The 57,509-nt window shown below is 51.0% G+C and carries 57 protein-coding genes (2 of these 57 cut by a window edge); 18 read left to right on the top strand and 39 right to left on the bottom strand.

The window, feature by feature from the left end; translation table 11 throughout:
* Positions 1 to 26, bottom strand: the beginning of a protein-coding gene (locus FH603_RS28530; protein ID WP_186736674.1) for a putative Ig domain-containing protein. 3,802 nt of this gene lie to the left of the window's left edge; 26 of the gene's 3,828 nt are visible here — the first part of the coding sequence; it begins with the start codon at positions 24 to 26; its stop codon lies beyond the left edge, outside the window.
* 244 nt (positions 27 to 270) lie between these two features.
* Positions 271 to 918 carry a uracil phosphoribosyltransferase gene (upp, locus tag FH603_RS06600; RefSeq protein ID WP_186736673.1) on the bottom strand — a complete coding sequence of 216 codons (648 nt, stop codon included), beginning with the start codon at positions 916 to 918 and terminating at the stop codon, positions 271 to 273.
* Positions 919 to 1,054: 136 nt separating this feature from the next.
* Between upp and FH603_RS06595 the strand changes: the two genes are divergently transcribed.
* Positions 1,055 to 2,842 (top strand): hypothetical protein, encoded by a 1,788-nt coding sequence (locus FH603_RS06595; RefSeq protein ID WP_186736672.1) that lies wholly within the window; start codon positions 1,055 to 1,057, stop codon positions 2,840 to 2,842.
* A gap of 92 nt (positions 2,843 to 2,934) precedes the next feature.
* The gene (lpcA, locus tag FH603_RS06590; protein WP_186736671.1) at positions 2,935 to 3,510 is read left to right on the top strand and encodes a D-sedoheptulose 7-phosphate isomerase; all 576 of its coding nucleotides are present in this window, start codon (positions 2,935 to 2,937) and stop codon (positions 3,508 to 3,510) included.
* An 88-nt stretch (positions 3,511 to 3,598) separates the two neighbouring features.
* On the opposite strand, the gene FH603_RS06585 is transcribed toward lpcA, so the two are convergent.
* The 5 genes from FH603_RS06585 to FH603_RS06565 form a co-directional block, all read right to left on the bottom strand.
* Positions 3,599 to 4,450 (bottom strand): TPM domain-containing protein, encoded by an 852-nt coding sequence (locus FH603_RS06585; protein WP_394366364.1) that lies wholly within the window; start codon positions 4,448 to 4,450, stop codon positions 3,599 to 3,601.
* A 7-nt stretch (positions 4,451 to 4,457) separates the two neighbouring features.
* On the bottom strand, positions 4,458 to 4,889 hold the full coding sequence (locus FH603_RS06580; protein ID WP_186736670.1) for a TPM domain-containing protein: 432 nt from the start codon (positions 4,887 to 4,889) through the stop codon (positions 4,458 to 4,460).
* Positions 4,890 to 4,960: 71 nt separating this feature from the next.
* Positions 4,961 to 5,542 (bottom strand): LemA family protein, encoded by a 582-nt coding sequence (locus FH603_RS06575; protein WP_186736669.1) that lies wholly within the window; start codon positions 5,540 to 5,542, stop codon positions 4,961 to 4,963.
* A 76-nt stretch (positions 5,543 to 5,618) separates the two neighbouring features.
* On the bottom strand, positions 5,619 to 7,067 hold the full coding sequence (locus FH603_RS06570) for a DASH family cryptochrome (protein WP_186736668.1): 1,449 nt from the start codon (positions 7,065 to 7,067) through the stop codon (positions 5,619 to 5,621).
* 107 nt (positions 7,068 to 7,174) lie between these two features.
* A complete protein-coding gene (locus tag FH603_RS06565; protein ID WP_186736667.1) occupies positions 7,175 to 7,960 on the bottom strand; it encodes a DUF547 domain-containing protein in 786 nt (261 codons plus the stop codon).
* A gap of 85 nt (positions 7,961 to 8,045) precedes the next feature.
* Here FH603_RS06565 and FH603_RS06560 point away from each other — a divergent pair, with 85 nt between their 5' ends.
* Positions 8,046 to 8,834, top strand: a complete 789-nt coding sequence (locus tag FH603_RS06560) for an SDR family oxidoreductase (RefSeq protein ID WP_186736666.1) — start codon at positions 8,046 to 8,048, stop codon at positions 8,832 to 8,834.
* 208 nt (positions 8,835 to 9,042) lie between these two features.
* On the opposite strand, the gene FH603_RS06555 is transcribed toward FH603_RS06560, so the two are convergent.
* From FH603_RS06555 to galE, 7 genes are all read right to left on the bottom strand, one after another.
* Entirely contained in the window at positions 9,043 to 9,702 is a 660-nt protein-coding gene (locus tag FH603_RS06555) for a response regulator transcription factor (protein ID WP_186736665.1), read from the bottom strand.
* Between the two features lie 145 nt (positions 9,703 to 9,847).
* Entirely contained in the window at positions 9,848 to 10,672 is an 825-nt protein-coding gene (locus tag FH603_RS06550; protein WP_186736664.1) for a sensor histidine kinase, read from the bottom strand.
* Positions 10,673 to 10,860: 188 nt separating this feature from the next.
* Positions 10,861 to 11,535 carry a hypothetical protein gene (locus tag FH603_RS06545; RefSeq protein ID WP_186736663.1) on the bottom strand — a complete coding sequence of 225 codons (675 nt, stop codon included), beginning with the start codon at positions 11,533 to 11,535 and terminating at the stop codon, positions 10,861 to 10,863.
* Positions 11,536 to 11,551: 16 nt separating this feature from the next.
* Positions 11,552 to 11,950, bottom strand: coding sequence for a hypothetical protein (locus FH603_RS06540; protein ID WP_186736662.1), 399 nt, complete (start codon positions 11,948 to 11,950; stop codon positions 11,552 to 11,554).
* A 456-nt stretch (positions 11,951 to 12,406) separates the two neighbouring features.
* Positions 12,407 to 13,267 (bottom strand): glucose-1-phosphate thymidylyltransferase RfbA, encoded by an 861-nt coding sequence (gene rfbA / locus FH603_RS06535; protein ID WP_186736661.1) that lies wholly within the window; start codon positions 13,265 to 13,267, stop codon positions 12,407 to 12,409.
* 81 nt (positions 13,268 to 13,348) lie between these two features.
* The gene (rfbB, locus tag FH603_RS06530; protein WP_186736660.1) at positions 13,349 to 14,404 is read right to left on the bottom strand and encodes a dTDP-glucose 4,6-dehydratase; all 1,056 of its coding nucleotides are present in this window, start codon (positions 14,402 to 14,404) and stop codon (positions 13,349 to 13,351) included.
* 68 nt (positions 14,405 to 14,472) lie between these two features.
* Entirely contained in the window at positions 14,473 to 15,507 is a 1,035-nt protein-coding gene (galE, locus tag FH603_RS06525) for a UDP-glucose 4-epimerase GalE (RefSeq protein WP_186736659.1), read from the bottom strand.
* Between the two features lie 129 nt (positions 15,508 to 15,636).
* On the opposite strand from galE, the gene FH603_RS06520 reads away from it, so the two are divergent.
* Positions 15,637 to 16,512 (top strand): transglutaminase-like domain-containing protein, encoded by an 876-nt coding sequence (locus FH603_RS06520; protein ID WP_186736658.1) that lies wholly within the window; start codon positions 15,637 to 15,639, stop codon positions 16,510 to 16,512.
* A 140-nt stretch (positions 16,513 to 16,652) separates the two neighbouring features.
* On the opposite strand, the gene FH603_RS06515 is transcribed toward FH603_RS06520, so the two are convergent.
* Complete coding sequence (locus FH603_RS06515) at positions 16,653 to 17,285, bottom strand: 4'-phosphopantetheinyl transferase family protein (RefSeq protein WP_186736657.1); 633 nt, start codon at positions 17,283 to 17,285, stop codon at positions 16,653 to 16,655.
* A 101-nt stretch (positions 17,286 to 17,386) separates the two neighbouring features.
* Between FH603_RS06515 and FH603_RS06510 the strand changes: the two genes are divergently transcribed.
* From FH603_RS06510 to folB, 3 genes are all read left to right on the top strand, one after another.
* A complete protein-coding gene (locus tag FH603_RS06510; protein WP_186736656.1) occupies positions 17,387 to 18,286 on the top strand; it encodes a WD40 repeat domain-containing protein in 900 nt (299 codons plus the stop codon).
* A 119-nt stretch (positions 18,287 to 18,405) separates the two neighbouring features.
* Positions 18,406 to 19,341 (top strand): DivIVA domain-containing protein, encoded by a 936-nt coding sequence (locus tag FH603_RS06505; RefSeq protein WP_186736655.1) that lies wholly within the window; start codon positions 18,406 to 18,408, stop codon positions 19,339 to 19,341.
* A gap of 6 nt (positions 19,342 to 19,347) precedes the next feature.
* Positions 19,348 to 19,698 carry a dihydroneopterin aldolase gene (gene folB / locus FH603_RS06500; protein ID WP_186736654.1) on the top strand — a complete coding sequence of 117 codons (351 nt, stop codon included), beginning with the start codon at positions 19,348 to 19,350 and terminating at the stop codon, positions 19,696 to 19,698.
* Positions 19,699 to 19,807: 109 nt separating this feature from the next.
* Here the strand turns inward: folB and ytxJ are convergent, their stop codons facing one another.
* A complete protein-coding gene (gene ytxJ / locus FH603_RS06495; protein ID WP_186736653.1) occupies positions 19,808 to 20,137 on the bottom strand; it encodes a bacillithiol system redox-active protein YtxJ in 330 nt (109 codons plus the stop codon).
* A 63-nt stretch (positions 20,138 to 20,200) separates the two neighbouring features.
* Positions 20,201 to 20,500, bottom strand: coding sequence for a phosphoribosylpyrophosphate synthetase (locus FH603_RS06490; RefSeq protein ID WP_186736652.1), 300 nt, complete (start codon positions 20,498 to 20,500; stop codon positions 20,201 to 20,203).
* A 72-nt stretch (positions 20,501 to 20,572) separates the two neighbouring features.
* On the opposite strand from FH603_RS06490, the gene FH603_RS06485 reads away from it, so the two are divergent.
* Positions 20,573 to 21,868, top strand: a complete 1,296-nt coding sequence (locus tag FH603_RS06485) for a 3-deoxy-D-manno-octulosonic acid transferase (protein ID WP_186736651.1) — start codon at positions 20,573 to 20,575, stop codon at positions 21,866 to 21,868.
* A 34-nt stretch (positions 21,869 to 21,902) separates the two neighbouring features.
* Complete coding sequence (gene rsgA, locus FH603_RS06480) at positions 21,903 to 22,829, top strand: ribosome small subunit-dependent GTPase A (RefSeq protein ID WP_186736650.1); 927 nt, start codon at positions 21,903 to 21,905, stop codon at positions 22,827 to 22,829.
* 114 nt (positions 22,830 to 22,943) lie between these two features.
* On the opposite strand, the gene FH603_RS06475 is transcribed toward rsgA, so the two are convergent.
* The 5 genes from FH603_RS06475 to mce all read right to left on the bottom strand — a co-directional run bounded on the left by FH603_RS06475 (position 22,944) and on the right by mce (position 28,197).
* The gene (locus FH603_RS06475) at positions 22,944 to 24,320 is read right to left on the bottom strand and encodes a cystathionine beta-synthase (protein ID WP_186736649.1); all 1,377 of its coding nucleotides are present in this window, start codon (positions 24,318 to 24,320) and stop codon (positions 22,944 to 22,946) included.
* 5 nt (positions 24,321 to 24,325) lie between these two features.
* Complete coding sequence (locus FH603_RS06470; RefSeq protein WP_186736648.1) at positions 24,326 to 24,940, bottom strand: hypothetical protein; 615 nt, start codon at positions 24,938 to 24,940, stop codon at positions 24,326 to 24,328.
* Positions 24,937 to 26,013 (bottom strand): AAA family ATPase, encoded by a 1,077-nt coding sequence (locus FH603_RS06465; protein ID WP_186736647.1) that lies wholly within the window; start codon positions 26,011 to 26,013, stop codon positions 24,937 to 24,939. The genes FH603_RS06470 and FH603_RS06465 overlap by 4 nt, the downstream gene beginning before the upstream one ends.
* Before the next feature lie 114 nt (positions 26,014 to 26,127).
* The gene (locus FH603_RS06460) at positions 26,128 to 27,780 is read right to left on the bottom strand and encodes a M1 family metallopeptidase (RefSeq protein WP_186736646.1); all 1,653 of its coding nucleotides are present in this window, start codon (positions 27,778 to 27,780) and stop codon (positions 26,128 to 26,130) included.
* 6 nt (positions 27,781 to 27,786) lie between these two features.
* Complete coding sequence (mce, locus tag FH603_RS06455) at positions 27,787 to 28,197, bottom strand: methylmalonyl-CoA epimerase (protein ID WP_186736645.1); 411 nt, start codon at positions 28,195 to 28,197, stop codon at positions 27,787 to 27,789.
* Between the two features lie 137 nt (positions 28,198 to 28,334).
* Between mce and FH603_RS06450 the strand changes: the two genes are divergently transcribed.
* Positions 28,335 to 28,661: a HesB/IscA family protein gene (locus tag FH603_RS06450; protein WP_186736644.1), complete on the top strand. Its 327-nt coding sequence runs from the start codon at positions 28,335 to 28,337 to the stop codon at positions 28,659 to 28,661.
* 209 nt (positions 28,662 to 28,870) lie between these two features.
* Positions 28,871 to 29,386: an acyl-CoA thioesterase gene (locus tag FH603_RS06445; RefSeq protein ID WP_186736774.1), complete on the top strand. Its 516-nt coding sequence runs from the start codon at positions 28,871 to 28,873 to the stop codon at positions 29,384 to 29,386.
* Between the two features lie 58 nt (positions 29,387 to 29,444).
* On the opposite strand, the gene FH603_RS06440 is transcribed toward FH603_RS06445, so the two are convergent.
* From FH603_RS06440 to FH603_RS06410, 7 genes are all read right to left on the bottom strand, one after another.
* Positions 29,445 to 30,473, bottom strand: coding sequence for a methionine synthase (locus FH603_RS06440; RefSeq protein ID WP_186736643.1), 1,029 nt, complete (start codon positions 30,471 to 30,473; stop codon positions 29,445 to 29,447).
* 57 nt (positions 30,474 to 30,530) lie between these two features.
* On the bottom strand, positions 30,531 to 30,899 hold the full coding sequence (locus FH603_RS06435) for a nuclear transport factor 2 family protein (protein ID WP_186736642.1): 369 nt from the start codon (positions 30,897 to 30,899) through the stop codon (positions 30,531 to 30,533).
* A 167-nt stretch (positions 30,900 to 31,066) separates the two neighbouring features.
* Positions 31,067 to 31,570, bottom strand: a complete 504-nt coding sequence (locus FH603_RS06430) for a GNAT family N-acetyltransferase (RefSeq protein ID WP_186736641.1) — start codon at positions 31,568 to 31,570, stop codon at positions 31,067 to 31,069.
* 43 nt (positions 31,571 to 31,613) lie between these two features.
* Positions 31,614 to 32,414, bottom strand: a complete 801-nt coding sequence (locus FH603_RS06425; protein ID WP_186736640.1) for a sugar isomerase domain-containing protein — start codon at positions 32,412 to 32,414, stop codon at positions 31,614 to 31,616.
* Positions 32,415 to 32,648: 234 nt separating this feature from the next.
* A complete protein-coding gene (locus FH603_RS06420; protein WP_186736639.1) occupies positions 32,649 to 33,551 on the bottom strand; it encodes an ROK family protein in 903 nt (300 codons plus the stop codon).
* Positions 33,548 to 34,330 (bottom strand): SDR family NAD(P)-dependent oxidoreductase, encoded by a 783-nt coding sequence (locus FH603_RS06415; RefSeq protein ID WP_186736773.1) that lies wholly within the window; start codon positions 34,328 to 34,330, stop codon positions 33,548 to 33,550. The genes FH603_RS06420 and FH603_RS06415 overlap by 4 nt, the downstream gene beginning before the upstream one ends.
* 78 nt (positions 34,331 to 34,408) lie before the next feature.
* Positions 34,409 to 35,602 carry a Gfo/Idh/MocA family protein gene (locus FH603_RS06410; RefSeq protein WP_186736638.1) on the bottom strand — a complete coding sequence of 398 codons (1,194 nt, stop codon included), beginning with the start codon at positions 35,600 to 35,602 and terminating at the stop codon, positions 34,409 to 34,411.
* 122 nt (positions 35,603 to 35,724) lie between these two features.
* Here FH603_RS06410 and pnuC point away from each other — a divergent pair, with 122 nt between their 5' ends.
* The gene (gene pnuC / locus FH603_RS06405; protein ID WP_186736637.1) at positions 35,725 to 36,420 is read left to right on the top strand and encodes a nicotinamide riboside transporter PnuC; all 696 of its coding nucleotides are present in this window, start codon (positions 35,725 to 35,727) and stop codon (positions 36,418 to 36,420) included.
* A 294-nt stretch (positions 36,421 to 36,714) separates the two neighbouring features.
* Entirely contained in the window at positions 36,715 to 37,023 is a 309-nt protein-coding gene (locus FH603_RS06400; protein WP_186736636.1) for an isoamylase early set domain-containing protein, read from the top strand.
* A gap of 87 nt (positions 37,024 to 37,110) precedes the next feature.
* Here the strand turns inward: FH603_RS06400 and FH603_RS06395 are convergent, their stop codons facing one another.
* The 3 genes from FH603_RS06395 to FH603_RS06385 all read right to left on the bottom strand — a co-directional run bounded on the left by FH603_RS06395 (position 37,111) and on the right by FH603_RS06385 (position 42,999).
* A complete protein-coding gene (locus FH603_RS06395) occupies positions 37,111 to 38,052 on the bottom strand; it encodes a hydroxypyruvate isomerase family protein (RefSeq protein WP_186736635.1) in 942 nt (313 codons plus the stop codon).
* Positions 38,053 to 38,151: 99 nt separating this feature from the next.
* Complete coding sequence (locus tag FH603_RS06390) at positions 38,152 to 41,271, bottom strand: PVC-type heme-binding CxxCH protein (protein ID WP_186736772.1); 3,120 nt, start codon at positions 41,269 to 41,271, stop codon at positions 38,152 to 38,154.
* A 186-nt stretch (positions 41,272 to 41,457) separates the two neighbouring features.
* Positions 41,458 to 42,999: a YifB family Mg chelatase-like AAA ATPase gene (locus tag FH603_RS06385; RefSeq protein ID WP_186736634.1), complete on the bottom strand. Its 1,542-nt coding sequence runs from the start codon at positions 42,997 to 42,999 to the stop codon at positions 41,458 to 41,460.
* A 343-nt stretch (positions 43,000 to 43,342) separates the two neighbouring features.
* On the opposite strand from FH603_RS06385, the gene FH603_RS06380 reads away from it, so the two are divergent.
* The 4 genes from FH603_RS06380 to FH603_RS06365 all read left to right on the top strand — a co-directional run bounded on the left by FH603_RS06380 (position 43,343) and on the right by FH603_RS06365 (position 48,021).
* A complete protein-coding gene (locus FH603_RS06380) occupies positions 43,343 to 44,836 on the top strand; it encodes a M20/M25/M40 family metallo-hydrolase (RefSeq protein WP_186736633.1) in 1,494 nt (497 codons plus the stop codon).
* Positions 44,837 to 44,988: 152 nt separating this feature from the next.
* A complete protein-coding gene (locus FH603_RS06375) occupies positions 44,989 to 45,387 on the top strand; it encodes an FtsL-like putative cell division protein (RefSeq protein WP_186736632.1) in 399 nt (132 codons plus the stop codon).
* The gene (locus tag FH603_RS06370; RefSeq protein ID WP_186736631.1) at positions 45,377 to 47,491 is read left to right on the top strand and encodes a penicillin-binding protein; all 2,115 of its coding nucleotides are present in this window, start codon (positions 45,377 to 45,379) and stop codon (positions 47,489 to 47,491) included. The genes FH603_RS06375 and FH603_RS06370 overlap by 11 nt, the downstream gene beginning before the upstream one ends.
* Before the next feature lie 44 nt (positions 47,492 to 47,535).
* Complete coding sequence (locus FH603_RS06365; protein ID WP_186736630.1) at positions 47,536 to 48,021, top strand: VOC family protein; 486 nt, start codon at positions 47,536 to 47,538, stop codon at positions 48,019 to 48,021.
* Between the two features lie 30 nt (positions 48,022 to 48,051).
* On the opposite strand, the gene FH603_RS06360 is transcribed toward FH603_RS06365, so the two are convergent.
* Both FH603_RS06360 and FH603_RS06355 read right to left on the bottom strand, forming a co-directional pair.
* Positions 48,052 to 48,648: a 3-keto-disaccharide hydrolase gene (locus tag FH603_RS06360; RefSeq protein ID WP_186736629.1), complete on the bottom strand. Its 597-nt coding sequence runs from the start codon at positions 48,646 to 48,648 to the stop codon at positions 48,052 to 48,054.
* A 29-nt stretch (positions 48,649 to 48,677) separates the two neighbouring features.
* Complete coding sequence (locus FH603_RS06355; RefSeq protein ID WP_186736628.1) at positions 48,678 to 49,823, bottom strand: lactonase family protein; 1,146 nt, start codon at positions 49,821 to 49,823, stop codon at positions 48,678 to 48,680.
* Between the two features lie 321 nt (positions 49,824 to 50,144).
* On the opposite strand from FH603_RS06355, the gene FH603_RS06350 reads away from it, so the two are divergent.
* Positions 50,145 to 51,023, top strand: a complete 879-nt coding sequence (locus FH603_RS06350) for an OmpA family protein (protein ID WP_186736627.1) — start codon at positions 50,145 to 50,147, stop codon at positions 51,021 to 51,023.
* A gap of 194 nt (positions 51,024 to 51,217) precedes the next feature.
* Here the strand turns inward: FH603_RS06350 and rpsG are convergent, their stop codons facing one another.
* From rpsG to rpoB, 5 genes are all read right to left on the bottom strand, one after another.
* Entirely contained in the window at positions 51,218 to 51,685 is a 468-nt protein-coding gene (rpsG, locus tag FH603_RS06345) for a 30S ribosomal protein S7 (RefSeq protein WP_186736626.1), read from the bottom strand.
* A 124-nt stretch (positions 51,686 to 51,809) separates the two neighbouring features.
* Positions 51,810 to 52,241, bottom strand: coding sequence for a 30S ribosomal protein S12 (gene rpsL, locus FH603_RS06340; RefSeq protein ID WP_186736625.1), 432 nt, complete (start codon positions 52,239 to 52,241; stop codon positions 51,810 to 51,812).
* Positions 52,242 to 52,393: 152 nt separating this feature from the next.
* Positions 52,394 to 52,720: a DUF3467 domain-containing protein gene (locus FH603_RS06335; protein WP_186736624.1), complete on the bottom strand. Its 327-nt coding sequence runs from the start codon at positions 52,718 to 52,720 to the stop codon at positions 52,394 to 52,396.
* A gap of 89 nt (positions 52,721 to 52,809) precedes the next feature.
* Positions 52,810 to 57,177 (bottom strand): DNA-directed RNA polymerase subunit beta', encoded by a 4,368-nt coding sequence (gene rpoC / locus FH603_RS06330; RefSeq protein ID WP_186736623.1) that lies wholly within the window; start codon positions 57,175 to 57,177, stop codon positions 52,810 to 52,812.
* Between the two features lie 104 nt (positions 57,178 to 57,281).
* A protein-coding gene (gene rpoB / locus FH603_RS06325) for a DNA-directed RNA polymerase subunit beta (protein ID WP_186736622.1) crosses the window boundary here: on the bottom strand, positions 57,282 to 57,509 show its 3' portion. It continues 3,642 nt past the right edge of the window; 228 of the gene's 3,870 nt are visible here — the last part of the coding sequence; the start codon falls outside the window, past its right edge; it ends in the stop codon at positions 57,282 to 57,284.

Below are 57,509 nucleotides of genomic sequence, written 5' to 3'. Positions count from 1 at the left end.
CTACATCTTCGTAATAGTTGTAACATGGGTGAATAGATTAGATAGTTTAAAGTAGATTTTCCTGAAGCGAACAACCCAAAAACAGTTGCGCTATAGTATAGATATGCCAATACTATCTCACGTTGGTCTCAGAGCATTGCGCGTCAGAATTCCAAATATGATGTAAAATCTACTCCCTTCAACGGTTACTTACCCGCTAATTTATTAACCGTATGATTCTGCCAATAATATCGTAAAAATCTGTATATCAATATATTACCTATAGGAAAGCTATACTTTTTGGCCATAGGCTAAATCACCAGCATCGCCCAGGCCCGGCACGATGTAGAAATGCTCATTGAGGTGATCATCGATAGCCCCCAGCCAGAGATGGCATTGTGGTAATTGTGTCTGTACATGATGAACACCCTCAGGACTGGCCAGCACAGCAGCGATGTGCGTTTGAGCCGGAATGCCGTATCGTAAGAGGGCGTGGTAAACTTTTTCGAGCGAACGGCCCGTTGCCAGCATAGGGTCGCATAGAATGAGCGTTTTGCCGCTCAGGTCCGGGCTAACGATGTAGTCCATTTCGATCTCAAAAGCATCGTCCCCCCCCGGTGTATACCCTCGATAAGCTCCCGCAAAGGCGTTTTCGGCCTGGTCGAAGTAGTTAGTGAACCCCTGATGAAAGGGAAGTCCTGCCCGTAGAATAGTAGCCAGAACAGGCTGTTGACGAAGCACTTGCGTATCAGCAACGCCAAGCGAGGTGTTTACCGACACGTTTTGGTAAGGTAAGGTGCGCGAGATTTCATAGGCCATCAGCTCACCAAGCCTTTCCAGATTCCGGCGAAATCGTAGCCGGTCCTTCTGAATAGATACATCGCGTAATTCGGCTACATATTGATTAGCCAGAGAGGGTTGTTGGGCAAAAACAAACATAAGGAGGGGGCTTCTTTACCTGTAAATTAGCCCTATGGTTGGCGTATATCCAAACCTATTTCCTAATTTAACCGACTGATACAGCACATTGAACCATTTGATACAGTTCACCAGAGCTGGACAGCCGGTAACTTACATGCGTAAATACGTTTACCTTTTCTGCTTTCTGCTTAGTTTGCTTACAGCTCAGGCGCAAAGCCCATTCGTGCCTCTCAACACTGACTACTACCACCTGATCGATCGGTTAGAGATACGACAGAATCGTTGGGCCAATGGGTTCCACAGTAGTGTGAAACCCTATAACCGACAGAGTATTATTGAGTTGACCGACAGTCTGGCCGCCAATCCGGGCCGTGATTTCTCCGATACCGACTACTTTAATTACGATTACCTGCGCGACGATAGCTGGGAATGGGTGTCCTCGGCCGCCGATTCCTTGCGTTCCGACCCCTTCCTGAAACATCTGCGCCCACTACCCGGACCAGGCGATAGCGAACGCCCGCTCCTGAAGGTTTTTTACCAGAAAAAAGCAGATTTCTATAGTCTCCGTACTCCAGATATCGATTTGCATGTCAACCCGGTTGTTTATGTTGGCATCGGACTCGAAAATGTGGCCCGCGAGGCAGGAACAGCCGCATCTGACAGGCAATCGTTATTTGTCAATACGCGTGGGCTGGAAGTCCGGGGTACAATTGGCCGCAAGCTGGGGTTTTACTCTTTCTTCTCCGATAATCAGGCTATTTATCCTGAATACATTCAAAATTATGGCCGTACCTACAGCCGCTCCAACGGGCTGGAGGGTTCGGCACCGGGCGAATCGTTTACCAAACGATATGGCGAGAATGGCGTGGATTTCCTCTCGGCACGGGGTTATATTACGTTCAATGCGCTGAAGGTCATCAATATTCAGTTCGGCCACGATCGTAATTTCTTCGGCAATGGTTTCCGTTCGCTGTTCTTGTCCGACAACAGCCCGTCCTCGCTGTTTATGAAATTTTCGACACGGCTGGGTAAACGTATCCAGTACACGAACCTTTATACCCAGCTACAGAATACCCAGGCACCCCTTAACACCGCCGAAGGGGAACGACTGATTCCGCCCAAGTTTGCTGCCATGCACCACTTGAGTATCAACGTTAACGATCACCTGAATTTCGGTGTATTTGAAGCCGAGGTGTTTAGCCGTGACCGTGTAGACCTGAGCTACCTCAACCCGGTAATTCTGTACCGGTATGTTGAGTCGAGCCGGGGCAGCGCCGACAATGCCATGATCGGCCTGGATGTCAAGGGGAACTTCCTGTCGCACTTCCTGGTCTACAGCCAGCTCATGCTCGATGAATTTTTGTTGAAGAACCTGAAGGCTGGAAAAGGAGACTGGACGAACAAATTTGCCTGGCAGATCGGTGCCAAATACATCGACGCCTTTAATGTTCCCAACCTTGACTTGCAGGTTGAGATGAACCTGGCTCGCCCGTTTACCTACTCACACGAGAAATCGGCTACGGTGAGCGCAGGCCAGACAAACTACGCCAACTATAGCCAGCCATTGGCCCACCCGCTGGGCGCTAACTTTGTAGAAATGCTGGGCATCGTACGCTATCAGCAGAAGAAGCTATCGGCCAATGGTATTTTTGGAATAATGACTTATGGTGCTGACCCGCCTGGTTTGAATTACGGCGGCAACATTCTGCTCGATTACCGGTCCCGCTTCCGGAATGAGGGCAATTTCATTGGTCAGGGTCGCAAGAATATTATTACCTACGTTGACCTGCGCGGTTCTTACATGGTCAGGCACAATATTTTTCTTGAAGCCCGATATCTCTACCGCCATCAGGACAGCCAGTCGCGGGAAGACACCTACACCAACCAGGTTGCCAGCCTGGCGCTTCGCTGGAACCTCCCCTACCGAAACTGGGTGTTCTAACCTGCTCTACAGCGTAGAAGTCACGAGTCGTCAGTAAGTTTGCGGCAGATAGTGCTGCCAGCACTACGACAACATCACCGAATTAAGAGAAAATGCTCGATATAATCCGCCATGAACTGACCGAAGCCCAATCGGTATTAGAGACGTTCCTGAGTCGCCCCGAACACCTTACAGCCATCGAACAGGCGGCTCAGCTCATGGCCGACGCCCTTATAAAAGGTCGCAAGATCATTTCGTGCGGCAACGGTGGTTCCCACTGCGACGCCATGCACTTTGCCGAAGAGCTATCCGGCCGTTACCGTGATGACCGCCGTTCCTTAGCGGCCATTGCTATTTCAGACTCCAGTCACCTTACCTGTGTAGGTAATGACTATGGCTATGATGCTATCTTTTCGCGGTTCATCGAAGGGTTAGGCAACGAAGGGGATGTATTAATGGGTATCAGCACGAGTGGCAACTCTGCCAATATCATCCGGGCCGTTGAAGCCGCCAGACAACGGGGTATGCGCGTTATTTTACTTACAGGGAAAGATGGTGGCAAACTGGCGGGCCAGGCCGACGTGGAGATCCGTGTGCCTCATTTTGGCTATGCCGACCGCATTCAGGAGATTCATATAAAAGTGATTCACCTGTTTATTTTATTGATTGAAAAACTGGTCATTCAATAATTTGCTCTATATGAGAAAAGGGGTTCGATAAGCTGGCCTGTTCAACGGCAGCTTATCGAACCCCTTTTTTGATTAGTAAGGCTGGTTGCTAGTAGTCTCCCCCGGCACCGCCCCCGCCAAAGCTACCTCCACCGAAGCCGCCAAAACCTCCTCCACCGCCACTACCGCCCCCAAATCCTCCCCCGCCAGAGTTACCCCAGCCCGAGAAGGTTGATGTTGGAAAGAAGATCGGAGGAAAGAATCCGCCACCCCGGTTCCGGTTGCTGCCGCCCCCACCACCCCGATTCCGGCGGATGATGATGAAAATGACGACCATTATAATAATCAGAATCAGAAAGAAAGAACCTCCACCTTCACCGCTATCCGCCTTGGGATCACTTTTATACTCGCCACTGGCGCGCTGAAACAGTTCGGTTGTAGCTGCATCCAGGCCCTGGTAATACTGCTGCTGCCGGAAGGCGGGCGTTATTTGGTTAGTGATGATTCGTTTGGCAATGGCATCGGGAATGGCTCCCTCCAGGCCGTAGCCAACAGAAATGTATACTTTACGGGTTTGGGTAGCCCAGGCGATGACAATCCCGTTGTTTTTGCCCTGTTGACCAACACCCCACTTCCGGCCTACCTGAAAAGCAAAGTCACCAATGGGATACGGCTCTGTCGTTTTAACAATGACGATCGTTACCTGCGACGAGGTGGAGTCATTATATGTCCGGAGTTTCTGTTCCAGCTGGGCCCGCTCATTGCTGCTCAGTATACCCACGAAATCGTTGACCAACCGGGGCGGGCTGGGCTTATCCGGAATGGCTGCATCGGCACTTGTACCGGTTTCGGTAGCCGGCTCTTGCTGCGCCTGTACGTTAGTCGACAACGCCAGTAGAAACACCAGCATAGCCAGCCGGATCGTTCGGACAGCCTTAATAAAGAAAGTAGGTACGTTCACAGAAGTGTCATTCAATCGAAATATCGTCGGTGAGTTCGTTGGTATCGGTAACGCCGTCATACGGAAAATACCGCCGTAGCTGTTGTCCGGCCTGCTCAATTCCCTGACTTAACCCTTCGGCATAATCACCCCTGGCAAAGTAGGTCCGTAGCAGGTCTTTTGTACTTTCCCAGAAACCAGGGGGCACTTTGGCGTCAATTCCCTTATCGCCCAATACAGCAAACTTACGGTCGACATGGGCCAGATAGAAAAGTACCCCGTTTTGGGCCTTTGTCTGATGCATACCCAGGCGGGCAAATACGTCAATGGCTCGCTGTACAGGATCTACTGACGGGCAGTTTGGCTCGACATGCACCCGAATTTCACCCGATGTGGCCTTTTCAGCCTGTCGAATGGCTTCTACAATGCGCTCTTGCTGATCAGGCGTGAAGGGAGACATAAGTTACTTATGAATGATGAACGATGAATGATTAGTGCAGGAATGCATTCATCGTTCATCGTTCACCGGTATTAAAATTGTACCGTTGGAGCGTTCTGGGCAGCTTTCGACGCTTCAAATAAACCTTTCCGTGCGAAACCAAAGATACCTGCGAAGATATTGTTCGGGAACGACCGAACCGATTGGTTATAGCTGGTAGCTACGCCGTTGAAATCGTTACGGGCTACCGTGATGCGGTTTTCTGTACCTTCCAGCTGCGCCTGTAGTTCAGAGAAATTCTGCGTGGCGCGCAATTGCGGGTAGCTCTCGGCTACCGCCAGCAGGCGCGACAGTGAGCCACTCAACTGATCCTGAGCAGCCTGAAACTTCTGAATATTTTCGGGAGTCAGCTGATCGGCATTCAGGTTGATACCTGTGGCGTTGGCCCGCGCTTGAATCACAGCCGTAAGCGTACTTTTCTCGAAATTAGCTGCACCCTGTACTGTCCGGACAAGGTTAGGAATCAGGTCGGCGCGACGCTGGTACTGCGTTTGCACATTGGCCCATGAGTTTTCAACTTTTGTGTCTTTTTCGACGAGGCCGTTATAGGAACTACAGCCGTACATACCCAGCGCAATAGCGATTACGACTACGATAATTAAGGTTCTTGACATGGTTTGTTCAGATAGAAAGAATTGTTGTTGAGGCCAAAGTTGGGTAAAACTATCAATTTGTCAACGTAAAACTACGCTAGCGGTGTTTTTCGGCCTTTGTCCACTTCTCTGGATTGATGACCGGTAGCGGATACGATTCACCCTGTATTAACCCATACTGCGCCTGTTCTGTTGCCGACAGATCGTAAATCAGATGTACTTGATCGGCCGGTACAGCAGCCAGTTCAGGGAGCCAGTGTTTTACATACTCGCCCCGTTCGTCGTAACGTGTAGCCTGGCTGTAGATATTGAAATACCGGTCCTGGCGGGGGTCATTGCCTACGCCTGCTACGTAGTTCCAGTTACCCCAGTTACTGGATGGATCATAATCGATCAGCAAGCTCTCGAAGTAAGCGGCTCCCCATGTCCAGTCGATACCCAGATCTTTTACCAGAAAGCTCCCTACATTTTGACGCCCCCGGTTCGACATAAACCCGGTTTGATTTAACTCGCGCATATTGGCGTCGATAAACGGGATACCCGTTTCACCAGTCACCCAACGTTGGAAAAGATCGATGTCGTGATTCCACTTCTTATTAAAGTCGTGGCGGATACCACTTGGCTTAAAAATACGCGTACCATAGCGTAGAGCCACAAACCGGAAAAAGTCACGCCATACCAACTCAAATATGAGCCAGTAAGTGGAATCGTTTTTCACCTGCTCCGCTTCAAACCGCTTGACTTCGCTGTAGATCTGCCGGGGCGACAAACAACCCAATGACAGCCAGGCCGAAAACTTACTGGAATAATCCTCGCCCAGCATCCCATTACGGGTTTCTTTATACGTTTTGATAAGGCCGGTTTTCCATACATACCGGTGTAGCCTGGCCAGCGCCGTTGTTTCACCGCCATGGAAAGCTACAGCCGCCCGAACATCAGTTATCAGCGTATCCGGAAACCCGAATGTACTTAGCGCAGGCACATCACCAGCAGGGACGTCGGGCACAAAACGAACACGTTCGGGTGTCGGAATTACCGCCCGAACAGTAGCTTCCTGCTCGACTTTGGTCCTGAACTGGGTAAAAACGGCTGGTAACCGCGCAATATCGAACGGGAGATCACGAACGTGGTAGAGTGTCGACTGCCAGAATAGCTCCAGATCGATATTGAGCGGCTTCAGGCGTTTGCTCAGATCGGATTCCGTATCGGTTTCCTCCTGAGTCACTTCTTTACTGGCATAAATGGCTTCGGCACTGATATCTTCAGCCAGTTCGGCAAGCACGAGAGCCGCATCACCCACTCGAATGATCAGATCGGCCCCTTTTTCTCGCAGAGACTGCCGCAAATCGGTTACTGCTTCGATCAAAAAATTGGCGCGAAAAGGTCCCGTTTTAGGAAATCCAATGACTGGCAATTCGGTGAACAAGCGCGGATCGAACACAAATACGGGCAGTACCTGCGCATCATCGGCCATGGCTCGGGAAAAAGCATCATTGTCGTGTAGCCGAAGGTCGTTACGAAACCAGTATACTATTCGTTTGGGCATAAAAAACAGGTTGTCCGTAATAGACATCTACTACCGACAACCTGAAACAGAAAGATTAGTTCTTATGATTTTGGACCTAAACCGATAGGAGACTGGAACTGTGGCGCTTACTGCTCATTGAGAGACCAGTTATAATCCAGGTAAGAAATCGGGGTGTTCTCGTTGATCTTCGTCTTTGAATACCGGTTTACCCAATAGGCAACCGACTTATTGTCATCTTTCCAATCGCCTTTATACCAGTCAAAATACTTGGACAAACTCGCTTTCTGGGGCGTAATAGCATTCTTGGCCGGATTGTTCATAAAGTCGACACCCTGGTCGTTCAACTGTGCGTCCAGTTTAGCAGCCGTATAGGCCTCGTTGCGCAGTCTGGGACACGACCGGGCTGCACATACGAGCGCGAAATGAATACGTTTGTCATCGAATTTTTTCCGCAACGTACCATGTTCAATCCGGTTCAGGTCATACGTTTCATTGCCCACCTTGATAAATTTGACATCCCAGGGGGTATTGACGAATGGTATCTTGATCTTACTACCAATATCCTGGATACTCTTAACAGGGTAGTGGTCCAGAATCAGCTGAATCGTGTTCGCGTTGTAGGCATTGATCCAGTAGGCAATCTGCTCACTTTGGCTCCACTTGTCGGTTGGTGGGTTACCGGCCAGCAAATCGAGGTATTTTTTCAACTCTTTTCCATCGCTCCTAAAGCCTTTGTAGTTGACCAGCCCTTTTTCATCGATGTATTTTTTGGCCAACTGATCAAAAATTACGTGACTAACAGGCTCAGCTAAAGGAGATAATGGGAAAAAAGGGTCACGGAAGGCGGTCAGGCCAGATACTATCAAACCAAACAGTAACATGACCATTCCTTTTATCGTGTAGTGTTTCATTATTTTTGTTTGTTTAGGAGTACATACGTAGGGAAAGCGCAAAAGGTTTATACTCTAGCGGCTGGCAATAACCTCACTCAAATCAATGAATCTGGACTTAACAGGAAAAACAGCTCTGGTCGGCGGTAGTACACAGGGCATTGGCCGCGCAACGGCCATAGAGCTGGCTTTATTGGGGGCTACCCTTGTACTCATGGCCCGTAATGAAGCAGCACTAAAAGAAACCGTCGATACACTGGCTACCGATCATGGGCAAACGCATCGGTATATCGTTGCCGACTTCAGCCAGTCGGGAGCCGTATCTTCGGCCATCACGCAACACCTGGCGCAGTTTCCTGATCTGCACATTCTTATCAACAATACGGGTGGGCCGGCGGGTGGAGCCCTGATCGATGCCAAACCAGAAGAATTCGTTCAGACGTTCCACAATCACCTGCTCAACAACCAGGCATTGGTACAGGCTGTAGTACCGGCGATGAAACGGGCGGGGTATGGCCGTATCGTCAATATTATTTCTACGTCCGTAAAACAGCCAATTGTGGGATTAGGCGTTTCCAACACCATTCGGGGAGCGGTGGCTCAGTGGTCTAAAACATTATCGCTGGAGTTAGGACAGTTCGGTATAACCGTCAATAACGTACTACCTGGTTACACAAGCACCGCCCGGTTAGACGCCGTACTGGCCATGCGGGCCAAATCGTCAGGGAAATCAGAAGAAGACGTAGCTGCTCAAATGAAGAGCGACATTCCAATCGGGCGTTTCGCTACGGCTGAGGAAGTAGCCGCGGCTGTAACCTTTTTATGCACACCCGCAGCAGCCAGCATTTCAGGCATTAACGTACCCGTAGATGGCGGGAAGACGGGAGGGTTATAAGGGGGAGGAAGGAGGAAAGGGAGGAGGGAGGAAAGGAATGCACATTCAATCCCTTTTCTCCATCCTCCCTTTCCTCCTTCCTCCTTCCTCCCTTTCCTCCCTTTCCTCCCTTTCCTCCCTTTCCTCCCTTTCCTCCCTTTCCTCCCTTTCCTCCCTTTCCTCCCTCCTCCTTCCTCCCTTTTCTCCATCCTCCCTTTCCTCCTTTTTTTTAAACCAAACTATTCTTAAAGGCGTAGGCCACCATGCCGGCGGTGTTTTTGGTGCCGGTTTTTTCGAGGATTCGCAGGCGGTGCCCTTCAACGGTACGGGGGCTGAGAAAGATTTTCTCACTAATTTCGTTAGTAGATAACCCCTCACAAATCAGCATCAATACCTCTTTTTCACGTTCTGAGAGGAGTATTTTGCTATTGTAAAACGCATTGATTGGCCTGACGACAGTCGTTTTATTTGTCATTTTACGGAGCATTGCCTTCGACACAAAATCGTTTAGGTAGACCCCTTCGTCCATTACTTTCCGAATTGCTTTTTCAACCTCACCTGCTTCCGCATCTTTAAGCAGGTAGCCGCTAACGCCTTTTTCCAACAGGTGCAACACCATTCGATCCTCGTCGTGCATAGTGAGCACAACAATTTTAATAAGCGGGTAATTTTCGCGCAGATAATCGGCGGTAGCGGTTCCGTCCATAACGGGCATTTGCAGATCCAGCAACACCACGTCGGGTGTTTTTCGGGGGATTCGGTCGATCAGTTCCTGTCCGTTACCCGCTTCAAGTATCAATTCAAAGTCATGAACCTGACCTAGTATAGTAGCCATTCCAATCCGGAACAGCGTGTGGTCATCGCAGAGTGCCAGTTTGATCTTTCGCATAGAGGAAGGTATTAAGAGGTAGGTATTGGTCGTTGAAACCAGGGACAAAGCAAACAACGGGCACGAATATAAACGACCGGCTGCGGAAGAAAAAGCGTACCTTACTGACGTTCAATTCATTTGCTGTAGCTTATACCTACCTGCGCTATCCTACAATTGCTCTTTCAACAGGTGCCTGATTGGTCAGGCGTACCTGAACGTGTACCTGTGACCCCCGGCCATGAGCCACATCGAAGGTTACGTGTCCATCCATGACACTCAGACGACTTTCAATATTACGCAGCCCCAATCCCCCCTGCTTGTCTTCCATTACGGCGTCGAAGTCGAAACCGACCCCGTCGTCAAGCACCGACATTCGTACTTCGGTGTTGATGCAATAAAGCTGAATGGTAATATACCTGGCACGTGCGTGCCGAATCGCATTGTTGACCAACTCCTGGGCAATCCGGTAGAGCATCAATGTTGTTGGTGAAGACAAGTCGCTGATTGATTCGGGACAGTCTACATGGACCTCCAATTCGCCATCAGTGGCGCGGTCGGCGAGTTCTTCGAGGGCGGCCAGCAACCCAAAGCGTTCGAGCGTAGTTGGTACCAGATCCCGACTGATACGGCGGACATTGGTCATTGTCTCATCAATCATGGAGCGCGTTTTCTGGATGTGGAGACTGGTGCGCATGGTCACCTCTCCATTCATTTGGCGCTCCAGTTGATTGAGGCTCATCTTGGTTACCGATAGCATGGTACCAATACCATCGTGCAGATCTTCGGCAAGCCGCCGGCGCTCGGCTTCCTGCCCCCGGAACGTAGCGGCCATCAGTTCGCGCCGGTGCTGCTCTTGTAGTTCTTTGAGTGCCAGTTGCTGTTTCGCCTGCTTTTGCTGGTAATAGGCGACGAAGATGATGATAAACACCGCCATCACTAACAACACGGCCGTACCGACAGCAATAACGAAACCGGAGTCCATTGACACTACATTTAACTACGACTCAAAGAAAGTAGGGTAAAAGTGGACATAACGCGCCCTAATGTCAATTGTTGAGTAGGGCGACTGAGTGAGTGGTAAACGAACCGACCAAATCCATGACTGGTTACCCGGTCCTGATAAACCGTATTTGTCCTGGAATAGGTATCTTCTGTAATCCTACCAGGTCCTTCGGTTCATATTAAATTCTCGCGATCAAATTTACCAAACCAAATACTAATAGCCGATAGTACTGCAAATAGAATAAAAAGGAAGCTGTTTAAATTCCAGTAGATGCTGAATGTTTCGTCATCAACTATTTTTGGATTGAAAATAAACTCACTGAACAGGACAGTAAAAAAGGTACCCGCTGCATAGACAAGTAGGCCGGCTGTAAACCAAAACATACTGTGGCCCATAATATTCTTCACCCGCATATCCATTACTACCTTGTTAAAGTAACTCAGCGAAAGAACAATGGCAAAGAGCTTGAATACAGACAAACTAACCGTCGATACCTGATCTTTCTGGTAGTAAAACAAGGTAATCAGCGTGCAGATACCAGTAAGTGCGCCAATAAGCCGACGGTTGGCGGAACCATCGAAAGAAAGATAAAATATGACGCCTATTAAAATTGTCTGGTAAATAGGTTCTATGTTATATATATATGCGTTACTGGGCTCAGTAAATATTATGATTAGCGAGTATGTATCTTTAATAAAGTTAAGAATAAATAAAACCCATATTGCTTTAAGATTAGGGGTTAAATATTTATAACGCAGGGCACCAGCTATGATGGAAAGAATACTGCTTAAATGGGAAATAAGATCAATTGGATATTGCGCAAAGAAATGCAGTAAACGTTCCATCATAATAGGTAAAAAATACTCATTTAGGGCAATGACGTGGGCATATATAGCCATCCCCTACTGTTTGTAATTCGTCGTCTCCGTCGTCTTTAAGTCCGGCTTTATCAACACGAATCGGCATATCATGCCCTTTGCTATCGACACCGGTCAATAGTACCCGGGGTTTAAGCTGCCCTTTGCCTTCTTCGGTAGGATTTCCGTCGGCATCTTCCCAACGTTTGGCGTGATGGATACGCAATCCTATGCAGCCCGGCTGGCTTAGCAAATGCATTACCTGCTGAATACCAAAGTATTCAGAGCGCGTATACTCGTCGGCAGGCAGACCAACGGCTAATTTACGGTCGCGATACGAACCCGTCAAAGACGCTGTTTCTTTCGAATTTAGAAAACGACCGGCGTTTTCAGTGAAAACATTCATGATGGTAGTAGAAGCGTTAAAGAATTGTAGTCTCTTAAATGGTGTACTGGATATAATCGGAAAGCCCTCAAACTTACACAACAAGGGGTTTGCAGACAACAATGCAAATTCAGCACCAATTGTCAACAATCTAATTATCAGCACATTATATCTACATCGAAGACTATCAATGCGTACTTCTACGTAGTAAACTACGGGCTTCTGCCTGATTTAGGTTGCCTTCCCGAAATCGGTGTTTCTGCGCTCAATGGTGCTCAGTGAGCACCCTACCTTTACAAGGTCGTTGGTGAGTAGCTTTCTGGCCATCACCACACTAGTTTTCTCATCCGGTAGGCAAGCAGTCGCCGGAGCAACTCAATCATAGGTTAGGTTAATGAAAACGCCGGGGCAGTTGCCCCGGCGTTTTTTAGTCGTTAAACTATATTGGCGATAAAAGGTACCCTTCAGATAAGATGGTTACTTCAGTATATTCAGCAGATAGGCACCATAGCCACTTTTTACCAGGGGTCTGGCAATTTCGGTCAGTTGTTCAGCGTCGATGAACTTCATCCGGTACGCAATTTCTTCGATACAGCCGATTTTTAAGCCCTGGCGTTCTTCAATAACATGAACGAACTGCCCGGCCTGCATCAGCGACTCGAACGTGCCCGTATCGAGCCAGGCAGTGCCCCGGTCAAGAACACCTACCTTTAGTTTTCCACGCCGGAGGTACTCGCGGTTTACATCGGTAATCTCCAGTTCACCCCTGGGCGAAGGTTTGATATTTTTAGCGATCTCAACTACCGTGTTGTCATAAAAATACAAGCCCGGTACCGCATAATGAGACTTAGGCTTGTCGGGTTTCTCTTCAATCGATAGTACGTTGAAATCAGCATCGAATTCGACCACCCCGTAGCGTTCCGGATCGTGAACCTGGTAAGCATACACTACGCCCCCATCAGGATCGTTGTTGGCTTGCAAAAGTTTCGACAGGCCGGAGCCGTAGAAAATATTATCGCCCAGCACCAGCGCCACTTTATCATCGCCAATAAACTCTTCGCCAATGACGAAGGCCTGTGCCAGACCATCCGGACTGGGTTGCACAGCATAGCTAAACTGGCAGCCCAGCCGGGAGCCGTCACCAAGAAGTTTCTCGAAATGAGGCAGATCGTGGGGCGTCGATATGATAAGCACTTCCTTAATACCCGCCAGCATCAGAATCGAGAGCGGGTAGTAAATCATTGGCTTGTCATAGACAGGCATCAGTTGTTTGCTGACAGCTAGTGTAAGCGGATGAAGGCGGGTACCGGAGCCCCCAGCCAAAATAATTCCTTTCATTGGTAATTGAGTGAAAGAGCGAATGGAAACGGTGAACAGAAGAAACAGACGTTCTGCTCTTTCCCCTGTTCACCGGTCATTTTATCTATTTGCGTACATACCCTGGTAATACGTCTGGTAGTTGCCTGATGTGACGTTGTCCAGCCACTCCTGATTGGCCAGAAACCAATCGACGGTTTTTTCCAGCCCTTCTTCAAACTGTAGCGATGGCTGCCACCCCAGCTCGTTCATGATTTTATGCGCATCGATGGCATAACGAAGATCATGACCGGCGCGGTCGGTAACGTAAGTAATGAGTTTTGCCGACGTGCCCGCTTCCCGTCCCAGTTTACGGTCCATGATGGAGCAGAGCAAATGGACAAGATCAATGTTTTTCCATTCGTTGAAACCACCGATATTATACGTCTCCCCCAGCTTACCGGTATGGAAAACAGTGTCGATCGCACGGGCATGATCGACTACATATAACCAGTCCCGCACGTTTTCCCCTTTGCCGTATACCGGCAGCGGTTTGTTCGTCTGGATATTAAGGATCATGAGCGGAATCAGCTTCTCGGGGAAGTGGTTCGGACCATAATTGTTGGAGCAGTTCGTTAATACTACCGGCAATTTATAGGTATTGCTATACGCCCGAACGAAATGGTCTGAAGCCGCTTTGGAAGCGGAGTAGGGCGACTGCGGCTCGTAGGCGGTCTCCTCGGTAAAGAAGTCTTCAGGATTGTGCAGCGAGCCATACACCTCATCCGTCGACACGTGGTAGAAGCGCTTCCCTTCAAAATTACCTGCCCAGGCCGTTTTAGCCGCATTGAGCAAATTCACGGTGCCAACCACATTAGTCATCACAAAGGACATAGGGTCGGTGATGGACCGGTCTACGTGTGACTCGGCCGCGAGGTGAACTACCCCATCGAACGAGATCTCTGCAAACATATCGTCCACGAACTTGGCATCCGTGATATCGCCCTTGATGAACGTGTAGTTCGGCGCTTTCTCAATGTCCGTCAGATTGGCCAGATTACCGGCATACGTGAGCTTATCGAGGTTATAAATCTGATACTCCGGGTATTTCGTAACGAACAGCCGAACAACATGCGACCCGATAAATCCGGCTCCGCCAGTAATGAGAATAGTTTTCATTGATAGTAAATAGGTGTTTGGGCGCTCAGTCCTTCCCGGTTTACAGGCAATGTCTGAGCACAGAAGACTTAAGCACTCACTTTCTGCTGCCACCGCCACGCATCGCGCAACGATTCGGCCAGCGAGCGCCTGGCCGACCAGTCGAGTGCGTTTTTCGCTTTGGTAACATCGGCATATACCTGCTCAATATCGCCGGGCCGCCGGGGGCCCACGGTATAGTTTAGGGAAACTCCGGTTTCGCGTTCAAACGTCTTAATAATATTTAGAACGGTTTCGCCCCGGCCAGTACCAATATTGACAACATCATACGACGCATCAGCCGTGACTTCATTTAGCTTCTTGAGCGCTTGTACGTGTGCTTCAGCCAGGTCCATGACGTGAATGTAGTCGCGTACACAGGTACCGTCGGGCGTGTTGTAATCGCCACCATGAATCGTCAGACTCTGGCGAATACCAGCCGCTGTTTGTGTGATGAACGGCACTAGATTTGCCGGAACGCCCAGTGGTAACTCGCCTATCTCAGCTGATGGGTGCGCACCGATGGGGTTAAAATACCGTAGCGCCAACGCCCGCAGGGGCACATTGGCGCACACAACATCCCGGATAATGTCTTCACTAATGGCTTTTGTATTCCCATAAGGCGATTGGGCCGGAAGCCGGGGAGTTTGCTCCGTTACGGGTAACTGCTCCGGTTGGCCATAGACCGTACAGGACGACGAAAACACCAGGTTACTCACCCCGTATTTCGGCATCAGTTCCAGCAGTAACATGAGCGAGTCGAGGTTGTTGCGGTAGTACATCAGCGGTTTAGCCACCGATTCACCCACGGCCTTATGTGCCGCAAAGTGAATAACCCCCGCCAGTTGCTCCTGCTGGAATATCGTTTCCATCACAGTTGCGTCGTTGCAGTCGGCCTGGTAAAACGGCACATCACGCCCTAAAATAGCGCGAAGCCCATCAAGCGCGGACCGTTGTGAATTCGAAAAGTCGTCTATAATAACTGGCTCAAAGCCAGCTTCGACTAACGAAACAACTGTGTGTGAGCCGATAAACCCAGCGCCACCGGTTACCAGAATTTTGGGAGAATTGCCAGAGGAAGTCAAACTGTTTTTTATAAAGTTTTTGTTAGTACTTTAGTACAGCGGCCCATAGAACCAAACAAAAGTAGTACATTCAATAGGTTTCCGAAAGTAGTTTTTATCCTGGGGCCAACCGACAACGCGGTATAAAGCATGAAAGACAACGAACTAAAAGCGCTCATCTCGCTCCTGGACGACGAAGACCGGGAAGTCGTCGAACACGTTGAACAACGAATCCGGCAGATGGGCGGCCAAATGATCCCGCTTCTGGAGAGCGAATGGGAAGGCAGTTTTAATCCCGATCTGCAAAAGCGAATTGAAGAGCTTATTCACGATCTACAGTACGAATCCGTACTGGACCGAATGCGCGACTGGAAAAACGGCGGGAGTATGGACCTCCTCGAAGGGCTTTGGATCGTAGCCACCTATCAATATCCTGATCTGTCGCTCGATAAACTGAAGCAGGATGTAGAGCAGCTGTATTACGATGTGTGGGTCGATTTTAAGGCCGATATGCACCCCGATGAGCAGATAAAGTCTATGAATACCGCTTTTTTCACAAAGCTGAAATTTGCGCCCAACACCAAGCATTTCCATTCGCCAGCCAATTCCATGATTAACCAGGTGCTCGAATCGCGCCGGGGAAATCCCATTACGCTGTGCATCTTGTATATGCTCATTGCCAAACGGCTGAACCTGCCGGTTTTCGGCGTAAATCTGCCGAATCTGTTCGTACTGACCTACCGCAATACGAGTGGGGTGCAATTCTATATCAACGTGTTCAATCGGGGGCTTATCTTCACCAAAAAAGACATTGACCAGTATATTGACCAGCTTAATCTGAAGCGGCTGGACACATTTTATCAACCTTGTACCAATACCGACATCGTTCGGCGGGTGCTCAGAAACCTGACGCTGGCGTTTGAGAAGAACGGTGATATGGAACGGGTTCGGGAGGTTGAGCAGATTCTTAATACAGTAAAGGATGATGGCGATGGTCTGCCCCTATCCGATTATACCCAACGGTAGCGCATTAAATGAGTCGTAAGGTCGTAAGTCGATAAGTCGTAAGTCGGTAAGTCGTAAGAGGCTGACGCACAAATATGGATGCGTCAGCCCCTTATGACTTACCGACTTACGACTTATCGACTTACGACCTTACGACTCATTTAATACGCTACCGCCAGCAACCCGGGTCCGGTTTTATAACACCGGATTACCAGTTGTTCTTTATGGTTTGGTAGCCGAACATGACCAACCAGCGTGTCGGCCCCATCCAGGAAAGGCTCTATATGAAGGTGTTCGCGAAAGGTAAGATTGCGCTTCCCGTATAATTTGTACAGCGCTTCTTTAGCGCACCAATAGACGGCCAGCCGATCAGAATCGCCATTGGCGTGGGCAATTTCTTCGTTCGACAGCACCCTGGGCACTACGCGCTGAAACTGGTCCCGAATTGGTTCAACGTCGATCCCAACCGGGCGCGACCGGTGTAGCACAGCAGCCGCCCAGCCACTCGTATGCGACAGGGAAACGAACCAGGGCAGGTTGACCAGGTGCGGCTTACCAAACTCATCCTTTTGCAGGCCCAGATAAGTCAACCCCTGCATTTCTACCAGGTGCCGGATAGCCGCCCGGCATGCCAGCCACTCGACGCGCTGAGCTGGATGGCGGATGTTGCTTAACTCCTCCGCTTCTGAAGCAATTAATGTCAGACTCGCCAGAAGTGCCGGTTCGTCGGTGATGATTGGGCCGAGAATGGCGGTGCAGTCATCGCTGACGTGTAAAATTGTTGGCAAGCCCATTATTAATGTTGAATATTGAACGCTGAATTGATTGTCAAATTACGGCAGCTGTCTGTGACCTTTTGTATTCAACGTTCAATATTCACCATTTAAGCGCAACAATGCACGTTCAAAAACTCGATACGTTCGGTGGGCACCGTGACAGTGTGTATACGCTCGAACGCGGTACGCAGCCAGATCAGTTCTTTTCGACCGGGGGCGATGGGTTGGTGGTGCGCTGGCAATTGAGCCGGCCTGACATGGGGGAACTGGTAGCGCAGGTTCCTGCATCGGTCTATGCCCTGGCCCTCCACCCGGTAAGTGGCCAGCTGTGGGTAGGGCAAAATTATGAAGGGCTTCATCTGATTGATCCTGTGCAAAAACGGGAGACAGGTTCCCTCAAATTAACGTCGGCCACTATTTTCGATATTGCCTTCCACAAAAATGACGCATTCGTAGCCTTATCCGATGGTGTTGTGGTTGTGCTGGACGCGGTTCAGCTCGTGGTACGAAAACACCTGAAAGCTTCCGACCAGTCGGCGCGGTGTCTGGCCATAAACCCCGTTGAACGGGAGTTGGCTGTTGGATACAGCGACACAACCGTCCGGATTTTTGACCTGGAAACTTACGGCCTGAAACGAACCATACCGGCTCACACGAACTCGGTATTTACGGTGCAGTATTCACCTGATTATCAATTCCTGCTCACAGCCGGGCGCGATGCTCACCTGAAAGTGTGGGACGTTGAGCAGCAGTACAGTCTCCATCAGGATATAGCTGCCCACCTGTTTGCGATCAACCACCTTACGTTTAGCCCGGATGGTGATTTGTTTGCCACAGCCAGCATGGACAAATCAGTCAAGATCTGGGATGCGAAGACCTACCGTTTACTAAAAGTAGTCGATCGAGCCCGCCATGCAGGACACGGTACATCAGTAAATAAGTTACTCTGGACCGATTATCAACACCAATTACTATCAGCAAGTGATGATCGAACAATTTCAGTATGGAAATTGAGCTGAAACGATATAATGTGACCAGATAAGCGAATTTCTCTGGTCATTCTTTGCTAAATACGTATTATGGATGTTACTTCACCCTTAACGGGTTCATCCATGGCTACCTAAACCGAAGAACACCAATGAAAATTACGGCTATCGAGATCCGGCAACATACCTTTGATAAAGGGTTGCGCGGTTATAAAACGGAAGAAGTCGACGCGTTTCTGGTTTCACTCTCTCAGGAATGGGAACGCGTGATCGGCGATTACAAAATGCTGAAAATGCAGCTTGAGATGTCGGAGAAGGAGTTGGGGAAGCTCAAAGAAGTGGAAATGACTTTATTCCGAACCCTCAAAACGGCCGAAGATACCAGCACCCAAATCACGGATCAGGCAACCAAAGCAGGTGATCAATATTTGCACGAAGCGAAGCAGAAAGCCGACGATATACTCGCTGATGCCCGCAAACGCTCGGCGTTGATGGTACAGGACGCCGAGAACCAGGCTCGTTATCTGAAGGATAACATCCTAAACGACCTGAAAACGATGGAGTACGATTTTAAAGCGCTGGAAACCTACAAGGAAAACCTGGCTATGCAGATTCGGGCGCTGGCCAGCGGTGCGGTCGATAGCGTTGATCGGTTTGAGAAAAAATTTGCCAAGCAAAATCTGAAAGGAAAAATCGACGAAGTGGCCACTCAGATTACCGACGATATCAACCGGGAAAACGAACAAAATTCTCTTTCCGTCGATACCCCCACGGAGTTAACCGTCTCTGATACTGCGGTTGAACTTCCTCCCCTTATCGAGCGTGAGGAATCGATACCTGAAGCCATTCCAACCGACGAACCGTTACTGGCCGAACTCGATCATGCCATAGAGCAGTCTGCGCACGAAAATTCAGTGCCTGCTCCTACCGCCGACATCACGAATGCTGAAACCAGTGAAGAAACGTCCCTACTGGAGCAACCTGACGCGAGCGCAGTCCAAACCGAATCGAACGAAGTTCAAACCGAAGTGGTGGAAACAGGTGACGATGTAAAAAAGAAGAGTGGCTCATTCTTCGATCAAATCTAAGATAGCGTGGGAACAATTTCCTTAGAAGGTCTTGAGTTCTTTTCCTACCATGGATTTTACGACGAAGAGCAAAAGATTGGCAATAAATATTCGGTAGACATCGTAGTGACGGCCGATTTTTCGGAAGCAGCCCGGCGCGACCGTCTGAGCGCTACTGTCAATTACGAAGACCTGTACCGGATCACGGCCAACGTGATGCAACAGTCGGCTCGCCTGCTTGAACACATCGCGCACCGGATTATCCAGGAAATTCGTACAAAGTACCCGGACCTCGAAGCTGTTGAAGTGAGTGTATCAAAGTTCAACCCTCCTATCGGTGGCGTTTGCCATCGTGCAAAGATTACGTTGAAGGAGTAAAGGGAAGAGGGGGAGTAAAGGGACGAGAGGGACGAAGGGAATCGACCGCGTATGCGTATTTCCCCTTCGTCCCTCTCGTCCCTTTACTCCCCCTCTTTCCTTTACTCCTTTATACCGCCTGCTGCAACCCGGCAAACGAAATAGACATATGGGAGGCATCGTAAACGCATTCGCCATTACGAATCAGCAACACCTGAGGTGATTCGTGTTCAATGCCAAATTCACTCTCTATTTTGCTTGAAATTGGCCGGTTCGCCAATAAGTCGAGATAATAGGGTTTCACGCCGAGCTGGTCACTCCAGTTGCGCTCCATCCGGCTCAGGGCCATTGCACTGATAGAGCAAGTGGTGCTGTGTTTAAAAATCAACACCGGCTGCCTGGCCGATTCCTCTTTGATTGTGTCAAGTTGAGCGTCGCTCGTCAGTTTATTCCAATTCATTGTATCAACACCTATTCTATTGATGTACAAGCCTTTTAGACTTCAAAAAGTTCGCTGGTCACATTAACGCATGGCCAGCTTTTCAGCCATCTCAGGTGAGACAGCATCTGCGTAAACACCGTACGCATCTGTCAGCGTTCCTTTGTTGCCATTTTTCGCTTCAATCGCGTAAAGTACTGTAGAATCACCCGGATCGGTCATTCCCTCAAACCGATATACATCAACGATATCGAACTCGTCGGGCCGTAACTCAATATCATCAGGTTGGCAATGTAACCGATCATGCTTGAGGTTGTAGTCCTGTGTGAAGCCCTGCCTCCGTAAACCCTCAAGAGCTTCTGTCAGCGTATCGTAGCTTTCCATAGTTGGCTTCGTTTGAATGTCATCCAAAGACTTCATTACCTTTGCTACCAGATTAACCATCCGACTATCCGCTTGTTTTCGGGACTTTATAACACGGGCCTATCTGCTTACAAAACCCTGCTGCACCTGGCGGCTCCCTTCAACCCCAAAGCAAAGCTCTGGGTGGCCGGCAGGCATAACTGGGTAGCAAATTTAACCCAAAAACTGGATGGAAACACAGCCGATATTGCCTGGTTCCATGCAGCCTCGCTGGGCGAGTTTGAACAGGGCCGCCCCGTAATGGAAGCCTATCGGGCACAGTATCCCGAGCATAAGATTTTACTGACCTTCTTTTCGCCATCCGGATATGAGGTCCGTAAGCAGTATGACGGGGCTGATTATGTTTTATACCTGCCCGTTGACTCACCCGCTAACGCCCGGCAGTTTGTAACACTGGTAAATCCCAAAATTGCGTTTTTTATCAAATACGAGTTCTGGTATAATTACCTGCGCGAACTGAAAGCTGCGCGGGTTCCAGTCGTTTCGTTTTCAGCTATTTTTCGACCAAATCAACTCTTTTTTAGACCATGGGGCGGTTTTTATCGAAACCTGCTTGCTTATTTTGATCATATTCTGGTTCAAAACCAGGAGTCGGTTCAACTACTGGAAGAAATAGGTATCAGGCAGGTTACGCTGGCGGGCGATACGCGTTTCGACCGGGTGATGCAGGTAGCGGCAGCTAAAAAGGAAATCCCAATAGCACAGGCTTTCAAGCTCGGCTACGACAGCCAAACCTCAGCAACGGTGCCCTACCCAGTTCTGGTCGTTGGCAGTGCCTGGCAGGCCGATATGGATATCCTGATTCCGTTTATCAATAAATTCGATAAGCCGCTGAAAGTCATTATCGCTCCACATGAGATTCATGACGATGAGATCGAGCGCTGGCGTACCCAGCTGAGCGACGCATCAGTACGCTATTCAGCCATTCGGAGCCCTGCATCCACGGACTTATCGCTTGCATCAATCCACACGCTATTCATCGATAATGTAGGCATGCTCTCCTCACTGTATCAGTATGGTGAATTTGCGTACATCGGCGGAGCGTTTGGCAAAGGTTTACACAATATCCTGGAGGCTGCTACTTTTGGCGTGCCGCTGTTTTTTGGACCGAACTACGGTAAATTTCAGGAAGCAGTCGATTTAGTGGACGAAGGAGCCGCTTTCCCGCTACACAACACGGCGGAGCTCCTCGATGTCTTCCTGAAACAGTACACCGACCGCGAAAAGGCGTCTCACACCAGCCGCGCCTACGTACAGCGGAACGTTGGCGCAACGGGCAAGGTTATGGAAGTTGTAAAGCAACTAAGACGCAAGGGATCGGGCGAATGAAACCCTTGATTTCACTTTTTCTCTCTTTTTAACATTGCAGAAAGGCTTAATCCTTCGATCCACCGGGTCCTGGTACGACGTTCGTAACCCGGATGGACATATATTTCAGGGACGGTTGAAAGGTAAGTTCAAACTCAAAGGTTTGAAAGTCACCAATCCAATCGCGGTGGGTGATATTGTCCTGTTCGAGGTCGAAGACAAAACAGAGAACACGGCCATCATCTCCGACATTGTTTCCCGTAAGAATTACATCATCCGGCAATCGGTTCATAAAACGGCACACGGCCACATTCTGGCCGCCAATCTTGACCAGGCGGTTTTGCTGGCTACGCTGGCCATGCCCCGGACGTCGCTTGGGTTCATCGACCGGTTTCTGGTCTCGGCCGAGTCGTTTCGTATTCCTACGACCATCGTTTTCAACAAGGCCGATATCCTGAACGACGAAGGGCTCGAATACCAGCAGGAAGTGATTCAACTTTATGAACGTGTTGGCTACGACTGTCTCGTTACGTCGGCCACCGAAGGCGAAGGCGTTGATGAATTTCGGGAATTGCTGCATCAGAAAGTAACCTTACTGGCAGGCCACTCGGGTGTGGGTAAGTCCTCGCTCGTAAACGCCATTGCCCCTGATCTCAACCTCCGCACCAACGAAGTGTCGTCGTTTGCCAATAAAGGCGTTCACACGACGACTTTTGCCGAGATGTTCGAACTGGCTCCCGATACGTACATTATCGACACGCCCGGCATTAAAGAGCTGGGATTGATGGACACCTCGAAAACCGAGATTGGCCACTACTTCCCCGAAATGCGCGACCGCATGAACCAGTGCCGGTTCAACAACTGCCTGCACTTCAACGAGCCCGGCTGCGCCATCAAAGAAGCCGTCGAGTCGGAAGACATAGCCGAGAGCCGCTACATGAGCTACCTCAGTATGCTGGAAGGGGGAGATAACAGGCGGTAAGAGAGAGGAAAGGGAGGAGGGGGAGTAAAGGGACGAAGGGGAAATACGCATACGCGGTCGCTTCCCTCTCGTCCCTTTACTCCCCCTCCTCCCTTTCCTCCTTCCTCCCTTCCCCTAATTCGTCATAGCAGCCAGCAGATCGGCCTGGGTGATGATGTGAATCTGCTCTTTTTCGTCGCGCACCAGCAGTGCCTTGTTATCGCGATCAATGAGTGAGGAAAGCGCGTCGATGGTGTTGTCCAGCCCAACGAACTTGAAGGGTTTGTCCATGACATCGCTCACGTGATGGTCTTTTACGGACGGGTCCTGAATGAGCCGGTTCAGCACCGTGGAGTCGGTCAGGCTACCCACAATGTGACCGTCGGCGTCGGTAACGGGGATCTGGGAAATACCGTACCGGTTCAGCACCTGAATAGCCTGGCTCACCGACACCCCCGAACCAATCGTGGTCAGCTCCGAGTGTCCATTTTTGTTGTGGACAATGTCGCGGGCGGTTTTGAACGCGCGATCTTCCAAGAAACCGTGGTCCTTCATCCAGGTATCATTGTAGATCTTACCGAGGTAGCGCGTACCGTGGTCGGGCAGCAGAATGACCATCACGTCGTCGTCGGTGAGGTGTTCACGGGCCCACTCCAGCGCGCCGTGCGTCGCCGATCCGCACGACCAGCCCACAAACAGACCTTCCTCGCGGGCCAGCCGCCGGGTCATGATCGCGGCATCTTTGTCAGTCACCTTCACGAAGTGATCGATCAGGCTGAAATCGACGTTTTGGGGCAGGATATCTTCGCCAATGCCTTCGGTAAGGTACGGATACACCTCGCCTTCATCGAAAATACCCGTCTCTTTATACTTTTTGAAGACCGATCCGTAGGTGTCAATACCAATAGAGATGACCTCAGCACGTTGCTCCTTCAGGAATTTGGCCGTGCCGCTGATGGTGCCACCCGTTCCAACGCCAGCCGCGAAGTGCGTGATCTGGCCGTCGGTGTCGCGCCAGAGTTCGGGGCCAGTAGTTTCGTAATGCGCGGCTGCGTTAGCCGGGTTATCGTACTGGTTAGGGTACAGCGAATTTGGAATGTCTCGATTGAGCTTTTTGGCGACCGAATAGTACGACCTCGGATCGTCGGGGGCTACGTTGGTGGGGCACACGACGACCTCCGCGCCTACCGCCCGCAAAATGTCTATCTTCTCCTGCGACTGCTTATCGGCCATGGTGAAAATACATTTATAGCCTTTACCGATAGCCGCCAGGGCCAAGCCCATGCCGGTGTTGCCGCTGGTTCCTTCGATGATAGTGCCGCCGGGTTTCAGGACGCCCCGTTCCTCGGCGTCTTCGATCATGCGTACAGCGATCCGGTCTTTGACCGAGTTACCGGGGTTGAAATACTCGACCTTCGCGAGAATCGTCCCCCGAATACCTTTGGTGACCTTGTTTAGTTTAACCAGGGGCGTATTGCCAATGGTGTCGATGATGGAGTTGTAGTAATTCATTGTCGTCAAGTTTTGTTGTACGTCGTCAGGAATTCAGATACCTGTTTGTGAAAGTGAGCAAAGCTGCGCGATTGTTTAGCGAGTTTAGAAAAGTCAGCTTTAGCAGCTGACTCACGAACCACTTTTTCGATACGCTGACGATCAGGATTTTTATCGCCGTAAACCTTCTTCTTCGTGTCGTCTTTACCAACAGCCTCCAGGCTATTGGCTGATGCCTGATGTTGCGTGTAATATACCCAACAGTCAATGGCCTGAATAGGCACGTACAGAATCGTTCTGTCTTCGTATTGTCTGTACACTTTACCCATTTTTTCTTTCAATTCACGCAGGCGTTTATCATGAATTTCCAGGTCATCGGTAAAGTCAGTACCATCCAGATCAATACCCGCAATAAAAAGATCACATGGATTTCGATCATCAGTGAAAGATTGAGCACAGTACATTGCGGCTCTATCCAGCACTTTTGATACGCTGGGGTTTTTAGATACAGCAATTTGAATATTGGTCCTGATCGCTTTCAAATCACCCGCTTGCCCAGCAGCCCAACTCATGTAAGCGGGTATGAACTGGTACTCTGCGAACCCTTCGCCAATTAGTGTGTAGCGTAGTGTTTTGCTCATAGAATGGTAGGAACTCCTCCCAGCAGTCCATAAAGCCAGTTTTCGCTCAGGTTCGTTGTCAAGTCAACTTCGTCCAGACCTAACTCAAGATTACGTTGATTCGTTGGCTCAATAATGTCCTTCTGTAGGTTACGGACGTACGTAGCGCCTTCTTCATCTTTGTCAAATACAAATACCGATTCGGGCCGGGTAGCAAAATCATCCAGCACATGCTCATTATGCGTTGTCATGATAATTTGTACGTCCTTCTCCTCAGCCAGTCGAAAGATAAAATCCATCACCTCCCGAATCCGGCGCGGATGAATGCCCCTTTCCGGCTCTTCCAACAGTAGAAGTTTAGGCGGATTTGGTTGATTAATGATACAGAGGAGAGCAAGAAAATAAAGAACTCCTTCTGATACTTCATCAGCCCAGAAATCATTTTCTTCCTGATCAAAAAACTTTAGCCTAAGCCTATTCCCTTCTTTTGAGCTAACTGATGGTGTACCTATGCTTACAATATCACCAACGGAAGTTTGCAGACTATCTTCTAGTCTACGAAATATCTTCTTATGATTTTGGCTTAGGTTAAAAATAAAGGGAATGATGTTTCCGCAATCTGATTCCAACACTTCATCAGAACTGAGAAGGCTTGACTTGACAATAAGTTCTGGGTTTGGCTTATATATTTTCAGATAACCAAACGCACCTTTTAACGTATTACTATCCAGCACAGAAGTGTCATCAGAAAAAAGATACTCAAACGACTTATTAGACCACTTATGTGCAGTAGCCCTACCATTTTTAAACTCAAGCGCTAGGTGTAAGATGTTAATTGCGTTGAAATTATTTGAATTATTAGAGTCAACAATCGCGTGAATAATGACATCACTGTGGCTACCACCCCTATAGGAAAATCGAGAAACTTCACCGGGAATGGCATTCTTCTCAACAAGCCAGTCAAACATCTCCAACGCCTTCAAAAAATTTGTCTTGCCCGAGTTGTTCGGGCCGATGAGCAGATTGACTTTCTGCAGGTCGAGCGTGACGTCTTTCAAGCTCTTGAAGTTCTGGATGGAAACGCGCTTCAGCATGATGGTTCTTGTTATTTCGGTCGGTAAGGGGAGCTTAGCGGGCAACTTTGCCAGAGTTCCAAACTCTGGCAAAGTTGCCCGCTAAGCTCCCCTTACCGACCACAAGGTAAGGATTTACTGACCCATCTGTACCGCCCGCATCAGGACCGTATTATCCGGGTCGATGACAACGGTGCCGGGCTTGCCTGTTACGGGTACGGTGAACGTCTGGCTTTGCTGCGTCATCGTAAGTTTAGCCGTTCGGGATAGTTCGCGGCCGTTCGCACCCCGGATGCTGAACGTAAGTGGTATCGTGAAAATCGTGCCGGTTTTCTGCGCCTGCCGAACGTCGATCACCAGCGACTGTTTGGCCGCATCGTAGCGCGATCCCCAAACCACTTCGGGGTAGCCGGGCTGGTAGAGCCATTGCTGAAAAAACTGCCCCAATTGCTTCCCCGACGCGCTTTCCATAACCGCCTGCAAATCGCTGGTGCGGGCGTTGGCGTTGCGGTAGGTTGTGTAATAAGCCCGAATACCTTTCCAGAATGCGTCATCGCCCACTTCGTGACGCAGCATGTGCAACACCCACCCGCCTTTCTGGTACGAGAACGGATTCAGTAGATCGTTTAAATTGGTCGTCATCGAGTCAATGACCGTACCTTTTGGTTTCAGAGCCGTATACCGGAAAATCTGGCCTTTATTCTGGTCCAGCACCGCGTTGAGCGTATCGCGGCCATAGGCATGTTCGAGGTAGAGCGCCGAGAAATAGGTAGCGAACCCCTCACTCAGCCACAACTGCGACCAGTCGCTTTCGGTAGCCGAGTTGCCAAACCACTGGTGAGCAATCTCGTGCGCCAGCAAAGCCTCTACATCTGAGTCTTTCTTGCCGACGATAATTTTCTCGTTGTAAAAAATACAGCTCGCATTCTCCATCCCGCCGAAAACCGTCGTGGATTGTACGTTGGCCAGCTTTTCGTAGGAATACGGGCCAACCTTATCGATGAAGTATTGCAGGATCTCTTTGGCCGGGCGGTAATCGATGAAACCCTTCTGGCTGTCGTTCGGGTAGAGCCAGCTTTGCACCGGTACCCCACTCACCGCGCCCACCTCTTCTACCGAAAAACGGGCGGCTCCAATCACCATTACTTTCGTAGGAATGGGTGTATTTTCTACCCAGCGCGTTCGTTTACGTCCGTTCGGCAAGGGACTTTCGTCCTGAAATTTACCGTTGGCGATAACGCGGTACGATCCAGGCGCATTGACAGTAAACGCACAGGTAGCTTTGTCGGATGGGTGATCGACGACGGGAATCCAGTTCCGGGCGTTGTTGGGCCAGTTGTCGCCGAAGAAGGTGCGCTCATTAAACTTGTTTCGGCTGATGATCAGACCCCGTGCGGGCGTACCGGCATAGCTGATAATCACTTCGGTAGGTTGGCCGGGGGCCGATGGCAGGTTGATGAATACCCGGTCGTTGCGGTGACTGAACGGCACCGTTTTGCCGTCGGGTAAACGCACGTCCTGAACGCGCATGCCGCCACCGGCCGTATCGCTTTTCGCTTCTACGAGGTCGAACCAGACGCTTTGCCGGTCGTCGGCGCGGGTGAACCGGATGGTGGCTTCGCCTTTAATGCGATTGGTTGAATCGCTGATCGTAAGCGAAAAATTATAATTCAGCACGTCAACACCGGGCTGCGTGTAACGAGCGGCATTCGTTACAGCCTGTCCCCGCGCCATACTGACCAGCAAAATCAGCAACACCGTCCAGACTCCTTTTTTGTACTCCTTCATTCCTGATTACCCTTCTTTAATTTCCTGACACAATTCAATTAACACCCCATTTGTGCCCTTCGGATGCAGGAAACACACCAATTTATTATCGGCCCCGCGTTTGGGAACCTCATTCAATAACGTGAATCCTTCGGTCTTTAGCCGTTCCATCTCGGCCTCGATATCGTCGACCTCAAAAGCAAGGTGATGGATTCCTTCTCCTTTCTTTTCCAGAAACTTCGCGATCGGGCTATCGGGCGTGGTTGCTTCGAGCAGTTCGATCTTGGTCTGGTTGACCCGAAAAAACGACGTTGTCACGCCTTCGGCTTCAACGGCTTCGGCCTTGTAGGGCAGCACATTGAGCAGTTTCGAGAAGAGATCGTTCGAGCTGGCAAGGTCGCGCACGGCAATGCCAATGTGTTCTACGTTGGTGAACATAGGGGTAGTGCCGCCCCTCCGGGTCGGCAGATAATAATTAATCGCCGACCTGGAGGGCGGCACTACAGAACTTTTCCGATTGGTGGAAAGTTAGTAGGTTAGCATTGATTTGCCTCAACATTGATTCGATTACGACTATGGTTACCGTATCTGAGATTGCCAGAAACAAGATTGTCGAACTTCGCCAGAAAGACGGCCTTGCCGCCGACTACGCCATTCGGGTAGCGGTGCAGGGGGGCGGTTGTTCGGGGCTGATGTATGATCTGCAATTCGACGCGGCTCAGCAACCAACCGACCATGTCGTTGAAGATAAGGGTATCAAAATTCTGGTCGACCGGAAGAGCCTGCTCTACCTGGCCGGTACCGAGCTCGATTTTTCGGATGGTCTGAACGGTAAAGGATTCCAGTTCAAAAACCCGAACGCCAGCCGTACCTGCGGGTGTGGTGAAAGCTTCGCCGTTTAAGCGCAGCTTCCCAACAGCATAAACACGATTTTCAGCATAGTGAAAGGCCGCTACACAGCGGCTTTTCTGTTTTTCGGGCGTTGCCATACGAAAGAAATTTGATGCTGATTCCGTATCTATGCACATCAACCCCGTAAATCACCTGACCTGTGAACCCTGCCCCCGCCCCTAGACCCGTTAGCCACTCGCGCACGACGCTCACCGAATTGATGATTCCGGCCTATGCCAACTTTGGTGGGCGCGTACACGGCGGTACGTTGCTGTCACTGATGGATAAGGTTGCCTATGCCTGCGCGGCCAAACATGCCGGCCAGTACTGTGTTACGGTATCTGTCGATGGAGTCAATTTCCGGCAGCCCGTTGACGTGGGCGAGTTAGTTTCCCTCATGGGATCGGTTAACTACGTCGGTAAAACGTCGTTGGTGGTGGGCATAAAGGTCATTGCCGAGAATGTGAAGACTGGCATGGTGAAACATACCAATACGTCTTACTTCACGATGGTGGCGAAAGACGATACCGGCCAGCCTACCGAAGTGCCCGCCCTCCTGCTCGAAACAACCGATGACGTACGGCGTTTTCTGGAAGCGATGAAACGGAAGGAACTCCGTGCGGCTTTCAGCGAGCATTTCGACAATGCCAAAACCGAGATGCTATTCGCCGAAAATATGCACCTCCTCACCAAAGAACGGTGCGAGGTCACCGATGAACTACGGAGCCAACTGTAGTGCCGCCCCTCCGTGTGGGCTGTAAACCCAATTCATTGGCCGACCCAGAAGGACGCCATTACAATTCCCCCCGAACGATTTTAGCACCGGCTACCATGTTGGCCAGCTTTTGCCTGGCGGCCCAGCGGGCGGTCTGGCTTAGGCCGCAATCGGGCGCTACGGCCAGCTTTTCGGCCGGGACGAAGGGGAGGCATTTACGAATGCGCTCGGCTACGTCGTCGGGTGTTTCGATGTAGTAGCTTTTCACATCGATCACGCCCACCGCTACGTCGAAGCGCTCGGCGAACCGTTCGAGCAGGTGAACCTCCGAAAAATTCAGAATGGTCATTTCCGAATGGAGTTCATCGACCGTCATATCCAGAAAATCGGGGAGCATGGGCGCAATGGACTTTTTACCCACCGACCGGCCTTTATAGTTGCCGAAACAGAGGTGCATAGACAGGCGGGTTTTGCCCACACCCGGCGCTACCGTCCGGTTGAAGATATCGACGAACCGTTTGGTATCCTCCCGATAGGCATAGCACGACATCGACGGCTCATCGACGCAGATTTCGGGGACGCCCAGCGCCACCAGATCGGCAATTTCCTTATTCACGAGCGGTAACAGCGCTTCGGTCACCTCCCAGCGGTCTTTGTACAGACTACCCGGCAACAGACGACCGCTTAAGGTATACGGTCCGGGAATCGACACTTTTAGCCCCTGGCCCTCGGGGGCCAGCCGTTTCAGGCGCTGATACTCTTCTACCACACCCAGGCCGCGCGGAGCCGTTAAGGGTTCAACGATGTTGTGTTTTCCCCGCTGGTCGTGGGCCGGAGGACCAAACCGGCGCAGTTCGGTATCGTTGTTCTGGATCCCGTTGATGTAGCCGTAGAACGACAGGTTGAAGTCGAACCGGGTCTGTTCACCGTCGGTGATCACATCAAGACCGGCCGCAACCTGGTCATGCACCGAGGTCACGACCGCGTCTTCGATCATTTCATGAATATCGGCCGGACCAAACTCCGACAGGTTCTGACTGGAAAATTCGAGCCAGCCCGGAAAAGGCATCGAGCCGACAACGGTAGTTTTAATCGGGACGGGTTGCAAATTGGTCGGTGGTTAGCAGTGACTAGTATGTAAACAGGTACAGGTATAGGCTGGTCGTTAGCTATAATCGCTGATGCGGGCAATTTTGCCGTCGCTGAACGCAAACACCGTTACGCCCCGCAACTGCATCGTTTCGCCTGCCTTCAGGCCCGTCGGCAAATCGATTGCCAGCACCGCTTCATATTCTATCTCAACGGCAGCCGTCCGTTCGCCCAACGTGAGCGACCGGATCGTTTGCCGACGGCTCCGAAACACGGGTAGCGACTGGCGGGCGAGTGTCTCGAAGTTGGCTTTACCGCTGGTAGCCGTAATCCCCTGCGTATTGGATACGTTCTCGAACACAATCACATCATGGAGCAGCGCCATCATGGCTGGCACGTCCATCCGGTTGTAGGCGTCAATATACTGGCGGATCAGATTTTCCATCAAACAGGTTTGGCTAATTTCGGGGTAATTAAGTCCTGTGCCACAAAAGCCGGGGCACCACAGGCCGACGAAGAAAATCACGGTAAGCATTCATACAGGCCTGCAAATTGGTGATCGGAATAAGCGGCATTACCAAACAACCCTACTCATCAGACAGCCATTGCCAGTTAAAAAACATACTCCCACCATAGCATCTCCTCGATACTATCGAACAGACGGAAGCCGCTTTTCTCCAGCACTTTCTGCGACGCTACGTTCTCAGCGCTGGTATCGGCAACCACCCTGAAAACGTCGGGTTGACGGCGCGCCCAGCCCACCATACCTGTCACCATTTCGGTCATGTAGCCCTGTCGCTGAAAAGCCGGATAGGTACCGTAACCAATCTCTATAGTGCCTGTTTCGTCGGGTTCACCCTTGAACTTGGCATCCGCTACGATCTGCTGCTTTTCCCGGTCCACAGCTATCCAGATGGTATTGTAAAGTGGATCGCGGTTGGGGTCTCGCAAGCGAGAGATTGTAAAATGGACAATGACGCTGAGTAAGGGCTCCACAACCTGCCGGTGGCCTTTTTGTAATCCCATCGATCGTTCCAACTGGTTATTATCGGCTACGTGCATCCGAAGTTGATCGAGCGTTAAGGGGAGCAACGTCAGGCGTGATGTTTCGATCATACGAAGATAAAATTGAGTACGTATTGCGTCCGATAAGCTGAGACTATAGATCAGGATGGCTAATATAGCTCGGTACGCCAACGTTGGCATAGAGCTTCGCCAGCCGATGGGCGTGTTCGTCATAAGCACTTTCAAATAATGCCACTGCCCGGTCAGCCCCAACGAGTACACCGGCGCTTAAGACGGTAGGGGGTCTGCCAGCTTCGGTTAGTAATTTCGCTACTTCGGCTTTGATGCAGTTAATAAGCACCGCGCCACCGACCGTACTGCCGGGCGCTACGGGCGTATCCAGACCCGGCACCGTCAGCATCGCGTCGCCGATGGGTGCGCCCGTATCCAGGATCAGATCGGCGAAGTCACTGAGTTTTTTACCGTCGGCGCGTTTGCTGGTACTGGCGTCCGAATGCTCTTTGGTGATCAACGCGACCACCTTCACGCCCCGCTGCTGAAACAGCTCTGCCATCTCGATGGGAACAACGTTGCAGCCACTGGATGAAATCACAAGCGCCGAATCCTTTTCAGACAAGTCGTAGTTCCGTAGAATCCGGTCGGCCAGGCCGGGCACGTTTTCCAGAAACATGGCCTGTCGCTGTCCGTTGGCCCCAACGACGAGGTTATGAAACGTCAGCGAAAGCTCGACGATGGGATTGAAACCGGGGAAAGAGCCGTAACGCGGCCACATTTCTTCCACCATGATCCGGCTGTGGCCCGACCCGAACACGTGCACCATTCGCCCAGCCAGGATCGTGTCGGCAAACCAGCGGGCCGTTTGCTGAATCTGCGCCGTCTGCGCGTCGACCGTATCAAGAATTGACCGGCATTTCTGGATGTATAAGTTGGTCAAGGTTTCCAGGGTTTATTTTTTGACAGGGTTTGCAGGATTATAACGTATCCGTCTAGAATTAGTAGCTAACGGCCTTTCGTAGCCTGGACGGCCACGTCCGGGTACTATATAAACTCCTTTTTCCCCGGACGTGGCCGTCCAGGCTACGAAAGGCCGCATAATGGAATTAGGTCCAAGGTAAAATCCTGAACAGTTTAGTGACAGAAAAAAAACATGTCAATTCTGTTCATCCTATCAAAAAAGTGGTTCAGATTGAATGGCGAAACTGGCGGCACCGATCGCACCGGCCATATCACCGAACTGGGCCAGTTTTATAGGCGTAGCGTGTCCACCGGGTCGCCATTCGTAGCAGCGCATGAAGTCGGCCAGCGGCAGCAGTAGCTCGTCTTCGGCCTGCGTAATGCCGCCCCCCAGCACGACCAGATCGGGCGAAAAGGCATTGGCCAGCCCACTGATACCAATCGCTAGTTTCTGTACCGACGACAGCCAGACCCACTGCGCAAAATAGTCGCGTTGCTTCACCGCTTCGAGCAGTTCGTAGGTAGACGAAAACCGGCCCATCGACCGCTTTGCGACGGTGACGTTACCAATGGCGTTTTCCAGACTACCCGGCTGTCCGGCCACGTCCTGATCGGCCATGCCATCGACCGTAATGTGGCCCAGGCTTCCTGCTTTCTGTAGGTTCCCCTGATAGAGTTTTCCGTCGATCAGCACCCCTCCCCCAACGCCCGTACCAAGGGTGAGCATAACCACGTTTTTATGGCCTCTGGCTACACCAAAGCGGCTTTCGGCCAGCAACGCTGCGTGGGCGTCATTGACGACATGAACCGGCGCACCCAGGAAACGTCCCCAGTGGAAGCCTTCCAGCCCACTCAGTCGGCCGGGCATGAACGAGATACACTGGTTGGTGTTGTTAGGCAGACCCGGTGCCGACAACCCGACTGTATTTACTTTCGTGGCCGACTCCGCCCGTAGTTCGGCAACGGTGTCGGCAACTGCCTGCTGCCAGTGGGGGGTACTCCGGTCTTTATCGCCGTTAGTGGGATGGTACAGTTGTTTGATGATTTCGCCCGTTTCGCTATTCATCAGCACACCCTTGATCCAGGTACCGCCGAGGTCAATGCCAATTGCGTTCATAGCTGGCCCTCGCTTACACTCCAGCCCCCATCGATCGTCAGCACCTGCCCGGTTGTAAACAGGGACTGATCCGACATAAAGTAGACAGCGGCTCCGTCGAGGTCGTTTGGATGGCCAATACGCCCGCCATCGAGGGGTTGTTTGCTTCTGGTAAACGCCATAATCGTTTCGTCGGTGGTAGCGCGTTTGGCCATGGGTGTTTCAACCAGCGCGGGGGCCAATGCGTTGACGCGAATGTTGTCATTGGCGTAGTAGGCCGCTACCGATTTGGTGAAGCCAATCACGGCCGATTTCATAGCTGCATAGGCATGAGTTGCAAAGTAAGCCGGTGAGGGCCTCGATCCCAGCACCGACCCCATATTCAGGATAACCCCCCCGCTCGCCTGCGCCCGAAACGCCCGCACGGCGGCCTGGTTCGACAGCATGAGCGAGGTAAGGTTGAGATTAACGGTGTAGTGCCAGCCGTCGAGGGTGATTTCGTGCAGCGGTCCATCACCAAAACGCCGACCACTGCCGCCCGCCACATGATACAAGCCGTTGAAATCGCCGAAAATCTCCTGGCACAGGGTGATGGCTTTGGAAGCGGTTTGCGGGTCTGATGCATCGCCAGACATAGCGAGTCCGTTCCCATCAAGTTGTTTCTCGGCGACGGCGCAACTGTCCGGGTTTCGTCCAACCACAACAACTTGAGCCCCCTCGCGCACAAAGGCCCGTGCGGCCGACAGACCCATGCCCGTGGTGCCCCCGATAATTACAATCTTCTTATTTTCTAACCACATTGCATTCACGATATGGCTTGGGTTTATAATGTGCAAGAAACAAAAATGAATGGCTATCGACAACTTCTGATAGCTAGCTTACAGCAGATCCCGCTCCACAATTTTACCGCTTACCTTCTCCTTCAAAATCACTTTGTTGCGCCCGTCGTGGGTCATTTCCTGTTTGATCAGGTAGTGGTCGGCGTCGTAGTCGGTCAACGTGGTCTCCATGGTCAGGCCCTCACGACCGCGCCATACCGGCAGTTGAACCGGCTCCCACTGCTTCGTATCGGCCGATTTGTAGGCAGCATCCAGAATAGCATTGACCACATAGCCGTCATAGAACGTTTCGGCGGGGTCGCGACCTTCTTCGGCAGCGGCAAACATATCGGTAAACATGTGATTATAGCCCAGGTCATTGACCTCATCGCCAACGGGAAACAGCCAGCCGGTGTTGCTTTCGGCCTTTTCGGCAACGTAATCCGCACCTTTGCCCGTAGTGAACATTTCGAAGCCCGTTCGCAGGAAATTGTTGATCCAGATCGTTCCTTCGGTACCCATCACTTCGTCGCGCAGGTCCATACCGCCCCGGAAGGCCCAACTCACTTCAAACTGCCCGATAGCTCCGTTTTCGTACTTCACCAGCGCAATGGCATGATCTTCGGCATCGATGGGTTTTACCTGCGTAGCCGCCCAGCACATAACCTCGACCGGCCGGACGTCTTTACCAATAAAATTTCGGGCAATCTCGACGCAGTGGCAGCCCAGATCGAGCATACAACCACCCCCCGCCTGCTCTTTGTCCCAGAACCAGTTGGAGTGCGGGCCGGGATGGGCTTCGCGGGATTTGGCCCAGAGAATACGGCCCAATGCGCCATTCCGGACGGTTTCCATCGCCTTCAAGAACTTGGGTGAGTAACAGAGATCTTCCAGATAACCACCGAAGAGGCCCGCGTCTTCAACCAATTTCATCATTGTAAGGGCTTCGTCGGCGGTGCGGCCGAGCGGCTTTGTACAGATGACATTCTTTTTGTGTTTGGCGCAAAGTTCAACCGCCAGCGCGTGCAGGTTATTGGGCAACGCAATGCATACCATCGTAACGTCGGGGTGGGCAATGACCTCTTCCAAATCAGTCGACAGGAACGAGCAGCCGTAGTCATCGGCGAATTTTCGGGCCGTTTCTTCCCGTCGGGCGTAGATAGCAATGACTTTGTCGCGGCTGCGTTGGCCGTGAAGGGATTCGGCATAGAAACGGCCAATGAAGCCGCCCCCCAGCATAGCAATTTTCTGCATAGTGTTTTGTGTATTTTAATCACAGCACACGGTAAGGTTTTAACAGCGTACCCAAAACCTTTACTTACCCTGTGCTGAACTTTGTGTTCTTTGTGATTAAAAGCCGTATTCTCTCAAATCTCATGTCCAACTTTTTCGACATCGATACCATTTTCTTTACCCTGTGGGGGTACCCAATGAGTTATCTGGAGTTTTCCGGCGTACTAACGGGCAGTCTGGCCACCTGGCTCGTTGCCCGAAACAATGTCTGGACCTGGCCCATTGCCTTAGTAAGCGTATTTCTGTTTTTTTTCCTGTTCTATCAGGTACAGTTATATCCCGACATGTTCCTGCAACTCTTTTTTCTGATAACCTATTTGCTGGGCTGGTGGCGCTGGACACACCCCAAAGAAGACGAGCGGGTGGCGGAGTCGGTCAGTGACCGTAAAAGGTTGCGTATTACCCGAATGACGGCCCGCCAACTGATGGTCTGGTCACTGGCGAGCGTAGCAGGAACGGCGCTGGTTGGTACATTTGCCAGAAACCTCCATACCTGGTTTCCTACGGTATTCAGCCAACCCAGTGCCTTCCCCTACCTCGACTCGTTCACCACAGTTATGAGCATTATGGGCACTTTTCTGATGATTGAGAAGCGGCTGGAATGCTGGTACGTATGGCTGGTTATTGATATAATCTCGACCTACATGTACTTCGTCAAAGACGTTAAACTGGTTGGGGTCGAGTATTTGTTTTTTTGTTTCCTTGCTGCTTTGGGCGCCCGTAACTGGACAAGGGAATACCGCAGCTACCCATTGTTGGATAAAGGACTATTGCCTTAGGTTGGCTCAATTGTAAACCTGACCTTGTACATCAGAATCAGACAGCCAGCCAGTTGTGACGTAAGTAATTGGCTTATAGGCATAACTAGTGCTCGTATACACACCCAAGTGGCGAGATTCCACGCTGATTGAAAGGCCGCTTGGTAAATAATCCACGTATATACAGGTTGCAGTATAATACATAATGTAATGAATATAATTATTTGAAGAATATTTACCCATAACCTACTGATAACTATGACTTTATTTATTTTAGAGCATAATTTTGCACAATAAACTAAACATTGATTCACTATGGCAGTTGCCAAGCAATTTATCAAAAGCAAGCCTGTTTGTAAAGTAACGTTTGCGTTGTCGGCCGAAGCCGTCAATGGAGCTAAGACGGTTGCTGTCGCTGGCGATTTTAATGGCTGGGACGCTACCGCCCAGGTGTTGAAGAAGCAGAAGGACGGTTCGTATAAGACGACGGTTGAACTGCCTGTAGGTGGGGAATACCAATATCGTTACATTCTGGATGGTACGACTTGGACTAATGATTGGGCTGCCGATAAATATGTAGCCAGCGGAATTTCGTCTGACGAAAATTCAGTTGTTGTATTGTAAAAAGGAGAAAAGCAGGAGGGAGGAAAGGAGAAAGGGGTATGCATGCAAAGCATTTTTCCTTTCCTCCCTCCTGCTTTTCTCCTTCTCTTATACCGTAAAGCTATCCGATTCGACGTAGGCTTTGATCAGCGCTAGTTCGCCTTCCTTTCCGGTCATCGATTTTCCGTGCTCCATCCCGAAAATGAACTCCTTCTTTTCGGCTTTGGCTTTCTGATACACGTGCTTGAATATGTTCTTGTAGTTGATCTCGCCCGTCGTCGGCTCGTTCCGGCCTGGATTATCCCCAATTTGAAAATAAGCAATCTCATTCCACGACCAGTTGATATGCGGAATGATGTGGCCTTCGTTTTTCTGCATGTGATAAATATCAAACAGCAGTTTACAGGACGGGCTGTTAACCCCCCGGCAAATTTCATAGGTCTGATCGGAGGTGCGCAGGAACAGGTTTGGTGAATCACTGAGCGGTTCGAGCACCATGACGATACCAGCAGGCTCGAGAATCTCGGCACCCCGGCGCAACGCGTCGATTACGTTACCCGTTTGAATCCCAATAGGCAGGTTGCGTTCAAAGTCGCCGGGTACGACTGTCGTCCATTTGGCATTTACCCGTTTTGCGGTTTCGACAGCCCGACGGCAACCGTTCAGAAAAATATCGACATACTCAGGCTTGCCGGCTGCCAGCGTGTTCTGCGAATTGCCTCCCTTGTCGAGCACGAACACGCCCATGGTTATACCCAGCCGCGCCATTTCCTTGCCCATTTTTTCCTGCATGGCTGGCTCCCGTCCCATCATGCCGTTGTCTTCCAGCGCGGTAAACCCCATATCGGCCATAAACTTAAGCTGGTCGATAGGGTCTTTGCCCGCACTGTTCTCAAACATGCCAATATGAGGGGCGTACTTAAGCTTGAAGCTATTCTTAGCCAGCAGGTTGGGCTGCGCGTGCCAGTTTGTGGCTACCGATTCGCCCAGGCCAGCGGCCCCCAAACCGGCTGCGCCGAAGGTTGATTTGACAAAACTGCGTCGTTGCATGACTCTTAAAGGTATAGGTTTGTGTTTGTCAGCCTAAAAATGAGGGAGCACCCTCAACTGAAGATGCCCCCAAGAATGAGTTACTACAAAGAAACGAGATTATTTCTTTTTCATACTCGCCAGGTACTCGACTAAATCGACCAGCTCCTGATTGCTCATCGCTTCCTGCAGGCCCGAAGGCATCATCGATGAATCCATTTTTTTCATCGACACTACATCAGCCATTTTGTAATTGGAAATAACGCCACCGGGAAATTTCATCTGCAAATCGGTTTCGGTTTTGCTCGATACGATACCCGCCATAGTGCTGCCATCTTTGAATTTCACCTCCCAGCCTTCATAGCCAAAACTAATGCCTGCATCCGGATGCAGAATAGCAAGGTACTGGCCTTCTTTGGGTAGCTTCGAACCAATTTCCGAAAGCTTAGGACCAAAATCCATACCCTCTCCATTGACCTGATGGCAAACAGAACAGTTTGTTTTGAATACATTGACGCCCTTTGTTGCGTCGCCGTTCATGGCCAGCAGTTCGTTGATTGACGGCAGTTTCTTACTGCCCGTCACCGCGCCACCATCGAGATAACTGGCGGCATCCTGACGGATTTTTTTACGCCACGCGCCACTGACCCCCTGTACGGCAACTGCTTTGTAATCGCCCTTGATATCACCCGATTTCAGCAACGCAACCACTTCATCTTCGCCATCCTGGCTACCGCCCAGCGAGCGGGTTGCTTCCCGACGAAGGGCGGTTGGCCGCTTCTCGTCCAGCGCAACGGTTTTTAACATATCGATCGATTCTTTATTGCCCACCCGTCGCAGGGCCATCAGCATGTTGAGCGCTGCATCCTGATCACTACCGTTGATAACCTCCCACGCCAGCGACCCACCGCCTTGTTTAAGCAGTTGCTTGGCCGCATCCCGGCCAATGCCATCCTGTGCCTTTTGAACGGCCAATTGCTTGAGTCGTACGTTTTCCGAGGTGGGTTCGTAGCGGGAAACCAGTTCGACATACTCCTGCGTACCGTACACATCGGTCATGAGTTTGTTCAGGGCAGTTGCCGCCACTTGCGATGTTTTCACAAAAGCAGGGTCAAGATGACGTAAGGCCAGTTTGGTTACGTCGGCAGACGACGCACTGGTTGAGCCACTGTTGGCTTGTAGAATGCCTAGCAGCGCATTCGATTTTTCGGTGCCACCGGGGTTGAAGTCGAACGCCCGGAAATACCGTAACCGCTGATTGATATCCGTTTGTGAGTCGCCCGCCAGTTTGGCCAGCATCGGTACTGACTCTTTGGTACGGGCCCGCCACACGATATCGCGACCACCCGCATTGGCAATAGGGTCACCGTTTAGTTGTTTGATCCAGGCCGTGTAATACGTATCCCAGTTGCCATCGGCACCGATACCAAGCGCTTCCAGGTACCAGCGATCTTTACCGTCGTGTTTGCTGGCCAGCTGCGCCCACAAAGCCGGAGCCTCAGCCGACTTGCTACCACGTAAGGCAATAGCGCACTCCCGGCGTACCTGTGCGTCGGTATCGTTAACGAGTTGCTTGACAGTAGTGGTAATGTCACCGGGCAGTTGTCGGGCAGCCCGCAGCGCCGTAATGCGCAGATCTGAATTGGCATCGGCTAGAGCAGCCTTTACGTACTGCTGGCCTTTGTTGTCCGGTAGTTTGCTTAATAACCAGAGCGCACGGGCTTTCTGGCGTGGGTCGGTGGTTGTTTTATAGAATTTGGCAAGTGGCTTTTCGGCCTTCATACCCATCTCATGTAATTTCTGCCAGCCTGAATACCGGATCGACATGTTCGGACTTTGCAGCGCGTCGATAGCACCTTCGGTCGTTGTGACGTCCACTTTCGGCATGGTGTAGGGCGAACCAGGAGGGGCTACACGGTAGAGACGCCCTTTGCTCTGATCACCTGCCTGGTGACCGCCAACACCAGGATCGTACCAGTCGGCAATAATGAGCGAACCGTCGGGCGCTACGCATACGTCGGCTGGCCGGAACCACTGGTCCCGGGCTCCCTCCAGCACATTTACGATCTCAGCTTTGTAGCCTGCCCCGTCTTTCTGAACGGGATACGAGCGCACCACATTTGGTCCGGCATCGCAGTGGATCATCTGCCCCTGGAATTGCTTCGGCAACAGCTTACCTTCATACACGATCATACCCGTTGGCGAACCGGCACCGGTTTGCAACAGGTTTGGGATACTACCGGGATCGTTGAGGTGCCAGTGTTTTTTGGGCGTTTCGGCTTCTATGTTTGTCCGGTTTGCCTGCCAGCCTGCGCCGGTCAGTTCATCGGTATAACCGTAGTTACCATACTCCATCACGTAGTTGATCCGTACGCCCTTGTTGCCGTCATCGTCGTTGTCCGACTGCCACAGCGTTCCGTATGAATCGACAGCTACTTCGTAGTTATTCCGGAAGTTCTGGCCCAGCAGTTCCACGTTCTTTCCGTCGGGATCGCAGCGGAACACCATGCCTTGCCTGAAGTTTTGCTTGTCGATGGGCTTTCCCGTCGCTACGTCGACTACGGGCTTACCGTCCTTATCCAGGAGTTGCTTGCCCTCGTTACCGAAGTTAAAATACCACTTCCCATCGGGACCGAACACGAACGTGTGCATGCCATGGTCATGCTGTTCGCCACCGATACCCGTAAACAACAGTTCCTTTTTATCGGCTTTATCGTCACCATTCTCGTCGGTGAAGACCCAGACGTTGGGGCTGTCGGAAACGATGACTTTGTTACCCTGCACCCATATACCCAGGGGTGACTCAAGTTCTTTTCCCTGATAGAAAACCTTCGTAACATCCGCTTTCCCGTCGCCATTGGTATCTTCCAGAATCACGATACGGTCGCCCGCTTCGTTGGTTGGGTTACCGTTAATGGCCGGGCGATAGTTGTACGCTTCACAAACCCACACGCGTCCTCTGGCATCAACATCAATGTCGGTGGGATTCTTGAGCATTGGTTCGGCCGCAAACAGGGTTGCTTCCAGACCGGGTGCCACGTTGAGACTACCCACCGCATATTTAGGATCGTGCTTGTCGTCGTCGGTAAGGCGCGCAAACAAGGCCGTCAGATAGCTGCGCGAAGCCGCGTTGAGGTTGCGGTTCTGGTAAGCGCCAATGAACGTACCGCCAACCAGCAAACCAGCGGCCGACAAAGCCACTGCCCGCCGGGCAAGGGCTGATAATGTCGAGGAACGCATATTCATGAGTTAAAATGAGAAAACGAAGAATTGAACTTTACCATGTAAATATAGACACAAATCTGGCTGGTACGAACAAGAAATGAACACCTTCACGCAGTCATTTCACGCATCGATAAGCTGATTGGCACCAGGCTATTCACCAAAGGCAGTACACCTTCAAATATCCCCATTAGCTCCCGTGATTTACCCCGCCCAATTTTCCCGGTCCAGGCTCCGGTATTGAATGGCTTCGGCCAGATGCTCGATTTTGATTTCGTCGCTGCCAGCCAGATCGGCAATCGTACGCGACACTTTCAGGATCCGGTCATATGCCCGCGCCGACAGACCCAGCCGCTCCATGGCTGTTTTGAGCAGCATGCGGCCTGCATCGCTAATCACGCAGATTTCCTTTACCAGTTGCGATGGCATCATGGCGTTGGAATAGATACCCGGTTGTTCTACAAATCGCGCTGTCTGACGCTCACGAGCCCGTATAACCCGCTCCCGAATGACTTCGCTTGGCTCTGAAGGACGATTGGCGGTCATCTGGTCGAAAGAAACGGGCGTCACTTCTACGTGCAGGTCAATCCGGTCGAGCAGCGGCCCGCTCACTTTAGCCAGGTATTTCTGCACCACGCCCGGTCCGCAAACACAGTCCTTGTCGGGGTGATTGTAATAGCCACACGGGCACGGATTCATGCTGGCGATAAGCATAAAGCTGGCCGGAAACTCTACGGCCCATTTAGCCCGCGAAATATTCACCTTGCGGTCTTCGAGTGGCTGGCGCATAACCTCCAGCGCCGACCGTTTGAACTCAGGCAACTCGTCCAGAAAAAGCACACCATTGTGCGCCAGAGAGATTTCACCCGGCTGGGGAAAGCTACCCCCGCCCACCAGGGCCGCATCCGAAATCGTGTGGTGCGGAGCGCGATAAGGGCGGGTGGCAATCAGCGTAGCGCGGGTACCCAGTTTGCCGGCGACGGAGTGGATTTTAGTTGTTTCCAGCGCTTCCTGCAACGTCAGGGGCGGCAAAATACTGGGCAGGCGTTTGGCCAGCATGGTCTTACCGGCACCCGGTGGCCCAATCATGATCACATTATGGCCGCCAGCAGCCGCAATTTCCATCGCCCGCTTGATGTTTTCCTGACCCTGAACATGCGAAAAATCAGCATCGTAAGCGTTAAGCTGACTCATGAACAGATCACGCGTGTCGGTTTCCAGGGGCGTAATGTCCTTTTTCCCTTCAAAAAACTCGGCCGCTTCCTGAATTGTCGACACGCCAATCACATCCAGTTGATTAACAATGGAAGCTTCCTGCGCATTTTCGGTTGGAAGAACGAATCCTTTATAACCGCGCTTTCTCGCTTCGATCGCAATCGGCAGCACACCCTTGATAGGCCGTAAGGTGCCGTCGAGCGCCAGTTCGCCCATGATTACATAGTCATCCAGCTTACGCGTGGTGGTAATCTGTTCAGACGCTTCGAGCACACACAGACCAATGGGCAGGTCATAGGAAGACCCTTCTTTACGGATATCGGCGGGGGCCAGGTTAACGACGACCTTTTGGCGAGGCATCTTGTAACCAAAAAACTTCAGCGATGCTTCCACCCGCTGCTCGCTTTCCTTAACAGCACTATCGGGCAGCCCGACGAGGTGAAAATGTAATCCCTGTGCAACAACTACTTCAATGGTAATGATGCTGGCATTGACGCCGTAAACGGCCGCACCGTAAGTTTTGGCTAACATGTCAGGGTACAGTAAACGAATAAGGGCGATAGGTATCAAAACTACGGAACGACCAGCCAATAAAAAAACGAGGTACAAAAACACTCCCCTCCATGTGGCAGCCCTGTTCGCCGAATCATTCTATTCAGGTCCGTAGATGCCCCCAGGCGACTACCAGCCAACGATTGTCGTTGCACGCCCGGAACCGAATTGATCACCACTGTGCCGCTTAATAGAAACAATGTCGGCAAGTGAATTTTACAGATTGGCATCCGAACGCTTTTAGCCTACATTGCGTCTAGAGAATCGGCCCCTCATCACCGGCGTTTTTCGTATATTTATCTGAGAATTGAAACCCCCTTCTATGCACCGAACGTTTTACGTGCCCCGCTTCTGGCTCGTCTTGTTCTGTATCGGCACCGCCAGTTGCCTGACTGCCTTTTACCCCGACAAAATTTCGCTCGAAAAAGCTTTTTCCCGCATCAACACGGAAGTTGACCAACGCAGCCGCGCCTATGAAACCCTGTCCGATGCGTCGCAGCGGGTGGGCCACCGCCTGACAGGCAGCGTCAACGGAAGCCGTGCCGAAGAGTATGCCTATAACCTGCTGGCTTCCTACGGGTTTAAAGATGTTCGCTATGAACCTTTTGAAGTAGAGGCATGGGCGCGTGATACCGTTACACTGTCGGTGGTTCCCGACCGGAGCGATAACTTCCGCGAAGTAGCCGTGGTTTCGCTGGCTCACTCACCCGTTGAAGCACACATCAGGGGCGAAATTATCGACGTGGGCAACGGCCTGGAAGGTAACTTTGCCAGTATGAAGGACAAAATAAAGGGCAAGGTCGTGCTGGTCAACATCGGCCTGTCAAACCCCACAAAAGGTGCCCGTAATCTCCACCGTTCCGAGAAAACGGCGCTGGCCATTCAGTACGGTGCATCCGGCGTCATTATGGTCAACCTCGTAGCCGGCAACGTACTGCTTACGGGCACGGCGTCGGTAACGGGTAAGTTGATCGCCATTCCGTCGGTCTGTATTTCGCTCGAGAGCGGGCAGGCACTGCGGTCATGGATGCAGGAGGAAAACAGCCGCCTGCATGCCATTATCGACATGACCAATACAAGCCGGAAAATCCGTGCCCGTAATGTAGTGGCTACGCTGAAAGGCGCTAAATACCCGAATGAGAAAATTATTATTGGCGGTCACCTGGATTCGTGGGACCTGGCAACGGGTGCCATCGATAACGGAATCGGTTCATTTGCGGTCATGGACATCGCCCGTACAATGAAAGCATTGGGTCTGAAGCCCAAACGAACCATCGAGTTTGTTCTGTTTATGGGGGAAGAACAGGGGCTGCTTGGCTCGCGGGCGATGGTCGAGAACCTGAAGAATTCAGGAAACCTGGACAAAGTCCGGTATATGATGAACCTCGATATGACCAACGACCCCAATGGCCTGAATGCCTTTGGCCGGAGCGATATGGTGTCGTTCCTGAATGTCGTAGGCGAAACAATGAAACGAATCGATCCCAGCTTTGCCAACCAGATGGAAAACCAGGCGGGCCTGCACTCCGACCACCAGCCGTTTATGCTCGAAGGGATACCCGTCGTTGGCATGAATGGTCATTTGGACCGCTCGGTGCTCGACTGTTACCATGCCGACTGCGACAAGATGAACCTTGTCAAACCCGATCAGCTGAAAAACACGGTTCGCTACTCGACGATGTTGCTTTATGCGCTGGCCGATGCTGACGATATTCCAACCAGACGCCAGACCGACTCTCAAACCCGTGATTACCTCGTCATGCAGGGACTCAGGACCCCGTTACAAATCGCGAATGAGTGGCGGTGGAAAGAATAACTTCTTAGCAGAAGACCCATAACGCAACCGGGCCAAAAGACTACCATCTCAGGGGAGTAATGGTAGTCTTTTGGCCCGGTTGCTTTTTTTCTATTCGAGGGGTTTACCAATGTTTTTGTTTCTTTGTATTGACACGGCCTGTTACCCTCGTTATGGCAAAAAATACCTTTCGCGAACCAGAGCGCATTCCTAAACAGAAAAAGCAACGGCGTCGGCTCAAGTTAGCATCCTGGCTTAACGACTTCATTGGGTTGGACCGGCTTTTTGGTGAAGATAATGCCTGGCCAATCCGCCATATTGACCGTATCCTGTGGATCACGTTCTTACTCATCGTATACATCGGCCTGAATCACAACGCCGAGCGACTTGTCCGGCGCATCCAGCGAACCAAAACACAGGTCGACGAACTTCGCTCGCAGTACACCGTGCTGAATGCCGATTTTATGAAGAGCGGCAAACAGTCTGAAATTACGAAGCGGGTTGCCGGGCTCGGTTTGTCCGATAGCCAAACCCCACCCCACAAAATAGTCGTCAAGTCCGATGAACATTAAGCAGGATATTATTCAACGGGCAAACCACGTTTTCTACGTTGTGCTGGCCCTCGCTTTCGCGGTGGTAATGCGACTGGTTTACGTCCAGTATTTCCAGACATTCAAGGGTCAGTTCTGGCGCGAACGTGTGGCGGCAACGCTCATCCAGCGCGATACGATCCGGGCTATGCGGGGCAATATCCTGGCGGCCGATGGCAGTCTACTCGCAACCTCGTTACCCACTTACGTCGTTGGCCTCGATCCAACGACAGCTAAACCGGAATACTTCGGCAAGAAAGTAGATTCCCTGGGCCTACTCCTGGCCCGCATCTATAAAGATCGTTCGGCGCGCGACTACGCTGACCTTGTGCGGGATGCGCGCGCCCGCAAACGCCGGTATGTGTTGTTGAATCGTCGGCGCGTTACGTTCCAAGAGCGCCAGATGATGCTGAAATGGCCTTTTTTCCGGTCCTCGGCAAAGGTGGCAGCGCGTGGTGGTGTGCTACGCCCCTACTACGAACGTTACCACCCTTTTGGATCGATGGCTGAGCGTACCATTGGCAACCTCGACGCCAAAACCGGGCGGGGACTAATTGGTCTGGAAGCCTCGTTCCAGCCAGCGCTGGCGGGCAAAAACGCCGTCGGTCTGGTCGAAGTCTTATCGGGTGGTATCCGCAAACCAGTCGACGATGGCCCCGAGATGAAACCGGAGCCAGGTATGGATCTGTACACGACAATCGATGTTAACTTTCAGGATATGGCCGAAACATCCCTTCGGTCGGCGCTTGAAAAATACAAGGCAGACAAAGGCTGTGTTATCGTGATGGAAGTGGCAACCGGCGAAATCCGGGCTATGGCCAATTTATCGAAGCGCCGGGACAATACGTATGTCGAGAACTTCAATCATGCGCTGGCAGGACGGACGGATCCTGGCTCTACCTTCAAACTGGCAACGATGATGGCCCTGATGGAAGAGAAAGCGATCTCATTGAATCAGCTGGTAGCTACAGGTGGCGGATCGATGCGGTATAACGGCCTGGGAATTCATGACGCCAAACGGGGAGGAGCCGGAACGATTACGGCGCGGCAGGTTTTTGAGAAGTCATCGAACGTAGGCATTCATTTACTAATGAAAAGTTACTTCTATAGCCGCCCTGACCTCTACTGTCAATATCTGCGCCGGTTCCATCTGACTCAGCCAACAGGGATTCACATGAAAGGGGAAGCTATCCCTGTTGTTCGTAACCCCGACATGAAAGGCTGGAGTAAGGTGTCGCTGACCTCCATGTCTTACGGCTACGAAATGCAGATAACACCCCTCCAGATGCTGGCCTTTTACAACGCGGTAGCCAATGATGGCCGATGGGTGCGCCCGATGCTGGTTCGTAAAATCAAACTGGCTAACGAACTGGTTGAGGATAACCAGCCGGAAATAAGCGCAGAGCCTATCTGCTCCCCTGAAACTGCCAGAAAAGCGCAGGAACTGTTGCGTGGGGTTGTCGAACATGGAACAGCAAAGCACATAAATAATCCCCACTATGCTATAGCCGGCAAAACCGGCACGGCTCAAAAAGTCATAAACGGTCGCTATCAGGTCGGGAAATACTACACCTCGTTTATTGGTTATTTTCCAGCCAATAACCCTAAGTACACCATGATCACGGCAATCGATAGCCCCCAGGGTAATAACATAGACCTACTCTATGCCGGAGCCGTAGCCGCCCCCGTATTCAAAGAGGTAGCTGACCGGATCGTAGCCTACGACATCCGAATGCATGCCCCCATCAGAGCCGGGGGACGGCAGCCACGTCCGGCCTCAGCCTTACTGGCCGGGTATGCCGACGATCTGCATACCATCAGTAGTACTCTAAACATGGACAGTGAACCATCAACCGAAGGGTGGGTTGAAACAACAGAAGATGGGCGTTGGAAATCACGGCCTACCCGTCCTAACCAGGTACCCGATGTACGGGGATTGACACTACGGGATGCGTTGTTCCTGCTCGAAAACCGAGGATTCCGGGTAGTTGTTGAAGGAAAAGGAAAGGTAAAAGAGCAATCCGTGGAGCCTGGAACAGGGTCGGTAGACATAGCCGCCAAAACGATTACACTCAAGCTCGGCTAAACAAAAAAGCCCGTTCGCTGAAGCGACGGGCTTAGATAAGGATTATGATTCCGTACACGATTCCAGACCAGACCCAGATTGGCCATGTTCATTTGAAAGTAGCGGATCTTGACCGCGCGCTTCAGTTTTACCGCGATTTACTTGGCTTCACCGTTACAACGCTATACGGCGATCAGGCGGCCTTTATTTCGGCGGGTGGCTATCATCACCATATTGGGCTTAACACCTGGTACAGCAAAGGTATGCCCCCTGCACCGGTACGTAGCGCCGGCTTGTTTCATACGGCCATTCTATATCCAACGCGCCGGGATCTGGCGGTGGCCCTGAAACGGCTGATCGATGCACACTATCCCATTACGGGTGCCTCAGATCATGGGGTTTCAGAAGCTATATACCTGAACGATCCCGATCAGAATGGAGTAGAACTGTACTGGGATCGCCCTAAGGAAGACTGGCCGCAGAAGCCCGACGGTTCTCTGGAGATGTATACACATCCACTGGACCTGGAAGGGCTGCTGGGCGAGTTGTAGGAGTGCGTTCCAACGTGGTTCAGCGTTCCCCTATAGTGTCTTAAGGACTAGTTTCCGCCAGCGAACTTTAATGCCGCCACCATCGTGGATCTGTAAGGCTATTGACCCATCGGCCGCGCCGATCTTGGCATCGTGCATATCGATCATGGGCTTGCCGTTGAGGTATGTCTGAACGTGATCGCCCTCAACCCGTATACGCATGGTGTTCCACTCCTCTGGCTTCAGGATATTTTCTTTCTCGGACGGTATTTTTTCCAGCCAGCCCCGGCCATAGGATTCATACACGCCACCCGTATCGTGGTCTTTGGGGGCCACCTCAACCTGCCAGCCACTTACTTTGGTGCCTTCGATGCTCGACCGGAAGAAGACGCCACTGTTACCGTTGGCTTCCTGCTTGAATTGTACCGACAGATCAAAGTTCTTGTAAGTCTGTTCCGTTGCCAGATAGCCATACTGCTTGTCGGGGCCACTCTCGCAGATTAGTTCGCCATCCTTGACATACCATTTTTCGGTACCGTATACTTTCCAGCCGCTCAAATCCTTACCGTTGAAGAGCGTAATTTTTTTGGCCGGAGCAGCCATAACAAATAAGCCGAGCACAAGCCCGAAGAGCACTATTCGCTTCATTATGTCAATCGTTTAACGTGTGTAATTTATTATCGGGAACCGGCCATGATCACGCATACTGGAGCTGGTACGCTGATCGATTGGCCGGTGTAGGTCAGTTTGCCTGTTTTCTGATTGCGCTTAAAAATAGTAATAGTATCGGAATCCTGATTGGCGACAAAGACAAACTCGCCTTTTGGATCAATCATAAAATTACGCGGAGTTTTGCCCCTTGTTGGCTCATCACCTACGGCTGTCAGGTCGCCGTTGTCACCAATGGCAAAGATAGCCAATGCATGCCGCCCCCGATTCGATTGGTATAGGAACTTACCGGTAGGATCAATGTGAATGTCGGCGCTGGTATTCTGCTCGCTGAAGTCAGCGGGAAGTGTTTTAACACCATCACGAATCAAGGTCAGCGCCCCCGTTTTGGCATTCCGGCTAAAGACCGCTACCGACGAGATTAACTCTTCGGCCAGATAAGCAAACTTTCCATTCGGATGGAACGCCAGGTGACGTGGCCCAGACCCTGGCTTTACTGTTACATAAGGCGTCTGGGCAGGCTTAACCGTACTGTTTTTGGCATCTATTTCATAAATGTGCAGTTTATCGGTGCCCAGGTCAGCGACGTACACAAAACGATTGTCGGGAGACACCGTAGCCGAGTGAATGTGTGGCTTTTCCTGCCGTTTCGCATCCGGACCACGGCCGGTCTGTTGTACACTGTCGGTAGCCGCCCCCAGGTTACCGTCTAGGTTAATTGGCAATACGGCCATACTTCCCCCGCCATAGTTGGCAACGAAAGCGGTCTTACCCGTCTGGTCGATACTGACGTAGCATGGGCCGTTTCCCAGCGTAGACTGGCTGTTCAGAAAAGTAAGCTTTCCCGTCGTTCCGTCCACACGATACGCGCTGACAGCCCCGGCTTTGGATGGCCCTGTTTCGGCCGCTTCGTTAACAGAATAAAGGTATTTCGTCGATGGGTGCAACGCCAGAAAGGACGGGCTTTTTGCGTTGGATACGGACTGAAGTGGATTCATTGCTCCTGTCATCCGGTCAAATTCGTAGACATAAATCCCCTCGCTCCCCCGCACTGAGTAGGTACCAACGTAAATGATCTCTTTACCATGCTGAGCGTAGGCAGTCATGCCCAGATTAGTCAATAGCATCACCAGCCCAGTAAGTAGTTTGTACATAAATAGAATAAGTGGTCTGCTTGAGAAGTAGAATAAGGGCTCAAACTACCGATTAGCGCTCAATCAACCGACTGTTGCTCAAAAAAGCAGCCAATAATATTATACAAAGGGCTTATTAACCTTGTTTCTGGCTACCAGACCCTATTCAGGCTACGGGCGTGAGCGTACACCTAACGATCGGGAAAGGATTTATTCTTCATTAAAAAAACTTATAATTCGGTTAATGAGAATCACTTACTTTTGTAATACGATTGGCTGAGTTGACTGTTCATATCGTTCAAACCTAACTTTTCGTTACCCATTAAATTATCATTTATTAGTATGAAACGAGTACTCATTCTTTTCGCGGCCATAGCGATGCTATCCTCCTGCAATAGTAAAAAGCGGCTGGCTGAGATCAAGACCCTACAGGAAGCGCGCGATAAAGCGGTTGCTTCGCTTAATGACTGTGACCAGCGTACGGCCGATCTACGCACTCAGTTGTCTGCAAAAGACAATGACTTGCAGGGTAAGGATAAACAGGTTGGTGACCTACAGTCCCAAATTGACTACCTGAAACGCACAAACACTAATCTGCTGGATCGCATGTCCGATCTTTCGATCGTGAGCAAATCAGGGGCTGAGAGTATCAAAAAGTCGCTTGAAACACTTAACGAGCAAACGAAGTACGTTAATAACCTTAACACCAGTATCCAGCGCAAAGATTCTATTAACCTGTCATTGGTTATGAACCTGAAGCGCTCTCTGGACGATATCAACGACCAGGATGTACAGGTTGAAGTTAAAAAAGGTGTAGTTTACGTATCAATTTCCGACAAACTTCTTTTCAAATCGGGTAGCTACGATATTACGCCCCGTGCCGAAACCGTACTGGGCAAAGTAGCTAAAGTGGTCAATGATCACAAAGAGCTTGACATTCTGGTAGAAGGCCACACAGACGTTGTCCCCATTTCGACGGCTTCGATCAAAGACAACTGGGACCTGAGCGCCCTGCGCGCTACATCTGTTGTTCGGACACTACAAGGAAAGTTTGGTGTGGCACCTGAGCGCATGACGGCTGGTGGTCGTTCGGAGTTCAGCCCGAAAGATGACAATACTACATCGGTAGGCCGTCAGCAGAACCGCCGTACGGAGATCATCATCACGCCAAAACTGGATCAGTTCTTCAACCTGCTTTCGAACGGGCAGGCTGGTAAGTAATTTCTATTTGGGAAACGAGTTAGGGCTGTTCCTGTGGAGCCTGGTCAACGTTCAACACGTTGACCAGGCTCCACAGGAACAGCCCTAACTCGTTTCCCACGATACCAGTCAGGCTAAAAACAAAAAGCCGTCCAATAGTATGGACGGCTTTTGAGGTTTGGTGACCACCGGGACTGTGGTCGGTATTGGTTGGTTTAGAACCGGAAGTGCGAGAACGCCTTGTTGGCTTCTGCCATACGGTGCGTATCGTCCTTCTTTTTCACTGCCGAGCCTTCGCCCTTTGCAGCAGCCACGATTTCAGCAGCTAGCCGGTCTACCATAGTTTTCTCACCCCGTGAACGAGCGTACCGGATAAGCCATTTCATGCCTACCGCGACCTTCCGGTCTGCCCGTACTTCGGTTGGCACCTGAAAGGTAGCTCCACCGACACGACGGCTTTTTACTTCAACTGTGGGCATAACGTTGTTCAACGCTTTTTTCCACGTATCCAGACCACTCTCGCTGGTGCGCTTGGCAACGACATCGAGTGCATCGTAGAAGATTGAGTACGCCAAGCTTTTCTTGCCTTCGTACATCAGGTTGTTTACAAATTTGGTTACGAGGACCTCCTTGTATTTAGGATCGGGCAACACGTAACGCTTGGGCGGTTTCGCCTTTCTCATGATTTCTTCAGATTTTTGATCTTACTCTGCCGTAGTCTTTCAACGGGCAGTCGATTTTTTGATGGATGATTTCAGGTTTATGCTATAGACCAGACGTGACTATAGCCTATACCCTACATCATACTTACTTTTTCTTGCCTTTTGCTGGTGGTGCACCTTTGCCACCTTTTACCGGAGCCTGGCCTGGCTTCGGACGCTTAGCGCCGTATTTCGAGCGGCTCTGCAAACGACCGCTTACGCCGGCTGTATCCAAGGCACCCCGAACAATGTGATAACGTACACCCGGAAGGTCTTTTACCCGACCACCGCGAATCAGCACGATTGAGTGCTCCTGCAGGTTGTGGCCTTCACCCGGAATGTATGCGTTTACTTCCCGGCCGTTCGTCAGACGAACCCGGGCAACTTTACGAAGCGCCGAGTTTGGCTTCTTCGGTGTCGTCGTATACACACGTGTGCATACGCCCCGACGTTGTGGGCAGGAATCCAAAGCTGGCGACTTCGATTTGTCGACCAGTTTCTCACGTCCCTTGCGCACCAATTGTTGTATGGTAGGCATTATTAAATTAGTTTACGAAAAAACAGTCTTCCCGAAATTTGAGGTGCAAAGATACGGAAAATAAAACGTATGCCAAGGCTTAACTGGCAAGTATTTAGAAGATACAGAGGAGTATATGGCTCCATTGACCTGGCTGGTCATGCTCCTTCTTTTTACGCCTGCCCTACTGGACCACCAAACCCACCACTCGGGAAGCGAAAAGTATCTGTCGGATTACTTATGTCTCCATAAGCTTCCTCAAACCGACTAATATTTTCGCGAAGAGCCTCCAGAAGTCGTTTAGCATGTTCAGGAGTCAGAATGATGCGGGCTTTAACTTTTGCCTTAGGAACACCTGGCATCAGTCGGATGAAGTCCAGGATAAACTCACTATTCGAATGGGCAATCATAGCCAGGTTTGCATACGTTCCTTCAGCGATTTCTTCACTCAATTCTACGTCAATTGAATTCTCGGGGTTTTGTTGTGGAGGAGGAGTCATACAGGCGTTTTTTTAACAAGATTAGCTATCAAAAAACGCCCCAACCATCACTGGCCGGGGCGTTTTTATCATTCAATGTATAAGGCATTTTAAACCGTAGCTTTTTTCTTGCTGCGGGCAAACTGCTCTTTCGACTCGGTGATCGTTTCCAGTTCTTCCTTCGATCCAATGATTGCAGTTTGGTAACGACGCAATCCTGTACCGGCTGGAATCAGGTGACCAACGATAACGTTTTCTTTCAGACCATCGAGGACGTCGCGCTTACCCCGGATCGACGCTTCGCTCAACACCTTCGTCGTTTCCTGGAACGAAGCGGCCGATATGAAGCTGTCTGTACCGAGTGACGACTGCGTGATACCCATCAGCGTTGGCTGAGAAACCGCTGCCATTGCATCACGAACGGTCACGAGGGCCATATCACGACGTTTCAGACTGGAGTTCTCATCGCGCAGACGACGGGTCGTAACGATCATACCTGGCTTCAGATTCTCTGAATCGCCGGCATCCATTACAACTTTGGCATCAAGCATCTTATCGTTTTCTTCGCGGAACGACCACTTATCAACAACCTGCCCTTCGAGGAAATTCGTGTCGCCCGAATCGATGATCTCAACTTTCTGCATCATCTGCCGAACAATGGCTTCGATGTGTTTGTCGTTGATTTTCACACCCTGCAAACGGTACACTTCCTGAATTTCATTTACCAGATACTCCTGAACGGCCGTCGGACCTTTGATGGCCAGAATGTCACTCGGTGTAATGGCACCGTCAGAAAGCGGAGCACCAGCCCGTACAAAGTCATTGTCCTGTACCAGGATAAACTTCGACAGCGGAACGAGGTACTTCTTCTTCGTTCCGTCTTTCGACTCGATGAAGATTTCGCGGTTACCGCGTTTGATGGCACCATAGGTTACTACACCATCGATTTCGCTTACCACAGCTGGATTAGACGGGTTCCGGGCTTCGAACAACTCCGTTACCCGTGGCAGACCACCCGTAATGTCGCGGGTTTTACCCACGTTACGCGGAATCTTTGCCAATGGCTGACCGGCTTTGATCGCTTGCCCTTCTTTCACCACCAGACGTGAGCCAACAGGCAGGTTGTAGCTCTTCTGCAACTGACCGTTTCCGGTTTCGTCGAGGTGCAACAGCAATGTGCTGGTGCCATTGACAACGATAGCCGGGTTCTTGGCTTTATCACGGGTTTCAATGATCACTTTCTCCTGGAAGCCCGTCTGTTCGTCGAACTCCTCACGGTACGTGATACCATCTTCTACAGCGTTGAAATTCAGGGTACCTGTCAGTTCAGAAAGGATAACGGCGTTATAAGGATCCCAGGCGCAGATATCGTCGCCCTTTTTCACCGTGTCTCCGTCTTTAACCCGCAAGAATGCGCCGTATGGTACGTTATTGCTGATCAGCACCGTGTTGCGGTCGTTTGGATTCACGATCCGGATTTCACCTGAACGGCCCATTACAACCGTCTGAGGATTTCCTTCGTTGTCCTGCGACTCAACCATCCGCATTTCTTCGAACTCAATAAGTCCGTCAAACTTGGCTTTGATCGACGCATCAACAGCAATGTTGGACGCTGTACCACCTACGTGGAACGTGCGCAGCGTTAACTGCGTACCCGGTTCACCAATCGACTGGGAGGCAATTACACCCACCGCTTCACCGATGTCGACCATCCGACCCGAAGCCAGGTTGCGACCGTAGCACTTGGCGCAAACGCCCTGCCGCGACTCGCAAGTCAGTACCGAACGGATTTCGACGGTTTCGATAGCCGTTTCATCAATATGTGCGGCTACTTCCTCCGTAATCAGGTCGCCCGAAGCAACGATCAGTACAGGCTTGCCTGCTTCATCTTTCAGCAGCGGATCGTAGATATCATGAACGGTAGTACGGCCCAGGATACGTTCTGACAGCGGTTCAACGATATCCTCGTTGTCTTTCAACGCCGACACCTGTAGGCCACGCAACGTCCCACAATCGTCTTCGCTGATGATAACATCCTGCGCTACGTCATGCAAACGGCGGGTCAGGTAACCGGCATCGGCCGTTTTCAAGGCTGTATCGGCCAGACCTTTCCGGGCACCGTGTGTTGAGATAAAGTACTCCAATACGTCAAGACCTTCTTTGAAGTTCGAAAGGATTGGGTTTTCAATGATCTCGCCAACGGAACCTTGCAGGTTTTTCTGCGGCTTGGCCATCAGGCCCCGCATACCACCCAACTGACGAATCTGCTCACGGGAACCACGGGCACCCGAGTGCATCATCATATAGATTGAGTTGAACCCACCCTGGTCTGCTTCAAGCTGTTTCATCAGCGTCTCGGTCAGGCGCGAGTTAACCCGCGTCCAGATATCGATAACCTGATTATAACGCTCATTTTCTGTGATAAGACCCATCAGGTAGTTATCCCAAACCGTCTGCACTTCTGCTTTCGCTTCGTTGACCAGTCCTTGTTTGGCATCTGGAATCATGACGTCGCTCAAACCGATGGACAAGCCACCTTTAAACGCCATCTGGAAACCAAGCTCCTTAATCTCATCAAGGAATTGAGCAGTACGAGCTCCTCCCGAAATCTTAAAGATCAGCGCAATAATCTGCTGCAGCTTCTTCTTCGTGAGCAGTTCATTGATATAGCCTACTTCTTCTGGTACAGCCTGGTTGAACAGCAACCGGCCGGCAACCGTCTCGATCAGTTTGAAAACCAGCTCACCATTTTCGTCCCGGACCTTAACCCGGCACTTAATGTTAGCGTGTTTGGAAACCTTGCCTTCGTTCATGGCAATAATGACCTCTTCGGCACCGTAAAAAATCATCCCTTCGCCCGAGATAGGGTATTCAGGAATGCTCTTACGGCCTTTCGTCACATAATACAAGCCAAGAACCATGTCCTGCGATGGTACCGTAATCGGTGCACCGTTGGCAGGGTTCAGAATGTTATGCGACGCCAGCATCAGCAACGACGCTTCAAGCACGGCTTCCTGACCAAGCGGCACGTGAACGGCCATCTGGTCACCGTCAAAGTCAGCGTTGAAGGCGGTACAAACGAGTGGGTGCAGCTGAATAGCTTTACCTTCAATGAGTTTTGGCTGGAAAGCCTGAATACCCAAACGGTGAAGCGTTGGTGCCCGGTTCAGCAGAACAGGGTGACCTTTCAGTACGTTCTCCAGAATGTCCCAGATAACCGGGTCTTTCCGATCAACGATCTTCTTCGCCGATTTCACCGTTTTTACGATACCCCGCTCAATAAGCTTACGGATAACGAACGGTTTGAACAGCTCAGCAGCCATATCCTTCGGCAAGCCACACTCGTGCAGCTTCAGTTCAGGACCAACCACGATTACCGAACGACCCGAGTAATCGACACGCTTACCGAGCAGGTTCTGCCGGAAACGGCCTTGCTTACCCTTCAGCATGTCGGACAGTGACTTCAGTGCCCGGTTACCTTCCGAACGGACGGCATTCACTTTCCGCGAGTTGTCGAAGAGCGAATCGACAGCTTCCTGCAACATCCGCTTTTCATTACGCAGAATTACTTCCGGCGCTTTGATTTCGATCAAACGCTTGAGACGGTTGTTCCGAATGATAACCCGACGATACAGGTCATTCAGGTCGGACGTAGCAAACCGGCCACCGTCCAGGGGGACGAGCGGGCGCAGCTCAGGTGGAATAACCGGCACCATCTTGATGATCATCCACTCGGGACGGTTCTCAATACGGCCGTTAGCCTCCCGGAATGCTTCAACAACTTTCAACCGCTTCAGAGCCTCAGCCTTACGTTGCTGCGATGTGTCAGTAGCTGCTGCGTGACGCAGTGAGTATGACAGTTCATCGAGGTTAACGCGCGAGAGCAGCATCTCAAGCGACTCAGCCCCCATCTTCGCGATGAATTTATTTGGGTCTTTATCGTCGAGGTGTTGGTTGTTGCCTGGCAGTTTGTCAATAATGTCGAGGTACTCGTCTTCCGTCAGGAAGTCCAGCTGGTTGATACCATCCTCGGCTTTTATACCGGGCTGTACCACGATGTACCGCTCGTAATAAATGATCTGGTCGAGTTTCTTGGTCGAAAGTCCGAGCAGATAACCAATTTTATTCGGTAAGCTACGGAAGTACCAGATATGCGCAACGGGCACCACTAATTCGATGTGGCCCATACGCTCCCGGCGTACCTTCTTCTCGGTCACCTCTACCCCACAGCGGTCGCAGATAATGCCTTTGTAGCGAATCCGCTTGTATTTACCACAGTGACACTCCCAGTCCTTCACGGGTCCGAAGATGCGCTCGCAGAACAAGCCGCCCATCTCGGGTTTATAGGTCCGGTAGTTGATTGTCTCCGGCTGCGTCACCTCGCCGTAGGAACTCTCCAGAATGGACTCGGGCGATGCCAGACTGATGGTTACAGTGGCAAAGTCGCTGTTGAGTTTCTTGTTCTTTTTGAACGACATTGGTTGGAGATTTAATTATAAAATGGAGAAAAGGGAGGAAGGAGAAAAGGGAGGAAGGATTTAAAGGTTGCCCTTTTCTCCTTCCTCGCTTTCCTCCGTTCTCCTTACTCTAACGTAATTTCAAGTGCTAAACCACGTAGCTCGTGAACCAGTACGTTGAACGATTCAGGAATGTTAGGCTTCGGCAGGTTTTCACCTTTCACAATAGCCTCGTATGCCTTCGCACGTCCAACAACGTCATCTGATTTCACCGTCAAAATTTCCTGTAAGATGTGTGAAGCACCAAACGCTTCGAGCGCCCATACCTCCATCTCCCCGAAACGCTGACCACC

Source organism: Spirosoma utsteinense, assembly GCF_014282275.1.
GTDB classification, from domain to species: Bacteria; Bacteroidota; Bacteroidia; order Cytophagales; family Spirosomataceae; genus Spirosoma; species Spirosoma utsteinense.
This window is presented reverse-complemented; position numbering and strand designations above follow the sequence as displayed.

Excerpts from the sequence above, each read along its gene's own strand:
- upp (WP_186736673.1), bottom strand. The coding sequence starts at position 918 with ATGTTTGTTTTTGCCCAACAACCCTCTCTGGCTAATCAATATGTAGCC.
- FH603_RS06595 (WP_186736672.1), top strand. The coding sequence starts at position 1,055 with ATGCGTAAATACGTTTACCTTTTCTGCTTTCTGCTTAGTTTGCTTACA.
- lpcA (WP_186736671.1), top strand. The coding sequence starts at position 2,935 with ATGCTCGATATAATCCGCCATGAACTGACCGAAGCCCAATCGGTATTA.
- FH603_RS06580 (WP_186736670.1), bottom strand. The coding sequence starts at position 4,889 with ATGTCTCCCTTCACGCCTGATCAGCAAGAGCGCATTGTAGAAGCCATT.
- FH603_RS06575 (WP_186736669.1), bottom strand. The coding sequence starts at position 5,542 with ATGTCAAGAACCTTAATTATCGTAGTCGTAATCGCTATTGCGCTGGGT.
- FH603_RS06570 (WP_186736668.1), bottom strand. The coding sequence starts at position 7,067 with ATGCCCAAACGAATAGTATACTGGTTTCGTAACGACCTTCGGCTACAC.
- FH603_RS06565 (WP_186736667.1), bottom strand. The coding sequence starts at position 7,960 with ATGAAACACTACACGATAAAAGGAATGGTCATGTTACTGTTTGGTTTG.
- FH603_RS06560 (WP_186736666.1), top strand. The coding sequence starts at position 8,046 with ATGAATCTGGACTTAACAGGAAAAACAGCTCTGGTCGGCGGTAGTACA.
- FH603_RS06555 (WP_186736665.1), bottom strand. The coding sequence starts at position 9,702 with ATGCGAAAGATCAAACTGGCACTCTGCGATGACCACACGCTGTTCCGG.
- FH603_RS06545 (WP_186736663.1), bottom strand. The coding sequence starts at position 11,535 with ATGATGGAACGTTTACTGCATTTCTTTGCGCAATATCCAATTGATCTT.
- FH603_RS06540 (WP_186736662.1), bottom strand. The coding sequence starts at position 11,950 with ATGAATGTTTTCACTGAAAACGCCGGTCGTTTTCTAAATTCGAAAGAA.
- rfbA (WP_186736661.1), bottom strand. The coding sequence starts at position 13,267 with ATGAAAGGAATTATTTTGGCTGGGGGCTCCGGTACCCGCCTTCATCCG.
- rfbB (WP_186736660.1), bottom strand. The coding sequence starts at position 14,404 with ATGAAAACTATTCTCATTACTGGCGGAGCCGGATTTATCGGGTCGCAT.
- FH603_RS06520 (WP_186736658.1), top strand. The coding sequence starts at position 15,637 with ATGAAAGACAACGAACTAAAAGCGCTCATCTCGCTCCTGGACGACGAA.
- FH603_RS06515 (WP_186736657.1), bottom strand. The coding sequence starts at position 17,285 with ATGGGCTTGCCAACAATTTTACACGTCAGCGATGACTGCACCGCCATT.
- FH603_RS06510 (WP_186736656.1), top strand. The coding sequence starts at position 17,387 with ATGCACGTTCAAAAACTCGATACGTTCGGTGGGCACCGTGACAGTGTG.
- FH603_RS06505 (WP_186736655.1), top strand. The coding sequence starts at position 18,406 with ATGAAAATTACGGCTATCGAGATCCGGCAACATACCTTTGATAAAGGG.
- ytxJ (WP_186736653.1), bottom strand. The coding sequence starts at position 20,137 with ATGAATTGGAATAAACTGACGAGCGACGCTCAACTTGACACAATCAAA.
- FH603_RS06490 (WP_186736652.1), bottom strand. The coding sequence starts at position 20,500 with ATGGAAAGCTACGATACGCTGACAGAAGCTCTTGAGGGTTTACGGAGG.
- FH603_RS06475 (WP_186736649.1), bottom strand. The coding sequence starts at position 24,320 with ATGAATTACTACAACTCCATCATCGACACCATTGGCAATACGCCCCTG.
- FH603_RS06470 (WP_186736648.1), bottom strand. The coding sequence starts at position 24,940 with ATGAGCAAAACACTACGCTACACACTAATTGGCGAAGGGTTCGCAGAG.
- FH603_RS06465 (WP_186736647.1), bottom strand. The coding sequence starts at position 26,013 with ATGCTGAAGCGCGTTTCCATCCAGAACTTCAAGAGCTTGAAAGACGTC.
- FH603_RS06460 (WP_186736646.1), bottom strand. The coding sequence starts at position 27,780 with ATGAAGGAGTACAAAAAAGGAGTCTGGACGGTGTTGCTGATTTTGCTG.
- mce (WP_186736645.1), bottom strand. The coding sequence starts at position 28,197 with ATGTTCACCAACGTAGAACACATTGGCATTGCCGTGCGCGACCTTGCC.
- FH603_RS06450 (WP_186736644.1), top strand. The coding sequence starts at position 28,335 with ATGGTTACCGTATCTGAGATTGCCAGAAACAAGATTGTCGAACTTCGC.
- FH603_RS06445 (WP_186736774.1), top strand. The coding sequence starts at position 28,871 with ATGATTCCGGCCTATGCCAACTTTGGTGGGCGCGTACACGGCGGTACG.
- FH603_RS06435 (WP_186736642.1), bottom strand. The coding sequence starts at position 30,899 with ATGGAAAATCTGATCCGCCAGTATATTGACGCCTACAACCGGATGGAC.
- FH603_RS06430 (WP_186736641.1), bottom strand. The coding sequence starts at position 31,570 with ATGATCGAAACATCACGCCTGACGTTGCTCCCCTTAACGCTCGATCAA.
- FH603_RS06420 (WP_186736639.1), bottom strand. The coding sequence starts at position 33,551 with ATGAACGCAATTGGCATTGACCTCGGCGGTACCTGGATCAAGGGTGTG.
- FH603_RS06415 (WP_186736773.1), bottom strand. The coding sequence starts at position 34,330 with ATGTGGTTAGAAAATAAGAAGATTGTAATTATCGGGGGCACCACGGGC.
- FH603_RS06410 (WP_186736638.1), bottom strand. The coding sequence starts at position 35,602 with ATGCAGAAAATTGCTATGCTGGGGGGCGGCTTCATTGGCCGTTTCTAT.
- pnuC (WP_186736637.1), top strand. The coding sequence starts at position 35,725 with ATGTCCAACTTTTTCGACATCGATACCATTTTCTTTACCCTGTGGGGG.
- FH603_RS06400 (WP_186736636.1), top strand. The coding sequence starts at position 36,715 with ATGGCAGTTGCCAAGCAATTTATCAAAAGCAAGCCTGTTTGTAAAGTA.
- FH603_RS06395 (WP_186736635.1), bottom strand. The coding sequence starts at position 38,052 with ATGCAACGACGCAGTTTTGTCAAATCAACCTTCGGCGCAGCCGGTTTG.
- FH603_RS06390 (WP_186736772.1), bottom strand. The coding sequence starts at position 41,271 with ATGCGTTCCTCGACATTATCAGCCCTTGCCCGGCGGGCAGTGGCTTTG.
- FH603_RS06385 (WP_186736634.1), bottom strand. The coding sequence starts at position 42,999 with ATGTTAGCCAAAACTTACGGTGCGGCCGTTTACGGCGTCAATGCCAGC.
- FH603_RS06380 (WP_186736633.1), top strand. The coding sequence starts at position 43,343 with ATGCACCGAACGTTTTACGTGCCCCGCTTCTGGCTCGTCTTGTTCTGT.
- FH603_RS06375 (WP_186736632.1), top strand. The coding sequence starts at position 44,989 with ATGGCAAAAAATACCTTTCGCGAACCAGAGCGCATTCCTAAACAGAAA.
- FH603_RS06370 (WP_186736631.1), top strand. The coding sequence starts at position 45,377 with ATGAACATTAAGCAGGATATTATTCAACGGGCAAACCACGTTTTCTAC.
- FH603_RS06365 (WP_186736630.1), top strand. The coding sequence starts at position 47,536 with ATGATTCCGTACACGATTCCAGACCAGACCCAGATTGGCCATGTTCAT.
- FH603_RS06360 (WP_186736629.1), bottom strand. The coding sequence starts at position 48,648 with ATGAAGCGAATAGTGCTCTTCGGGCTTGTGCTCGGCTTATTTGTTATG.
- FH603_RS06355 (WP_186736628.1), bottom strand. The coding sequence starts at position 49,823 with ATGTACAAACTACTTACTGGGCTGGTGATGCTATTGACTAATCTGGGC.
- FH603_RS06350 (WP_186736627.1), top strand. The coding sequence starts at position 50,145 with ATGAAACGAGTACTCATTCTTTTCGCGGCCATAGCGATGCTATCCTCC.
- rpsG (WP_186736626.1), bottom strand. The coding sequence starts at position 51,685 with ATGAGAAAGGCGAAACCGCCCAAGCGTTACGTGTTGCCCGATCCTAAA.
- rpsL (WP_186736625.1), bottom strand. The coding sequence starts at position 52,241 with ATGCCTACCATACAACAATTGGTGCGCAAGGGACGTGAGAAACTGGTC.
- FH603_RS06335 (WP_186736624.1), bottom strand. The coding sequence starts at position 52,720 with ATGACTCCTCCTCCACAACAAAACCCCGAGAATTCAATTGACGTAGAA.
- rpoC (WP_186736623.1), bottom strand. The coding sequence starts at position 57,177 with ATGTCGTTCAAAAAGAACAAGAAACTCAACAGCGACTTTGCCACTGTA.